The organism is Xenophilus azovorans DSM 13620, assembly GCF_000745855.1.
Classification (GTDB): domain Bacteria; phylum Pseudomonadota; class Gammaproteobacteria; order Burkholderiales; family Burkholderiaceae_C; genus Xenophilus; species Xenophilus azovorans.
The window spans coordinates 1-54,926 of the sequence record NZ_JQKD01000016.1; the positions used below are offsets into that span (position 1 = coordinate 1).

Here is a 54,926-nt window from a genome sequence, read left to right on the forward strand (position 1 = left end):
TCGTCGGTGGCCTGCTGGGCGGCGACCTGCTCGGCGGCGTGCTGGGCGAAGACGGCCTGGTCGGCAGCCTGCTCGGCGGCGACGCGCTCGGTGGCGATCTGCTCAGCGGCGTGGTCGGCGAAGGCAGCATCGTCGACAGCGTGATCGACACGATCGCCGGCGAGGACGGTCTGGTCGGCAACCTGATCGACACGGTCGCCGGCGATGGCGGCCTGGTCGGCGGTCTGCTGGGCGGCGACGCGCTCGGCGGCGACCTGCTCGGCGGCGTCCTCGGCGAGGACGGCCTCGTCGGCAACCTGCTCGGCACCGTCGCCGGCGCCGACGGCGGCCTGCTGGCCCCGGTGACCAGCCTGCTGTCGGGCAACGAGAGTGGCGGCGCCCTGGCGCCGGTGGACAACCTCCTGCGCGGCCTGCTGGGCTGATGCAGCCAGCGCGGCCGCATCCGCGGCCGCGCGCTCCCCCTCCTGCGAGACGCAACATGACAGATCACCACCGACTCCATCACCGCCTGGCACCCCTGCTGGCGCTGGCCGCCGTGGTCGCCGGCTGCGCCAGCGGCCGCCCGGGCCAGGACGACACGAGCTACTACTACTCCAACCGCCAGAGCCCGTCGACCGTGGCGCCGGTCGTGGCGCGCCCGGCGCCGATGCCGCGCGCGCCCGGTCCGCAGGGCGTGGCCCGCATCGTCTACTTCGACTTCGACCGCTTCGAGGTGAAGCCCGAGTACCGGGACGTGGTGCAGGCGCACGCCGACTACCTGCGCAGCCGGCCCCAGGCGCGCGTGGTGCTCGAAGGCCACACCGACTCGCGCGGTGGCCGCGAGTACAACCTCGCGCTGGGCCAGCGCCGCGCGGATGCGGTGGCGCAGCGCATGCGCCTGGGCGGCGCCAACGGCGCGCAGATCGACACCATGAGCTGGGGCATGGAGCGGCCCGCGTCCAACGAGCTCACCGAGGCCGGGCACCAGCTCAACCGCCGCGTCGAGTTCGTCTACCGCTGAGGTCGCCGCGGCCCATGTCCGCCCTGCCATCTCCTCCCGCCTTGGACGACCTGCCGGAAGGCAGGTCCGACGACGGCGCCGAGCGGACGCCGCTGAACCTGCAGCAGATGCTGCAGGCCTGCCGCGAGCGCATCGCCCCCGTCTGCACGGAGGTGCCGGCGCCCTTTCCGGCGTTCACGCTGATCTTCTCGGTGACCGACGGCCAGCGCCGCGCCCGCGTCACGCACGTGCGCGGCGACAGCTTCGACGACGCCTGGTCCGAGGGTGCCCGCCAAGTGCTGAAGGACGCCGGCGCGCGCGCCCTGGCCTCGCCCTGGCTGCGGGTGGACTGGGTGGAGGGCGTGAGCAAGCTGGCCTGGGGCCAGTTCGAGGCCCACCTGAAGAACGTCAAGCGCAACTACTTCCGCCTCGGCCTGGCGCTGGACGCCGGCTTCGACCGCCTGCTGACCGAGCAGGAGCTCAACGCCAACGCCATGCTCTACGCCGGCCCGCAGGTGGCGAGCGCGCAGTTCAACAAGAACAACTTCGAGATCTACCTGCGCACGCGCTTCCCGCACGAGCCCACGGCGGACTTCGACGCCGCGCGCGAGGTCTACCTGCTCGCCACCGCCGGCGTGTTCTGCCAGGACGACGGCGTGGTGCACCGGCTGGCCGGCCCCGGGCTGGACGCCGGCCGCCGCCAGATGCCGGCGCTCACCGCCCGCAGCACGCTGGCGCTGGTGGCCGGCGGCAGCGGGCACCTGGCGCGGCAGGTGCAGCCCAGCGGCCAGTTCGTCTACGGCCTGTTCCCCTGCTTCGACCGCCGCATCCCCGGCTACAACACGCTGCGCCACGCCAGCTCGCTCTACGCGATGCTGGAGGCCTGGGAGCTCACGCGCGACGCGGCGCTGATGCAGGCCATCGAGCGCAGCCTGGCCTTCATGTGCGGGCAGCTCATCCGCGAGCGCGTGCTGCCCGACGGCACCCACGCCGCCTTCCTGGTGGACGTGGCCGACGAGATCAAGCTGGGCGGCTGCGCCGTCTGCCTGCTGGCGCTGGCCAAGCACGCCGAGGCCACCGGCAGCCGCGAGTGGCTGGCGCTGATGGAGCGGCTGGCGCAGGGCATCGGCTTCATGCAGGACCGCGCCAGCGGCCGCTTCGTCCACGTGCTCCACGCGCACGACCTGTCGGTCAAGCAGGCCTCGCGCATCGTCTACTACGACGGCGAGGCCGCCTTCGGCCTGATGCGGCTGTACGCGCTGACGCGCGACCCCCGCTGGCTGCTCATGGTGGAGCAGGCCTTCGAGCACTTCATCGCCAGCCAGCACTGGCAGGCGCACGACCACTGGCTGAGCTACTGCGTGAACGAGCTGACGCGCTGGCGGCCGCGCGAGAAGTACTTCCGCTTCGGCATCCAGAACGTCGCCGGCTACCTGGACTTCGTGCTCGACCGCAAGACCACCTTCCCCACGCTGCTGGAGCTGATGCTGGCCGCGCACCAGATGCTCGAACGGCTGCAGGAGCTGCCCGAGCTGCGCCACCTGCTGGACGAGGTGGACCTGGACAAGTTCCATCGCGCGCTGGACTTCCGCGCGCACTACCTGCTCAACGGCGTGTTCTGGCCCGAGCTGGCGATGTACTTTCGGCGACCGGCCTCCGTGGCCGGCGCCTTCTTCATCCGGCATCACTCGTTCCGCGTGCGCATCGACGACGTGGAGCACTACCTGTCCGGCTTCGTCGGCTACCACCGGCTGCTGGTGGCGCGCGAGGCGGCGACCCACGACGACGCCGTCGCCGGCGGTCAATGGAGCGCCGAGGAGCTGGCGCAGGCCACCGGCGGCCGGTGGGTCGTGCCGCCGCCGCCGGGCTGGCGCGCCTCGGGCGTGGCGCCGCGCCTGTCGGCGCAGCGCAGCCACGTGCTGTGCGTGGAAGACGCCGCCCGCAGCGGCCGCGGCGCGCTGGTGCGCTCGCTGCAGAGCGCGCTGCGGCCGGCCGCCGCCATCCTGTGCAGCGATGCCGCACCCCACCTGCACCGCGGCACCCCGCTGCTGCAGGTGGACGACGTGGCCCGGGCGATGCTGGCGCTGGGCGCGCGGGCGCGGGCGCGCTACGAAGGCCCGGTGGCCGGCATCGTCAGCGCCGGCGAGCCCAGCCGCCTGGCGGCCCTGCTCGCTGGAGCGCTGGGCATGCTGGGTCCGGTGGCCCAGCCCGAGGGCAACACGCGCACGCCCAAGGGCACCGCCTGGAGCCTGTGCTGCATGCCGCGCTCGGCCGCGGCGTGGGTGGTCGACGTCGGCCGTTCGCCGCCGCCGGCGCTGATGCGGCTGCTGCAGCCCACGGTGCTGGTGCTGCCGCCGGCCGCCGCCGCACCCGGCGAAAGCGCCGACGAGCATGCGCGGGCGCGCGGCTCGCTGATGCGCGGGCTGCCGCCCGGCGTGCACCTGGCGGTGGCCGACCCGCGCGATGCGGCCGCACTGCATGCGGCAGGCCATGCCGGCCGTGTACTGACTTATGGCGAACATGCGAACGCGCAGGTGCGGCTGCTGGGCGTGCACCAGGGCGAGGTGCGGCTGCTGGTACTGGACATCCCGCTGCAACTGCATCTGAAGGCCGCCGGTCTGGGCGTCGGCATCGAGGTCGCCGCCGCGCTGGCGGCGGTGCTGGCCCTCGGGCTGGCACCGGCCGAGGCGCTGCGCGCGCTGGGCCGGTCGACGCAGGAAGACGAACTCGGCCCCTTCCACCGCATCCCGGTGGGCGACGGCGCCTTCCACCTGATCGACCAGAGCTACGACGCCAACCCCGCCTCGATGCGCGCCGCGCTGGCCCTGCTGGGCCAGGCGCCCTGCCCGCCGGCGCAGCGCGTGGCCCTGCTGGGCGACATGCAGGGCAGCGGCCACATGGGCCAGGCCCAGCACGAGGCGCTGGCGGAGCCGCTGCTGCAGGCGCAGCCCGACCGGGTGCTGCTGATCGGGCCGCTGATGCACTTCCTGCACCTGCGCATCCGCGGCCGCGTGCAGTCCCACTGGTTCGCCGACGTGGCGGCGCTCTCCGACGCGCTGGGCGACATGCTGCGCCCGGGCGACTGGGTGCTGGCCAAGGCGTCGCGGCCCATGCGCCTGGGCCGCCTCACCCGCGCACTGAAGACGCTGGCATGACGACCGACTCCATCGCAGGCCAGCTCGAACGCCTGGGCATCCTCGACGCCCGCGAGGAGCCGGACCCGGTCTGGTACCGCGTGCTGCGCTTCGTGTGCATCTGGCTGTACCTGATGCTGTTCTGCGCAGGCGCGGCGCTGCTGCTCACGCACATGGCCCGCCCGGCATCCGCCTCGGTATCCGCGCCGCCGGCAGCAGCGGTCGGATGCGGGGCGACGGCGTGCGCGGCGGAAGTGAAGACACAAGAGTAACTGCTTGTTAACATTTGTGTCCTCACCCTCCAACCCGATGAAGCCGAGCCCGTGCTGAAGTACCTGCTGCCCCGTCAACTCGCGGCGCCCTCGGCCAGCGCCGACGAAGCCCATCCGCATGCCGATGCCCTCGGGCGCGCCTTCGAGGGCTCCTTCGGGATGATCCGCTCGGCGGCGTGGTGGTCCATCCCGATCAGCCTGTCGGGCCTGCTGCCGTCGATCTTCCTGCTGCAGGTGTACGACCGGGTGATCTACCGCAACGGCACCTCCACGCTGTGGGCGCTGGTCAGCGGCATCCTGTGCTTCCTGGCGATCGAGTTCTGGCTGCGCACGCGCCGCTCGCGGCTGCTGCGCGACGCCGGCGCCACCATCGACCACGAGGTGTCCAACGCGCTGATGCGCTCGATGCTGGAGCGCCCGCTGCGCGCGCTGGAGGCGCGCCCCGCCTCCATGTGGTTCCTGCTGTTCCGCGACGTCGGCTCGGTGCGCGGCACCATCACCGGCGGGCTGGCGCAGTCGATCTTCGACCTGCCGATGGCGATCTTCGCGCTGGTGGTGATCGGCATCGTGGCGCTGCCGGTGCTGCCGGTGGTGATGGCCTTCCTCGGGGTGATGTCCTTCCTGGCCTGGTGGTGGGCCGACGAGGTGCGCGCCGGCCGCGTCGAGGAGGCGCAGCGCAGCCGCGGCCTGGAGCGCATGACGGCGGAGATCTGCAACGCCCGCGAGACGCTCAAGACGCAGGCCAACGACGGCCCGACGCTCGCGCGCTGGCGCGAGACCTACGACGCCTGGCTGGCCGAGAGCTTCCGCAAGAACGGCGAGATCGAGCGCGCGCGCGACGGCACCACGGTGCTGCTGACCATCTTCTCCACGGTGGTCATCACCGTCGGCGCCGTCGCCGTGATGCAGCAGTGGATGACGGTGGGCGGCCTGGTGGCCTCCAACATGCTGGCGCTCAAGGCGCTGCAGCCGGTGGCGGGGCTGGTGTCGAACTGGCGCGCGCTGGCCATCGCCTCCGAGGCGGCCAAGCGCCTGGAGAAGGTGCTGGGCGAGCCGGTGGAGAAGCCGCCGCTGGCGGTGCAGCTGCCGCAGCCGCGCGGCCTGCTCACCCTGCGCGGCATGGGCTTCGGCTTCAGCCCCGAGCTGGCGCCGGTGCTGGAGGACGTCGACCTGAGCATCGGCCCGGGCGGGCTGCACGCCATCGTCGGGCGCAACGGCGCCGGCAAGTCCACGCTGGTCAAGCTGCTGTCGGGGCTGTACGCGCCCACGCGCGGCACGGTGGAGATCGGCGAGTACGACCTCTCGCAGTTCGGCCGCGCCGAGCTGGCGAACTGGATCAGCTACCTGCCGCAGGAGGTGTACTGGTTCGCCGGCGAGCTGATGGACACGCTGCGCCGCTGCGCGCCCGGCCAGAACGACGAGCAGATCGTCGGCGCCTGCCGCCTGGCCGGCGCGCACGAGTTCATCTCGCGCCTGCCCGACGGCTACCGCACGCGGGTGGGCGAAGGCGGCACCGGCCTGTCGGTGGGCGAGCGGCGCAAGCTGGCGCTGGCGCTGAGCTTCCTGCGCAACCCCTCGGTGCTGATCCTGGACGAGCCGAGCAACGACCTGGACATCGCCAGCGAGCGGGCGCTGCTGGCCACGCTGCTGGCGGTGGCGCGCACGCGCACGGTGATCGTCGTCACCCACTCGCTGCGCATGGTGTCGGCCGCCAGCCACGTCTACCACGTGACGGGCCGCGGCGGCATCGAGCAGGGGCCGGCCTCGGTCATGGTGCCGCGGCTGTTCGGCGTGAAGAAGGCCACCGCCGTGGGCGAGGAGGAAGGCGCGCCGCAGGCCAGGCCCGAGATGGCCTCGATGGCCGTGCCCGCGGCCTGACGCGGCCGGCCCGCATCCGCCTGGAGGGAAACGAAGCGATGAAGAACGACCTGCCCCAGATCCTGCAGCACATCGCCGGCCAGGAGCCGCCGACGCCGGCGCCGCGCCGGTCGCGCCGCCGCTGGCTGCTCGGCGTCGCGGTCGCGCTGCTCGCCGCGATCGCGCTGGGCTATCCCATGGAGACGGTGGTGGTGGCGTCCGGCCGGGTCATCCCCTCCGACCGGGTCAAGTCCATCCAGCACCTGGAGGGCGGCATCGTGCGCGCCGTGGCCGTGCGCGAGGGCCAGCTGGTGCGCCAGGGCCAGCCGCTGGTGGAGATCGACCTGGGCGGCAGCAGCCTCAACCTGGAGGAGCTGACCGCGCGGCACGCCGCCATGCAGGCCACGCGCGTGCGCCTGGGCGCCGAAAGCCGCGGCGAGCCGCTGGCGCGCGAGCGCTTCGCCGAAGGCACGGACGAATCCGTGCTGCGCGGCGAGATGGGCGCCTACGAGGCGCGCGCGCTGGAGCAGCGCGGCGTGATGGCCGCCGCCGTCGCCAGCCTGGAGCAGGCGCGCAGCCGCCAGATGGAGCAGCACGCCAAGATCGCCGGGCTCAACGAGCGCCTCGCGCTCATGCAGACCGAGCTGAAGATTTCCGAGCAGTTGCTCAGCGAGAAGCTGATCGGCCAGCTCGAAGTGCTGGAGAAGCGGCGCCAGGCCGAGAGCGCACGCGCCGAGCTGGCGGTGGCGCGCCAGGGGCTGGTCTCGGCCGCCGCCGCCATCGGCGAGGCGCAGGCCAAGATGGCCGAGGCCGAGGGCAGCTTCCGCCGCCGCGCCTCGGACGAGCTGGCCACGGTGGAACGCCAGCTCTCCAGCCTGGCCGAGGACCTGGCGCGCGCACGCACGCAGCGCTCGCGCACCGTGGTCACGGCGCCGGCCGACGGCATCGTCAAGGGGCTGCGCAGCGCCAGCCCGGGCTGGGTGGTCAAGCCCGGCGAGACCATCCTGGAGGTCGTGCCCGACGAGGACGAGGTGATGGTCGAGGCGCGGCTGAGCCCCAACGACCGCGGCTTCGTGCACGCCGGCCAGCCGGCGCGCGTGAAGATCACCGCCTACGACTTCCTGCGCTACGGCACCGTGGACGGCAAGGTGGTGCTGGTCGCCGCCGACGCCGACCGCGACGCCACCCTGCCCACCGCGCCGCCCTACTACCGGCTGCTGGTGAACACGAAACAGTCGCACGTCGGCCGGCCCGAGAACCGCATCACCGCCGGCATGGAGGCCGAGGTGGACCTGCTCGTGGGCACCGATCCCTTCATCTGGTACATGCTGCGGCCGGTGCTGAAGCTGCAGCGCGAAGCCTTCCGCGAGCCATGATCCGTCGCATCCTTCCCGGCACCCTGCTCGCCCTGGCGGCGATGGCCGACGCCGCCTGGGCCGCCGCGCCCGCCGCCCTGCCCGGCGCGGCGCTGACGCCGGCGCGCCGCCTCGCGGCCCCGTCGCTGGGCGCCAACGGCTATGCCGCGCGCGTGAAGGAGGCGCTTCGCACGCTGGCCCACGACCATCCCGAGGTGCTGTCCGCGCAGGCCGCCGCCGCCACCAGCGGCTTCGAGGTGGAGTCCGCCAAGCAGGCGCGCTACCCGCGCTTCAAGGTCGGCAGCGCCTCGGGCAGCTACGACAGCGGCGCGGACGGCGCCTCCTCCCGGAACTACCAGCTCATCACCGCCGAGGCGCGGATGAGCCTGATCGACGGCGGCGCCATCAGCGCGCGCGTGCGCGCCGCCGAGGCGGGCAGCCGGGCGCAGGACGAGGCGCTGTTCTCCACCTCGCAGAAGGTGGTGCTGGACGCCCTCACCGCCTACCTGCAGGTGCAGCGCTTCGACCTGCAGCGCGAGGTCGCGGCGCGCTCCACGCGCATCGTCGACGAACTCTCGCGCGCCGAGGAGCGGCGCGTGGCGCTGGGCGCCGCCGGCCAGAACGACCTGCGCATGGCCGCCGCGCGGCGCGCCAGCATCGCCGCGCGCGAATCCGACTTCGACGCGCAGCGCGGCGAGGCCATCGCCAAGTTCGAGAGCTACTTCGGCTTCCGGCCCGACCCGCGCCGGCTGCCCGCGCTGGCCGCGCTGCCGGCCTGGGCCGGCGGCAGCCAGGAGGAGGTGCTACGCCGCGCCGAGAGCCGCAGCACCGAGCTGGCCGAGGGCCGCAGCCGGGTGGCGCGCGCCGAGGCGCAGGTCGACCAGCAGGAGGCCAGCCTCTGGCCCACGGTGGAGGCCGTCGTCGTCAAGACCAAGGACCCGCGCGGCGTCTCCCCTTCCGAGCCGACGCGGGCGGCGCTGGAGCTGAACTGGAACTTCGGCAGCGGCTTCGACCGGCAGCTGCGCGTGAAGTCGGCGCTGGCGGAGGTGGACAACCAGCAGGCCAAGCTGGAAGGCGCGCGGCGCAGCCTGTTCGAGGCCACGCTGTCGGCCTGGGGCCGCACCCAGGCCGGCCGCGAGCGCGAGCGCCAGCTGCAGGCCGCCGTGCAGGAGTCGGGCGAGGCCTTCCGCGGCCGCCGCCGGCTGCTGGAGTTCGGGCGCGAGACGCTGCCCAACGTGCTCGACGCCCAGCTCGACTACTACACGCTGGTGCAGGACTACATCGACGCCGTGTTCGACCTGCGCATCTCGGAGTTCCGCCTGGCGCGCGCCACCGGCGAGCTGCGCATCGAGAGCGGTGCGCCCAGCGCGTGGGTGGACCGCATCTTCGGCCCGGCGCGCGGCCCGCTGCTGGACGGCGACGGCGTGCTGGGCACGGGCTGCATCGCCGCCGCGGCGCCCTGCCGCGGCGGGCCGCAGCGCGGCCCCGGCGAAGGCGCCCAGGCGCTCGTGCTGCGCGGCGCCCGGCAGCTCGGCCAGCGCTGAGCACGGACCCGCCTCCTCAACCGTCCTCGGGGATGCTCGGCTCGCCGTCGAGGATCTGGTACTTGCGCATCTTCTCCCACAGCACCTTGCGGCTGATACCCAGGTGCTGCGCGGCGTCCTGGCGGCGCCAGTCGTTGATCTCCAGCGCCTCGATGATGCGGTTGCGCTCCGAGCTGTTCCAGCCGCGCCGGTCGCCGATGGCCTCGGTCTGCGGCGCCGGCCCGTCGGTGCGGATGCGCGCCAGGGCCAGGGCGCGCTCGATGTGCGCGCGGTCCCAGCCGCCGGTCTGGCGCGCGATCACGCCGATGCGCTCGCCCAGGTTGCGCAGCTGGCGCACGTTGCCGGGGAAGGCGGTGGCGGCCACCGCGTCCGTCAGCCAGTGCGGCAGCTCGCCCAGGTCGGGCGCTGCATCGCCCAGCACCTCGGCCAGGATGGAGCGGAACAGCGCCACCTTGTCGGTCTCGCCGCGCTCCTGCAGGTTGGGCACGTACAGCTCGATCACCGCCAGGCGGTAGAACAGGTCGGCGCGGAAGTCGCCGGCCGCCACCATCTCGCGCAGGTTGCGGTTGCTCGCCGCCACCAGCCGGAAGTCCACCCGCACCGGATTGGCCGAACCCAGGCGCACCACGGCGCGGTCTTCCAGCACCCGCAGCAGCTTGACCTGCTGGTAGCGCGGCAGGTCGCCGATCTCGTCGAGGAACAGGGTGCCGCCGGTGGCCTGCTCGAAGTAGCCCCTGTGCGACGCCACGGCGCCGGTGAACGAGCCCTTGGCGTGGCCGAAGAACAGCGACTCGAACAGCCCGTCGGGGATGGCGCCGCAGTTCACCGCGATGAAGGCGCCCTTGCCGTAGGCCTGGTGGCCGCGGTGCAGCAGCTGCGCCACGCGCTCCTTGCCGACGCCGGTGTCGCCGCGCAGGAGCACGGCATGGTCGCAGTCGGCGAAGGTCTTCACTTCCGACAGCAGCGCCTTCATCGCCTCGGAGTGGGCAACCAGCTCGTCGGGGCCCGGCAGCTCGGCCACGCGCGTGCGCAGCTGCCGCACCAGCTTGGCGATCATGGTGCGCAGCTCGGCGCAGGTGAAGTCGTAGGGCAGGACGTGCCGGTAGTCGGGCGGGTAGGAGGCCGAGTCGCGCTCGCGCGAGGCGCTGGCCACCCACACCACCGGCGTGCCCTGCAGCGACTCGGTGGTCAGCGAGAAGCCGCTGCTGTCCATGGCCGACACGCTGATGACGGCCACCGCCGCGCGGCCCGCGTCGCGCTCCATGCCCAGGGCCATGCCGTCGGCGCGCACCACCTCCACGTCGAAGCTCGACATGCAGCGCGCCACGCGCTCGACGATGTCCGCCTTGCCCTCCCAGACGTAGATGTCGAGCTGTTCGAAGGAATCGGGAGATCGCATGGACGCCAACGGGCAGCACCCCGTCAGTACACGAGCTGCGGCTCGCCGCAGGACAGGGATTGATGATGGATGTCACTGTAGCCGAGCTGTACGCCGAGCAGGCCGAGCAGCGGCTGGACGACGCTGTCAAGCACGTCCAGCAGCGGCGCCAGCAAGTAGGTGTTGACGCGGTCGAGTATCTTGGTGAGTTCCCCGGCGTCCAGACACAAGAAGCTCAACGTGCACACCTGCAGCCGAAGCCCGCGGCCCAGGCCGCCAACGGCGCTAGACAGCACGCCGCCCACCGCGTTGGAACTGCTGCGCTGAATGTCGTCCTCGTTGCCGATCACGCCGTCGAATTCCAGGGTGGCTGCCGTTCCCGGCGGCACCTGGGCCGACAGGGGCACGCGCGCCTTCACGTCCAGGAGACTGATGCCCAGCGCCGACACCTTGCCCACGGTCGCCGGCTCGCCGCAGTTAACCGGTGCGGAGGTGTTGCGCATCTGCGCATCGCTGACGTCGGCGATGCACACGTTGGCCAGTCCAGGACTGGCGCCGATGAGCGCCCGTGATTCAGTCCGCGTAGCCGCGCACTGGATATCGCTCAGCCAGGCATCGCCCGGCGCGACCTCCAGGTAGACCGGCAGGTTCAGCGCCTTGATATCCACCAGGTTCCCGACCACCGGAATGGCGGCAGTGTCCAGCACGCTCGCCTGCAGCAGCAGGCGCACGGTGGCCGAATGCGCCTGCGTCTTCCATTGGCCGTTCTCGTCGCGCCCCGCCTCGCCGATGGCGATGGAAGGCGGCTCGACGATGACCAGCTTGGTCGCCGCCGTCGCCAGCGGCGGCAGTTGCAGGCCGCCCGCCAGGTGGACCAGGTTCGATCCGTTGGCCACCTGCGCCGCTACCATCAGCAGCTCCAGCACGTTCACGTCAGCCGTGCCTGCGGCCTCGGGGTTCGTGGTGGTCACGTTCAGCAGATCGCCGACCGTGACGGTCAGGGCGTCCAGGCCCAGGGCCGCCAGCCGGTTCAGCGCCGTCACGGCCACGGCATCGTCAGGCCCCAGCGCGCTGGCCATCAATGCCAGCAGCTGGCCGACGCCCAGGCGGGTGTCGAGCAGTTCCTGCACCGTGCCCACCGAAGGCGCCAGCGCCACCAGATCGAGCAGCCGGACGTGCGCGTTCGCCAGGCCCTGGTAGCTGGCCAGGTCCAGCGCGACATTCGCATTCAGCAGCGCGCCGAGCAACTGGTTCACCGCCCCTGCGTTCAGGGCGGCCAGGCCGGTGCCCAGGGAGAAGCCCGCCGTGTTGCGCGCGGCGGCAGTCGCGGTGGCCGTCACGGTGCGCCAGCCGGCGCCCCACGAGAACGCGAAGAAGTACGGCACCTCGCGGCTGACCGTCACTCTCGCCGCGTTGAACGGCAGCGCGTCGGCCGCGAAGTGCTGTGGCGGCGACCCGGGGCCGCGGTCCAGCGCCGGGTTCCAGTTGCCGCACTGGATCGCCAGCTGATCGCCGGCATCGCGCACACCGTTGGCCCGTTCCAGTTGCGACGGCACCGCAGCGCGGCAGAAGTCCTCGCCGTTCGCGCGCGCCATGGCCGCCAGGTCGGCGATGCGCTGCACCTCGCGCTGCTGCCAGAACAGGTAGCCGACGTCGATCACCATCAGGCAGGTGACGGCCAGCAGCAGCCACAGCGCGCCCAGCACCGCGACGGCACCGCGCTGCACCGCACGACAGGCAGGGCTTCGCGCGGCCGCTGCGTTCATCGGCCGGCCATGCCCGATGCCTTCTCGCCCACGGAGGACTTGAAGTGCTCGGGTATCTCGTGTTCGAAGCTCTTGAGATAGCGCGCCCGGCTGCGCTGGGCCACCTCGCCCGGCACCGGGCGCGGCACCTCGGAGGCCATGCGCCCCTCGCGCTGCAGGGCCAGCAGGCGATGGGTCGCCTCGCCGACGTGGCGGGTGTACGGCGGCCCGGCCGGCGGGGCTTCGGCGGCGGTGGCATCGGCCGCCGCGGCGCCGGAAGACATCGCGGCCATGCAGGCCGCGCCCAGCGCGCAAACAAGATGTCGATGCAGTGGCAGGCGCATGTCGAAAGGCTCCTTCAGGGCTGGCCGGGTTCGGCGGTGGATCCGGGCGCGGCGGGCACTTGCCCGCCCTGCGCCATCTCCACGCGGCGCACACCCACGTGGATACGCCGCGCCTCCCGCCACCCGGCGGGGCGCAGGCTCAGCCCGTCCGGTGCCGCAGCAGCAGCAGCGGCGGCCGGACGGGCGGCGTGTACGGCGGCGGCCTCGCGCGCCAGGCGGGCGGTGGCCTGCACCGCCTCGCGCGATCCGGCGGCCATCCGCCGGGCGTCCAGCAACCGCGCGGCCTCGTCCTGCTGCCCGTCGGCGGTCAGCCAGGCGGCCAGGTTGAGCTGGATGCGCGGGTTGTCGGGCTGCAGCTGCGCCGCCTGCATCAGCGGCACGCGCGCCTCGGCGATCCGGCCGGCGCGCAGCCGCGCATAGCCCAGGTCGTTGAGCAGCAGCGCATCGGTCGGCTGCTGCCGCTGGGCCTGCGCCAGCAGTTCGGCCGCGCGGTCGAACGCGCCTTCCGCGCCCGCCAGCAGGCCCAGCCCGTGCAGGCCGGCGGCGGCCTCGGGCGTGCCCGCCAGGCGGGCATAGGCCTGGCGGCTGGCCTCGGCCTGGCCGGTGTGGCGCAACGCGTCGGCGCGCAGCCGCGTGGTGGCGGGCGTCGGCCCGGCGCGCTGCTCGAACTGGTCGATGTGGGCCAGCGAGGCGTACCACAGGCCCTCGCGCTGCATCTGCTCGATCAGTCGGCGGTGCGTGGCCTGCGGGTCGGCCACGGCGCCGGCGGGCAAGGCGTCGGCCTGCGCGCTGCGCTGCGCCAGCTGCTGCGCCTCGGCGCCAGGGTAGCTGGCCTTCGGCGTGCCGCAGGCGGCCAGCAGGCCGGCCGCCAGCAGGCACAGGGCGGGCCGCAGGCATGCGGCCGGCGGGGTCTGCGTCGTGCGGTCGCTCATTTCGTCATCGATCCCAGGGTGCGGATGATGGCCAGGAAGCCGGGGCCCGCCGTCACGATCAGCAGCGCCGGCAGCAGCGTGGTCACCATCACCGCGGTCATCTTCACGGTGGTCTTGCCGATGCGTTCCTTCAGCTCGGCGCGGCGCTGCTCGCGCAGGCGCTCGCCGAACAGGCGCAGCGGCTCCTGCACGGCGCCGCCGTGGCGGTCGATCTGAACCAGCAGCCCGACCAGGCCGGCCAGGTTGTCGTTGCCGTGCAGCGTGGCCAGGCGCTGCAGCGAGTGCTCGCGCGTGCGGCCCCGCGCGTAGAGGTTGGCCGCCACCTCCACCTCGCGCCCCAGCACCTTCAGCACGTCGCCGAAGTCGCTCACGATGATCTGCAGGCTCTGGTCCAGGCTCAGGCCGACGCCCTGCAGCAGGCGCAGCAGGTCCACGAACAGCGGCAGCTCGCGGGCCACCTGCGCGCGCCGGCGCCGCGCGTGGGCCGACAGCGCCCACTTGGGCAGCATGAAGCCGAGGGTGAAGGCGATGGCGGCCAGCAGCATCACGCGGCTGCGCACGTGGCCGGCCTGCGCCAGCAGCAGCACGAGCAGCGGCAGCCCGGCGGCCAGCACCGCGCGCGCCGCCAGGAAGAGGAGCTGCGCCCGCACCGAAGGCCAGCCGCACTGGTCGATCAGGCGGCGGTCCTCGTCGGCCACCAGCAGGCGGCCCAGGCGCGTGCGCAGCCAGTGGCTGGGCAGGTCGCGGCCGCGGCCGTCAGGTGCGGCCTCGGCCGGCGCACCGCCGTCGCCGCCCGCCGCGGCCGCCGTGGCGCGCGCCTCGCGCTCGATGGCGCGGCCGACCACCTCGCGCCCGCGCAGGCGCGCCACCTCGCGCCGCACGAAGGCGCCGGCCACCAGCAGCAGCGCGGCCAGGGCCAGCGCGGCGCTGAGCACGTAGAGGACGGTGGGGGACATGCGCTCGCCTCCCCTCAATCCAGCCGTGCCAGTCGGTACAGCAGCACGGCGCCCAGGAGCTGCAGCCCGCCGGCGCCGAAGAGCAGCATGCGGCCCGTCGGGTCCTGCCACATGCGGGTGAAGTAGGCCGCGTTGAGCATGACGATCGCGAAGCCCACCGCCAGCGGCAGCAGGCCCAGGATCCAGGCCGACAGCCGCGTCTCGGAGGACAGCGCCATCAGCTCCTGCTCGGCCTGCTCGCGGTCGCGCATGAAGTGGGCCACGCGCTCCAGCAGCAGATCGGCCCGGCCGCCGTAGCGCACGCTCAGGCCGAGGATGGCCGCCAGCAGCGCCATCTCCTCGATGCGCACGGCGCGGGCGGTCTGGTGCAGCGCCTGGTCCAGCTCCACGCCGGCGCGCACCAGGCTGGCGGCGCGCTCCAGGTGCCCGCGCAGCGGCTCGGCGCTGTTGCCGACCGAGAGCTGGAAGGCGGCCTGGGTGGAGTTGCCGATGGTGATCAGGCGCACCATCGCGTCGATGAAGGGCGGCAGTTGCTGCGCCAGCCGGCGCCGCAGCCGCTGCACCGCCAGCCACAGCGCGAAGGCGCCGAGCGCCGTGCACAGCACGGCCGCGCCGGCGGCGGCCACCGGCCCGAGGGCGATGCCCGCGACCGCCACCGCCAGCAGCACGAGGGCCAGCCCGGCCAGCAGCCGGCCGGGCTCGACGGCGCCGTCGAGCCAGCCGGGCATCCAGCGCGCCGGCCGCCGCGCGGGGGCGGCAGCGGCCTGCGCCGGCGGCGCCGCTTCCGGCAGGTCGGCCAGCGCGCGCATCCAGGGCGCCGCGTCCTGCGGCAGCTGGTCGCCGGCGCGCAACTGGCGTTCGAGGTGCTCGCCGGCGCGCTGGCGCGCGCGCTCGCGTGCCGCCCATGCCCACAGCCACAGGGCCGCCGCCGCCAGCAGCGCCGCGGCGGCCAGCACCAGCAGCTGGCGTTCAGCCACGCCGCTCCCCTGCCGCGCGCATCGCCTGGCGCAGGCGCGCGATCTTGGGCGAATGCGGGGCGATGCCCAGCGAGACCCAGCGGTCGCGGTCCGCGCCGTCGGCGCCGTGCACCGGCTCGTGGCGGAACAGCTCCTGCATCGCCACCACGTTGTCGTTGACGCCGGTGATCTCGGAGATCGACAGGATGCGCCGCTCGCCGCCGGGCAGGCGGCCGATCTGCACGATGAAGTCGATGGCGTTGGCGATCTGCCGGCGCAGGCTGACCTCGCTGCCCTGGTAGCCGGCGAAGCCGGCCAGCATCTCCAGCCGGTACAGGCACTCGCGCGGCGAGCTGGCGTGGATGGTGCCCATCGAGCCGTCGTGGCCGGTGCCCATGGCCTGCAGCATCTCGATCACCTCGGCGCCGCGCACCTCGCCCACGATGATGCGGTCGGGCCGCATGCGCAGGCTGTTGCGCAGCAGGTCGCGGATGGTCACCACGCCGGCGCCGTCGAAGCCGCCGGGCCGGCTTTCCAGCCGCACCACGTGCGAGTGCCCGAGCGCGAGCTCGGCGGTGTCCTCGATGGTCACCACGCGCTCGCCGTCGGGGATGAAGGTGGCCAGCGCATTGAGCAGCGAGGTCTTGCCCGAGCTGGTGCCACCGCTGACCAGCACGTTGCAGCGCGCCCGCACGGCCAGTTCCAGCAGTTGCGCGATGCCGGCGTCGAAGGTGCCGAGCTTGATCAGGTCGGCCGGCGTGAGCGGGTCCTTGCGGAACTTGCGGATCGACACCGACACGCCGTCGATGGCCAGCGGCTCGATGATGACGTTGATGCGCCCGCCGTCGGGCAGGCGCGCGTCGACCATCGGGTTGGCCTCGTCCAGCCGCCGCCCGATGGGCGCCAGGATGCGACGCACGATGCGGATCACGTGCTCGTCGTCGGCGAAGCGCAGCGATTCGCGCTGCAGCATGCCGCGCCGCGACACGTACACGCTCTTGTGGCCGTTGATGAGGATGTCCTCCACCGCCGGGTCGGCCAGCAGGTCCTCCAGCGGGCCGAAGCCGGCCAGCTCCTTGGTCAGCGCATCGGCGATCAGCTGCGTCTCGCGCTCGTTGATCGGCACGCGCTGCATGCGCACGAAGCTCTCCAGCTCCAGCTCGACGAACTGCTGGATCGACTGGCGCGACCAGCGGCCGAACTCTGCCCCCAGCTCCTCGATGCGCGACAGCAGGTGGTCGTGCATCCAGGCCTTGATGTCCTGGAACTGCTGCGACTGGACGAACTTCTGGCCGTCGTCGGAAAACTCGATCTCTGCTTCCATCCCGATGGTCCTCAGGCCGTCCTGCCCCGTCCGAGCATCCTGTTCTTGAGCGCCTGCCACGCCCCGCCGCGGCGCGGCGCGAGGGGCGGCGGCGCGCAGCCGCCTTCGCGCAGGTCGCGCGCCAGCGCCTGCACGGCCTGCGTGTAGGGGTCGCTGCGCGCGGCATGCACCAGCATCTCGCCGCGGCCCGCGGCGGCCAGCAGCGCGGCGCGGCGCGCCGGCACCACGCGGGCCAGCGGCAGGCCCAGGCGCTGCGCGATGTCGGCCGCGGGCAGCCCGGCCTGCGGGTCGAACTGGTTGACCACCAGCGCCAGGCGCTGCGCCGGCAGGCCGCGCGCCTCCAGCTCGCGCAGCAGCGCGGCGGTGGACACCACGCCGCCGATGCTCTGGTCGCACACCACGAACACGCGGTCGGCGCTGCGCGCGGCGTGGGCGACGAACTCCACCGGCGAGAAGCCGCCCAGGTCGACGATCTGGAAGGCGAAGAAGTCGCTCAGGCGCCGGATCAGCGACACCGCGTCGGCATGGGAGATCTCGCGCATCTGCCCCAGCGCGGCCGGCAGCGGCAGCACCGCCGCGCCGCCGGCATGGCGCGCGAAGGCGCTCTGCACCAGCGTGCGGTCCAGGCGGCGCAGGTTGCGCACGCCGTCGACGAAGCTGAAGGCGTTGTCGATGTCGCAGTACAGCAGGCCGTCGCGCGCGGGAAGGCCCAAATCGAGCAGCGCGACGCCATGGTCCTCGTCGCCGGGCGACGCCGTGGCCCTGGCCGCGCGGCCGCGCCGCGGCGGCTCCGGCTGCTGCAGCAGCAGCGCCAGGCTGACGGCCAGCGTGGTCACGCCCAGGCCGGCGCGCGCCCCCAGCAGCGCCACCGTGCGGCCCTGCGGCGCGGCCTGCGCCGCAGGCTGCCGGGCCAGGACCTGCGCCACGGTGTGCGCCGCGTCGTCCTCGCCGGCATCCAGGTCGATGAAGTCGTGTACGCCGGCCCGCAGCGCCGCCAGCAGCGAGGCCGGCTGGCCGGCGCGGCCGACGCCGAGCACCGGCACGCCGGGCCAGCGCTGGGCCAGCGCCCGCGGCACGTCCTGCACCACCTCGGCGCTGCAGAAGTCGAGGAACACGGCATGCGGCCCGTGGCGCGCGATCTGCGCCTCCAGCGCCTGCGTGTCGGTCACCGCCGGCAGCACCCGGCCCTGGCGCAGCAGCGCGCGGGCCAGCCAGGCGCCGTGCGCGTCGTCGGCCGACACCAGCAGGTAGCGCTGCGGGCCGGCCTGCACCGGCTCGGCGACGCCGCCGGGTTCGGTGTCGGGCGACAGCGTGTCGAAGCCGGTGGCGGGACGCAGGTGGGAGCGGTTCATTGCGAGAACCCCGGCACGGGAAAGACGGCGCTGCCGGACAGGATCTGGCCCCACACGGCCGGGTCGCGCCGCTCGTTCTGCTCGCCCGGCAGGTAGGGCTGCAGGTCGGTGCCGCGCGCCAGCGGCCTGACCAGGTGCGGCGTGACGACGATCACCAGTTCCTTCTCGCGCATCTGGAAGTCGTTCTGGCGGAACAGGCTGCCCAGCACCGGCACGTCGCCCAGCAGCGGCACCTTGTCCACGTTGGAGGTGGTCTGGCGGCTGACCAGCCCGCCGATGATGAAGCTCTCGCCGTCGCCCAGCTCGACCGTGGTGTCGGCGCGGCGGGTGGTGATGGCCGGCACCGGGGCGCCGTCGACGCTGACGCGGTTGGCGTAGTCCAGCTCGCTGGCCTCGGGCGCGACCTTCAGGGCGATGCGGTCGTTCGACAGCACGGTGGGCGTGACGGTCAGGCCGATGCCGTAGGGCTTGTATTCGATGGTAGTGGTGCCCAGCCCCTGCGCCACCGGGATCGGCAGCTCGCCGCCCGACAGGAAGCTGGCGCTCTGCCCCGACAGGGTGACGAGCGAGGGCTCGGCCAGCACCCGGGCCAGGCCGTCGCCTTCCAGCAGGTTCAGCGTCAGCGTCAGGCCGCGGCCCTTGTTGGCCTTGCCGAAGCCCAGCGCCACCTGGAAGGCATCGGCCAGCACGCCGCCCCCCAGGCTGCCGAAGCTGAAGCCGTGGCTGTTGGGCCCGTAGCTGGACAGGTTGACGCCCACCTGCTTGAGCAGGTTGCGGTTGAACTCGACGACCTTCACGTCCACCTGCACCGTGTGGCTGCGCACGTCGAGCACCGAGCGGTCGAGCAGCGGCGTCTTGTCGGCGTGGCGGGCCAGCGCGTCGGCACGCGCGCCGGCCTGCGCGTCGCCGTCGACGAAGCGGCCTTCGACCTGCGCCGTCGGGCGCTGCACCTCGATCCGGTAGGTGCGCGCGGCCGGCCGGTCGCGCTCCCACACCATCAGCGTGGTCTGGCCCGCGCCCCGGGCCGTGAGGATCAGCCGCGCCGCCGCGGTGCCGGCGCGCTGGCGCGAGACCGCCACGCTCGCCACCGCCTCGTCGGCGATCGCGATGCGCTCGACGCCGGCGTCGAACAGCAGTTCGCGCTGGCTGCCGGTGCGCATGTCGATGCGCTCGGCCGCATTCGGCAGGCGCTGCACGGCGGGCTGCGTGCGCGCCTGCGTCTGCACCTGGGCCGGAGCCAGCAGGGGCAACAGCAGCAGCGCGGCGCCGGCGCGGCGGCAGCGAAGGAAGGGAAGGCTGCGATGGGATGTCATGAAAGGCACGGCGCGGAGCATCGGGGTTCGGCTAATACCGCAGCGTCTCGCGCTGCGCGCCGCGGAACACCTCGACCTCGTGGCCCGACGCAGCGGCGGCGGCGCCCTGCGCCTGCGGAACGAGGCGCGGCGTCGGCGCGGCACGCTGCTGCGGCGCGCGGGCGCTGCCGCCTGCCGCCAGGTCGGCGGTGGCCAGGCCCGCCTGGGCGCGGTCGATGCCGGCCAGCGGCGGACGCGGCGGCGCCGGCGCGCGCGCGGGCAGCGGCTGCAGCGCGGTGGGCAGCGGGGCGAACAGGTCCGCGTCCGGCACCGCCTCGTCGTCGGGCCGGCGCAGCGCCAGCAGCAGGCGCGCGCTCGCGTCGCCCAGCGCCAGGCGGTTGACCTGGTCCACCGGCACCGCCAGCACCGCGGTGCGCGCCGGCTCCGGCCGCCCGGCATTGCCGCGCTGGCCGTTGCCGGCAGCGGCCGGCGCGCCGTCGACCGAAGCGCTGCCGAAGGCCAGCACCCGCATGCGCGGCAGCAGCAGGCGGGCCTGGCTGCGGTCCACGTCCTTGCCGTCGCTCTTGAGCACGAAGAACACGTCGACGAAGTCGCCCGGGCGCACCCGGTTGCCCACGCCCATCACCTCGTCGGCCTTGACGGCCACCGCGCGCTCGCCCGGCTCCAGCCGCAGCGCCAGGCCGGAGACGAGCTGGCTTTCGGTCAGCGGCGTGTTCTCCGCGATGTCGTACACCGGCACGCGGGCCACGGCGGCAGCGGTGTCGGCCAGCGCATCGGCGGGCTTGATGGGCAGCTGCACGACGCGCACCGCGTCCTGTGCGATCGGCTCGCCGGCCGGCAGCGGTTTGGCCGCGACGACCACGGCGTACTGGCGCGCGGCCGGCGCGCTGGCGGCGGCCGGTGCGCCGGCCGCCGGCGGCGGCGGCTTGCGTCCCAGCAGCCAGGCATAGCCGCCCAGGGCGAGGGCCAACAGCAGGAGCGCGAGGGCGGCGAGGCGGACGTAGCGGGACATGGATGGGAGGCTCGGGCGGCTCGGCGTGAAGGGTCAGAGAAGCTGCATCGGGCCGATCTGCACGACCGCCTCGCTGCTCAGTTGGGCCGGGGTCGGCAGCGACAGCGGCCCCAGCAGGCGGGGGACGAGCGGCGCGGCCTGGTAGTCGTAGGTCACGCTGACCTGCAGGCAGCGCAGCGCGGCGTCGGACGCGCAGGCCTGCGCCACCGGCAGCGGCACGCTCACCGCGTCGACGCCGGCGATGTTGCGCAGCCAGTTCAGCGACTGCCCGGCGGCGCTCTGCGCGGCGGCGGCGCGCAGGGCCAGCGCCTCCTCCGCCGTGTCCGCGCGCTGGTAGCGCAGGGCGGCCCGCCCGCCCTCGGCGGCGGCCAGCGACAGGGTGTGCTGCGCGCTGAAGATCAGCGCATAGGTGATGAGCCCGTAGAGGATGAGGAACAGCACCGGGAAGAGCAGGACGAACTCCACGCTCACCGAGCCGCGCTGGCCCAGGCCATCCAGGCCAGCGCCGCGGTGGCCAGGTGCGCGGCGTAGGGCACCTCGCGGCGCCGCTGGCGCACTGCCCCGGTCCACCGGCGCATCTGCATCAAGCCGATGGAATGCACGGCGGCCAGCAGGCTTGCACCGATCCATGTCCACAGCATTCCCTCCAAGCCCAGCCACAGCGCGAGCGCGGCGGCGAATTTCACGTCCGCGGCGCCCATCAGGCCCGCGGCGTAGAACAACAGCAGAAAAACGAAGGTGGCGGCACAGGCCGAAAGTGCGTCGGCCCAGCCGATGTGCAAGGGCACCAAGTGAATTGCCAACGCGCCAATTGCACCCAGCGCACCCGCCAATACCAGCCAGTTGGGAACTCGCCTGAGGCGCCAATCAAAAACGATGGCGCCGATAAGCCACAGTACGAAAAAATGGCGCAATGATCATCACGGCCCAGGGGCTGCGAATCCTGCTTCAGTCAACGCGGTGGAGATCGCCTGGAAAGCAGCATTCAACTGGTCCCCAAGCGTTCCAACAACCGTGACGATGGCCACCGCGATCAATCCCGCGATGATCCCGTACTCGATCGCGGTCGCACCTTCCTCGTCGTTCCAGAAGTTGATCAGCTTGTTCATGGGGCACTCCTTTTTGCGTGGCTTGGTGAAATCTGTTTACAAATGTGTCTTGTGGATGATGCTAGTAACGCTTCCTTGGTCCAACAAGCCAACAAAAGTACTCCTTTGCTCAGGCCCGATACTTTTTTTCTCAGAATGACACACTTGTTCTGCACGCGATCGCCTCGATGAGCGCGCACGGCTACAGCCACTCTTCGTGGAAGATCTTCCAGCCCCCGGGCGCGTGCAGCCAGTACTGGCGCCGCGAGGCGCCGGTACGCTCGCCGCGCGGCACCTCGCCGAAGTTGACGACCATCAGCTCCTGCCGCTCGTCGCGCCAGCGCAGCACCGACACGTCCTTCAGCTCGATCGGCCGGCCGCGCCCGGCCGTCTGCGCCAGCTCGTCGCGCAGCGCGGGGCGCTGCTGCCCGAGGCGGCCCGCGCGCACCGCATCGGGCAGGTAGAAGGACTGCCAGCGCTGCAGGTCCCCTTCGGCGCGCGCCTCGTTCCAGGCCAGCACCTGGCGGCGCAGCGCCTGGGCCTGCGCGCGCGCCTCGGCCTGGGGAATCCAGTCCAGCCGCGGCGCGATGGTCACCACCGTGGCGCCGACATCGGCCATGCGCAGGAGCTGGCGCAGGTCGTTGTCGGCGAGCACGACGCAGCCGTCGGTGGCGAGCGGGGCCCGCGCGTACTGCTCGGGCGGCGAGCCGTGCAGCCAGATACCGCTGCCCGTGCGGCCCTCGCGCCGGTCGAAGGCGTTGGGATAGTTCAGCGGCAGCGCGCCGGCGCCGTAGAAGTCCGGCAGGGTGCGCGCGGGCAGGTTGCTGGTGACGTGGTACACGCCGAGGGGCGTGCGCGCATCGCCTTCCACGCGCTTGCCGGCGCCGGCCTTGCCGAGCGAGACGTAGTAGTCCGCCGCGAGTTCGAGCCCCTGGCGAGTGTTGCGCAGCACGTACATGCGCGAGCGCGACACGTCGACGGCCAGCGCGTAGCGGCTGGAGGCGGGCACGGCGAGCAGTTGCGCGGGCACGGTGCCGGGCGCGGGCCGGTGGCGCAGCGCCTCCAGCCGGCGCGCAGATTCGTCGCGCAGGCTGCGCAGGGCCTCGGCCGCGCCGGGCGCCTGCAGGCGCTGCTCCACCGCGCGGCGGCCGGCCGGCGGCAGGCGCAGCGCCAGCAGGTCGGCATGGACCAGCTGCGCGGCCTGGAAGGTGGGCCAGGCGCGCGCCAGCTGCCCGGCCTTGGCGAGGGCCTCGGCCTGCCGTCCCTGGCCGATCAGGGCATAGACCTCCAGCAGCCGCGCCTCGGCGCCGTCGGCCGTGCGCAGCGCGGTGGACGCAGGCGCAGCGGTATGCGATGCCCCCGCCGCGGCCTGCACCGCCGCGCCGGCGCATGCGAGCACGCAGGCCAGCGCCGCGGAGGCGACGCTGCGGCCCGTCCGGCGCAACGCGGGCGTCATGAGTTCCCGACGGCTTCGCGCGTGATGTGCCAGTCGGTGCCTTCGCGCTTGAGTTCCAGCGTCTTGCGGCTGCGCACGTTCAGCGCATTGGAGCGGTAGCTCTGGCGGAAGCGCGCCCGCGCGGTGTCGCCGTCGATGCCGATGACCAGGTCGTCCAGGCTCACCTTGATGTCGGTCTTGCCCTCGATGCGCACGCGGCGCTCCTCCTCCCACGCCTTGCGCGACTGGCCGCCCGCGGGCACGAAGTCCTTGGCGTAGGCGTCGAGGTAGCGCTGCATGTCCTTGGCGGACCAGGCGGCGGCCCAGGCGCGCACGGCCTGCTCGACCGCCTGCTTCGAGGCCGCCTCCGACGAGGCGGGCGCGGCCGTGGATGCGGCCACCGGCGCAGGCGCCGGCGCCGGTGCGGCCTTCGGCTCGGGCGCCGGCGCCGCGGGCACGGGCCTGGCGGGCGCCGCAGGAGCAGCAGCAACGGCAACGGCGGGTGGCGTGGCAGCCGGTGCGGACGCCGCGACAGCCTGCGCGCGCCGCGAGGCGCCGGCCGCCTGCGCGGACGCCAGCGCCGCCGGGCCCGCGGCCGGCGCGCCCGGGCCCTGGAACAGCGAACGGATCGCCGCCAGCTTGGGCGCGGCCGCGGGGCTGCTGCCTTCCATCTGCAGCGCCTGGCTGTAGGCATCCGCCGCCAGCCGCGCATAGACGTCGCCCAGGTTCTCCTGCGCCGTCGCGTAGCTGGGGTTGGTGCGCAGCGACGACTCCAGCGCCGCGCGGGCGCGGTCGTACTGGCCCTGGCCGGCATAGAGCACGGCCAGGTTGTTGTACGGCTCGGGCAGTTCGGGCGCGTCCTGCGTCAGCTGCGTGAAGGTGGCGATGGCCTCGCTGCGCCTGTCGGTCTCGAGCTGGATCACGCCCTTGAGGAAGCGCATCTGCACGTCGCGCGGCCGGTCGGCCAGGAACTTGTCCGCGAGGGCCCGCGCCTCGTCGTAGCGCCGGGCCTGGATCAGCGAGTCCACGGCGGCATGGTCGCCGCCCGTCGCGGCGGCAGCGGCGGCAGCCGCCAGGAGCGACCATCCCAGCAGGCTCGCCCGGCCCATGGCACGTACCCTCGTCGGGATGGAAAAGCGATAGGTCATCACGGCGCGCGATTCTATCGGCGGCCGTCACAAATTCACATTTCGTGACGACTGTCTCACGGCCGCTCGGCGGCGCCCGGGCGCATTCCGCCCGGCGCGCGGAAGCTCCGGCGCAGCGGCATGGGGTACCCTCGCAGGCCGGCAACGCGCCTGCCCGGAGCCGGCCCCTCGGAACACGACACCCATGCGCATCGTCACCTGGAACACCCAATGGTGCTGCGGCCTGGACGGCATCGTCAGCCCACGCCGCATCGTCGAGGGCGCCCGTGCGCTCCTGGCCGACTTCGACGTGCTGTGCCTGCAGGAAATCGCGCAGGGCTACGACGACACGATGCCGGGCCGCCCCGGCGACCAGCCGGCCGAGCTGGCGGCGCTGCTGCCGGGCCATTCGCTCTTCTTCGGCGCCGCGGTCGACGAGTTCACGCCCGATGGCCGGCGCCAGCGCTTCGGCAACCTGATCGCCACACGCCTGCCGGTGCGCCGCGTGGAGCACCATCCCCTGCCCTGGCCGGCCGATGCCGGCGTGCGCTCGATGCCGCGCATGTGCACCGTCGTCACCGTCGACGCGCCGGGCCTCGGGCCGGTACGCGTGATGACCACGCACCTGGAGTACTACTCGCCGGTGCAGCGCATGGCCCAGGCCCGCGCCCTGCGCGCGCTGCACCAGTCCGCCTGCGCGCTGGCCGCCGCGCCGCCCGCGGCCGACGAGGACGGCTCGCCCTTCCGCGCCAAGCCGCACACGCCGCACGCCGTGCTGTGCGGCGACTTCAACCTGGGCGCGTGCGAGCCGGAATACGAGGTGATCCAGCAGCCCTTCGACGCCGGCGCGGGCGAGGCCCGCCTGCGCGACGCCTGGCGCGTCATGCACCGCGACGCGCCCCACCCGCCCACCTTCCGCCTGTTCGACCGCACCTACGGTCCCGACCCGGTGGCCTGCGACTTCGTCTTCCTCAGCGACGGCCTGGCGCCGCGCCTGAAGTCGATCGCGGTGGACACCGCGACCCGGGTGTCGGACCACCAGCCGGTCGCCATCGAACTGGCCTGACTCCCCGCCTCGTGCACACTGCACGGCGACATGAAGCTCAAGCACCTCGAGGTCTTCCACGCCATCATGCTCACCGGTAGCGTGAGCGCCGCCGCCCGCCTGCTGCACGTGACGCAGCCGGCCGCCACGCAGACGCTGCAGCACGCCGAGCTGCAACTGGGCTACGCCCTCTTCACCCGCCAGCGCAACCGCCTGGTGCCCACGCGCGAAGCGCAGGCCCTCTACGCGGAGGTGCAGCCGCTGATGGCGCAACTGGAGCGCGTGCGCCGCCTGGCCACCGCGCTGGGCCGCGACGAGGGCACGCCGCTGCGCATCCTGGTCGTCCCTTCGCTGGCGGTGAAGGCGCTGCCCGAGGCGCTGCGGCGCTTCCGCCAGCGGCACCCGGACATGCCGGTGACCATCCGCACCCTGCACTCACGCGAGATCGCCCAGGCCATGGTGCTGCAGGAAGGCGACATCGGCATCGTCTACGGCAGCGCGCCGCACCCCGCGCTGCACGAGGAGCCGATCGCGCGCGGCCGGCTGGTGTGCGTCTCGCGCGCCGAGCGGCCGGGCGCCGACCGCCGCGCCACCGTGGCGCTGGACGAGTTGCTGCGCAGCCCCATCATCCGCATCGACGAGCGCGACCCGATCGGCACCATGCTGGCCGAGCAGTGGTCGCGCCTGGGCGTGGCGCCCAGCGGCGGCATCACGGTGCAGACGTATCACATCGCGCTGGTGCTGGCCGAGCAGGGCTTCGGCCCCGCGATCGTCGACTCCTTCACCGCGCAGGCGCGGCAGGACGCGGCGCTGCACACGCGCACCCTGCTGCCGGAGATCGGCGTGGAGGTGCGCGCGCTGCTGCCGCAGGGCGTGCGCTCGCCGCGGCCGGTGGCCGACTTCATCAAGGCCTTCAAGGCCGTGGCCGAAGCGGCCTGAGGGTCTTCAGGCGGCCAGCGCCTCGCGCCCGCCGGCCCAGGCCACGGTGGCGCGCGCCAGCGCGGCGGTGGCGTCGATCACCGGCACGGGCGCTGTGCCGGCATCGACCACGAGCGGGATCTCGGTGCAACCCAGCACCAGGGCCTGCGCGCCGCGCGCCGCCAGCGCGGCCGCTGCCTTGCCGAGCAGCATGCGTCCGCGCCCCAGGTCGCCGGCCTTGACGGCGGCGATGCCCGGCGTGATCCATGCCTCCCGCTCGGCCGGCGTCGGCAGGCGCCAGGCGACGTCCGCCGCGCGCGCCGTGTACAGGCCCGAGTCCAGCGTGGCCTCGGTCGCCAGCAGGCCCAGCGGCGCGCCCGCGCCGACGTGCCGCCGCGCCTCGGCCAGCGCCATGTCGACGATGTGCAGCATCGGCACGCCCAGCGCCGCCTGCAGCGGCTCGAACCACAGGTGCGCCGTGTTGCACGGCATCACCAGCAGCGCCGCGCCGCCGTCCACCAGGCGGCGCCCGCTCTCGACCAGCGCCGGCAACGGCGAAGCGCCCTCGCCGCGGAAGGCGGCGGTGCGGTCCGGCACCTGGGGGATGGAGCTGACCAGCAGCGGCAGGTGGTCCTGGTCGCGCGCGGCGGGCGTGGCGGCCAGCAGCTTGTGCATGAAATCGATGGTGGCCAGCGGCCCCATGCCGCCCAACACGCCGATGGGCGAAGGAACGGCGGCAAGACAGGGGCTGGACATCATGGCGCCATGCTAGGCCGCGGCGGCACGGCCGGGTCATCGCGACTGGCGCAGCATCCATCAGGCCGCCTAATGGCAGGCGCCGGCCGATCGCGCAGAATGCCGCCATGCCCGGTCCACAGAGTTCGCCTGCCTTCCAGCGCGGCACGCGCCAGCGCGCGGCCATCCGCGCCGCCATCGACGCCGCCGGCCGGCCGCTGCTGCCCCAGGAAATCCTGGCGCTGGCCCAGGACGAGGTGGCCGAACTGGGCATGGCCACCGTCTACCGCAACCTCAAGCTGCTGGTCGAGGCCGAGGAGATCCGCGTGGTGGAGCTGCCGGGCGAGGTGCCGCGCTACGAGTCGGCCCACCACTCGCACCACCACCACTTCCAGTGCCGCGCCTGCCAGCGCGTGTTCGACGTGCACGGCTGCACGGAGGACTTCGCCGGGTGGGCGCCGCGCGGCTTCCGCGTGGACGGCCACGAACTGACGCTCTACGGGATGTGCGCCGACTGCGCCAGGCCGGCGAAGGCCGCGCGCGGCAAAACAGCGGCCCGGCGCTGATCCGCCCCGTTCAGGCGGCCGCCGGCTCCCACGACGGGAACGGATCCTCGTAGCGCACCCAGGCGCGCGGCCCCGCGGCCATCTCGTCGGGCGTGAGCAGGCAGCGGTCGAGGCGGGCGCGCAAGGCCGCCTCGTCCATGCCCATGCCGATCAGCACCAGCTCCTGCCGCGCGTCGCCCACGCCGTCGATCCAGTGCTCCTCGATGATGGCGCGCGACTCGGCGTCCTGCGGCCACTGCGCGCGCGGCACGGCCGCCCACCACCAGCCCGCCGCGCCGTGCCGGCAGGCGCCGCCGGCCTGCGACCACGAGCCCGCATGGCGCGGCCGGCTGGCCAGCCAGAAGAAGCCCTTGGAACGCACCACGCCCGGCCACTCCTCGTTCACCAGCGCCCAGAAGCGCTGCGGATGGAAGGGCCGCCGTGCACGGTAGACGAAGCTGGCGATGCCGTAGGCCTCGGTCTCCGGCACGTGCTCGCCGCGCAGCTCCTGCAGCCAGCCGGGCGCCGCGGCGGCCTGCTCGAAGTCGAACAGGCCCGTGCCCAGCACCCGCGCCAGCGGCACGCGGCCGAACTCCGCCAGCTCGATGCGCGCGCGCGGGTTGAGCCGCCGCAGGATCGCCAGCAGCCGCTCGCGCTCGGCCCCGTTCACCAAATCGGCCTTGTTGACCACCAGCACGTCGCAGAACTCCACCTGCTCGATCAGCAGGTCGACCACGGCGCGCGTGTCCTCCTCGCCCAGCGACTCGCCGCGGTCGGCCAGCGCGTCGGAAGAGCCGTAGTCGCGCAGGAAGTTGAAGGCGTCCACCACCGTCACCATGGTGTCGAGCCGGGCGACGTCCGAGAGGCTGCGGCCCTCGTCGTCCTCGAAGGTGAAAGTCTCCGCCACCGGCAGCGGTTCCGAGATGCCGGTGGACTCGATGACCAGGTGGTCGAAGCGGCGCTGCCGGGCCAGCGCGCGCACCTCCACCAGCAGGTCCTCGCGCAGCGTGCAGCAGATGCAGCCGTTGCTCATCTCGACCAGCTTCTCCTCGGTGCGCGACAGGCCGGCGCCACCGTCGCGCACCAGCGCGGCGTCGATGTTGACCTCGCTCATGTCGTTGACGATCACCGCCACGCGGCGGCCCTCGCGGTTGTGCAGGATGTGGTTGAGCAGCGTGGTCTTGCCGGCGCCGAGGAAGCCGGACAGCACGGTGACGGGAAGGCGGTGCATCGCAGGTCCTTTATTGATAACGCATTATCATAATCATTCATGGCACTTCCTTCCGCCCGACGACGGCCGGCCCTCCCCGGGCGGCGAAGGCCGGTGCGGCGCGCAGGCGGCCACAGCCGCTACAGTTCGGCTGCCCGGCCCGCCCCGGGGCAGGCCCGTGCACCCCGCCTTCCGCAGATCCGTCCGCGATGCCAGCACGTCCGTCTCCACGCCTTGCCTCCCTCTGCGCCCACGTCCTGCTGCTGGGCGCCCTGACGATCACCTCCGCGGCGGCCCAGCCGCGGCCCGCCGCCGCGCCGCGCCCGGTGGCCGCCCGCGGGCCGCTCGGCGCCGAGGAGCTGAACCAGATCGCCGTGTTCCGCGCCGCCTCGCCCTCGGTGGTGCACATCACCTCGCTCGGGCTGCAGCGCGACCTGTTCTCGCTCGACGTGCAGCAGGTGCCGCAGGGCACCGGCAGCGGCTTCGTGTGGGACACGCAGGGCCACGTCGTCACCAACTTCCACGTGATCGAGAACGCCAGCGCCGCCCGCGTGACGCTGGCCGACCAGAGCAGCCACCGCGCGCGGCTGGTGGGCGTGTTCCCCGAGCGCGACTTGGCGGTGCTGAAGATCGACGCCCCGGCCGGCACGTTGCGGCCGCTGCCGCTGGGCACCAGCGCCGACCTGCAGGTGGGTCAGCGGGTCTTCGCCATCGGCAACCCCTTCGGGCTGGACCAGACCATGACCACCGGCATCGTCAGCGCGCTGGACCGGCAGATCGAGTCGGTCAACCGGCGCACCATCCGCGGCGCCATCCAGACCGACGCCGCCATCAACCCCGGCAACTCGGGCGGCCCGCTGCTGGACTCGGCGGGCCGGCTGATCGGCGTGAACACGGCGATCTTCAGCCCCTCCGGCGCCAGCGCGGGCATCGGTTTTTCGATTCCCGTGGACGAGGTCAACCGCATCGTGCCCAGGCTGATCCGCGACGGCCGCTTCGTGCGCCCCGCGATGGGCGCCGCCTATGCGCCGCAGGAACTCAACCGCGCGCTGGAGCTGCCGCGCGGCGTGGCCGTCGTGCGCGTGCAGCCGGGCAGCCCGGCCGAGCGCGCCGGCCTGCGCCCCTTCATGCGCGGCGAGCGCGGCATCGTCGCGGGCGACGTGATCACCGCGCTGGACGGCCGGCCCGTGGCCAACACCGACGACCTGTTCACCCTGCTGGAGCAGCGCCAGCCCGGCGACACCGTGATGCTGACGCTGTGGCGCGCCGGCAGCACCCGCCGCCAGGCGGTGAAGCTGGCGGCGCCGGAAGACTGACCGAGGCACGCCGCATCGCCGCGTAGCATCGGGGGCCGGACCTCCTGCCTGCCATGCCCCTGCCCGACCCATCCCGCCGCCCCCGCATCTACCTGGCCGGGCCCGACGTGTTCCTACCCGACGCCGAGCGCGTGTTCGCCGGCCTCAAGGCGCAGTGCGATGCGCTCGGCCTGCACGGCGTGGCGCCGACGGACGCGGCCGCCGACACGTGCCACGGCAGCGACGACGAGATCGCGCAGCGCATCTACGAGGGCAACGTGCGGCTGCTGCGCGGCTGCGACGGCGTGATCGCCCATCTCGCCCCCTTCCGCGGGCTGGAGCCGGATGCGGGCACGGTGTTCGAGGTCGGCTATGCGGTGGCGCTGGGCCGGCCCGTGGTGGCCTACGGCGTGCCCGGGGCCAGCTACGAGCAGCGCGTGTGCGCGGCCATCGGCTGCGCCCGCGACGCGCAGGGCGTGATGCGCGAGGCGGGCAGCGGCACCATGGTCGAGGGGCTGGGCCAGCGCATGAACCTGATGCTCACGCGCTCGACCGCCATCGAGGCCGACGCGGCGGCGGCCTTGCGCCGGATCGCGGCGCTGCTCGGCCGCTGAACCGTCAACCCTGCGCGAAGCGGTCGGTGCTGCGGATCAGCGCGTCGAGGATGCCCGGCTCGGAGTACGCATGGCCGGCGCCCTCGACCAGGTGGAACTGCGCGTCCGGCCAGGCGCGGTGTAGCGCCCACGCGTAGCGCAGCGGGCACGGCATGTCGTAGCGGCCGTGCACGATGGCGCCGGGGATGCCGGCGAGGCGGTGCGCGTCGCGCAGCAGCTGCCCCTCCTCCAGCCACGCGCCGTGCACGAAGTAGTGGTTCTCGATGCGCGCGAAGGCCAGGGCGAAGTGCGGGTCGCGGAAGGGCTCGCTGAGGGCCGCGTCGGGCAGCAGCGTGATGGTCTCGCCCTCCCAGATCGCCCAGGCCTGCGCGCAGGCGAGCTTCGCCGCCTCGTCGTCGCCCACCAGCCGCCGGCGGTAGGCGGCGATCATGTCGTGGCGCTCCTCGGGCGGAATGGGCGCCTGGAAGCGCTCCCACTTGTCGGGGAACATCTCCGACACGCCCCACTGGTAGTACCACTGCAGCTCGGCCCGCGTGACGGTGTACACGCCGCGCAGCACCAGCGCGCTCACCCGTTCGGGATGCGTCTGCGCATAGGCCAGCGCCAGCGTCGAGCCCCAGGAGCCGCCGAAGACCAGCCAGCGCTCCACGCCCGCCAGCGCGCGCAGGCGCTCGATGTCCTCGACCAGGTGCCAGGTGGTGTTGGCCTCCAGGCAGGCGTGCGGCGTCGATCGGCCGCAGCCGCGCTGGTCGAACAGCAGCACGTCGTAACGCGCCGGGTCGAACAGGCGCCGCTGCGCCGGCGAGAGGCCGCCACCCGGCCCGCCGTGCAGGAAGACCGCGGGCGTCGCGCCCGGCGTGCCGCAGCGCTCCCAGTAGATGCTGTGGCCGTCGCCCACGTCCAGCATGCCGCTGGCGTAGGGCTCGATCGCAGGGTAGAGGGTGCGCAGGGTGGTCATGTCGTCTCGTAGACGATGGCGGCCTGCCCCGCCTCGGCCTGCGCCATCCAGCTCGCCAGCGCCGCATCGGCCGGGAAGAAGCGCGCCGCCTCGCCCAGTTGCAGCTCGACCTGCGCGCCGGCGCGCGCCATCGCCAGCCGCACCGGCAGGCCCTGCTGCACCTCGCCGGCCTCGGTCTGCTCGCGCCGCGGCGGGAAGTCGCGCACGATGCGCTCGATGTCCGGCAGCTTGCCGTTGACGGCCACGCGCAGGAACTTGCCGAAGCGGCAGCGCGCCATGCCCAGATCCCACACCTGCTGCACGTTGAAGCGCGGCTCGAAGCCGCCGCGCCCCGGCTGCAGCCGGCCGCTGACGACGACCAGCTCGTCGTCCTTGATGAGGCGCATGGCATCGGCCACCGACTCGTCGGCCACGGCCTCGATGGAGCCGCTCTTGTCGTCCAGCACGAACAGCGCCAGCCGCCCGCGCTGGCCGTTGATGACGCGCACGCCGGAGACGATGCCGGCGATGGTCTGCGGCTCGCGGCTGTCGATCAGGTCGTCGATCTTGCGCCGCGCGAACTGCCGCACCTCGCGCGCCACCTCGTCGAACAGGTGGCCCGAGAGGTAGAAGCCGATGGCCGTCTTCTCCTGCATCAGCCGCTCCTTCACGCCCCAGGGCTGCACCTCGGCCAGCGGCGGCTCCTCGGTGCTGCTGCCCAGCGCGTCGGCGTCCATGTCGAACAGGCCTCCCTGGTTGGCATTGGCCTCCTGCGCCGCGGCGTAGTCGAAGGCGCGGTCCAGCGAGGCGACCAGCGCCGCGCGGTCGGCATGCAGCGTGTCGAAGGCGCCGGCCTTGATCAGCGCCTCCACCGTGCGCTTGTTGATGCGCTGGCGGTCCACCCGGGCGCAGAAGTCGAACAGGCTCTTGAAAGTCCCGCCCTCCTCGCGCGCCTTGACGATCGCCTCGATGGCGAGCTGCCCCGTGCCCTTGACGGCGCCCAGGCCGTAGCGGATCACCTTGTCGCTCACCGGCTCGAAACGGTAGTTGCCGCGGTTGACGTCCGGCGGCTCGAAGCTCATGCCGAAGTGCTTGACCGCGTCCTCGAACAGCACCTTCAGCTTGTCGGTGTTGTCCATTTCCACCGTCATGTTGGCGCAGTAGAACTCGGCGGTGTAGTGCACCTTCAGCCAGCCGGTGTGGTAGGCCAGCAGCGAGTAGGCGGCAGCGTGCGACTTGTTGAAGCCGTAGCCCGCAAACTTCTCCATCAGGTCGAAGATCTCGTCGGCCTTCTCTTGCGGGATGTTGTGGGTGGCCAGCGCACCGGCGCGGAACTTCTCGCGGTGCTCGGCCATCTCCTCGGCCTTCTTCTTGCCCATCGCGCGGCGCAGCAGGTCGGCGCCGCCGAGCGAATAGCCGCCCAGGATCTGCGCGGTCTGCATCACCTGCTCCTGGTAGACCATGATCCCGTAGGTCTCGCTGAGCATGTCGGCCACGGCCGGGTGCGGGTACTCGACTTCCTCGCGGCCGTGCTTGCGCGCCACGAAGCTGGGGATCAGGTCCATCGGGCCCGGTCGGTACAGCGCGTTCAGGGCGATCAGGTCCTCCAGCCGCGTCGGCCGCGCGTCGCGCAGCATGCCCTGCATGCCGCGGGATTCGAACTGGAACACCGCTTCCGTCTTGCCGTCCTGGAAGAGCCGGTAGGTGGGCTTGTCGTCCAGCGGGATGTTCTCGTAGGCGAAGTCCTCCCGGCCCTTGTGGCGCTGCATGATGAACTCGCGCGCGATCTCCAGGATGGTGAGCGTCGCCAGCCCCAGGAAGTCGAACTTCACCAGGCCGATGGCCTCCACGTCGTCCTTGTCGTACTGGCTCACCGCCGACTCGCTGCCGGGCTGCTGGTACAGCGGGCAGAAGTCGGTGAGCTTGCCCGGCGCGATCAGCACGCCGCCGGCGTGCATGCCGATGTTGCGCGTCATGCCCTCCAGCCGCTGCGCCATCTCGACGAGGGATTTGACCTCCTCCTCCTTCTCGATGCGCTCGGCCAGCTGCGGCTCGGCGGCGATGGCGTACTTCTCCTTGTCGGCCTCGGACAGCTCGGCCGGCGGGTACTGCAGCGTGACGGGCTTGCCCGGCTTGTTGGGGATGAGCTTGCTGATGCCGTCGCAGAAGGTGTAGCTCATGTCCATCACGCGCCCCACGTCGCGGATGGCGGCGCGTGCGGCCATGGTGCCGAAGGTGGCGATCTGGCTGACGGCGTTGCGGCCGTACTTGTCCTTCACGTAGTCGATGACGCGGTCGCGGTTGCCCTGGCAGAAGTCGACGTCGAAGTCGGGCATCGACACCCGCTCCGGGTTCAGGAAGCGCTCGAACAGCAGGTTGTACTTGAGCGGATCGAGGTCGGTGATCTTCAGTGCGTAGGCCACCAGCGAGCCGGCGCCCGAGCCCCGGCCCGGCCCCACCGGGCAGCCGTTGGCCTTGGCCCACTGGATGAAGTCGCCCACGATCAGGAAGTAGCCCGGGAAGCCCATCTTCAGGATGGTGCCGATCTCGAACTCCAGCCGCTCGACGTAGCGCGGGCGCTCCTGCTCGCGCTGCGCCGCGTCGGGGTACAGGTGCGCCAGGCGCTCGTCCAGCCCCTTGAACGACTCGACGCGGAAGTACTCGTCGATCGTCATCCCCTCGGGAATCGGGAAGTCCGGCAGCCGCGGCTTGCCCAGCGTGAGCGTGAGGTTGCAGCGCCGGGCGATCTCCACCGTGTTGGCGATGGCGCTGGGCACGTCGGCGAAGAGCCGCTCCATCTCGGCCGCGCTCTTGAAGTACTGCTCGCGCGTGAAACGTCGCACGCGCCGCTGGTTGCCCAGGATCTCGCCCTCGGCGATGCACACGCGCGCCTCGTGCGCCTCGAACTCGTCGGCCTCCAGGAACTGCACCGGGTGCGTCGCCACCACCGGCAGGTTCAGCCGCGCGGCCAGCTGCACGGCCGCGACCACATGGGGCTCGTCCTCCGGCCGGCCGGCGCGCTGCAGCTCGATGTAGAAGCGGTGCGGGAACAGGCCCGCCAGCCGCAGCGCCGCCTCGCGCGCACGCTCGGCGTTGCCGCTGGCCAGCGGCGCGCCCAGCGGCCCCGCCTGCGCGCCCGAGAGCGCGATCAGGCCCTCGTTCAGCGCCTCGATCCATTCCCACTTCGCCTTGGCCTGGGCCTCCCCCCGGCCCACGTTCTGCGTCCAGGCGCGCGCCAGCAGCTCGCACAGGTTCAGGTAGCCGGTGTGGTTCTGCACCAGCAGCACGATGCGGCCGGGCGCGGCGTCGGCGTCCAGCCCTTCCACGATCACCTCGCAGCCCAGGAGCGGCTTGACGCCCTTGCCGCGCGCCTCCTTGTAGAACTTGACGCCGCCGAAGAGGTTGTTGAGGTCGGTGATGGCCAGCGCGGGCTGGCCGTCCTTCGCGGCGGCCTTGACGACCTCGTCGATGCGGGTGGTGCCGTCGACGACGGAGAACTCGGTGTGCAGGCGCAGGTGAACGAACATGCTGTCGATTTTAGGAAGCGCGGGCGGCCCCGGCTCGGCAAGCGCGCTTTCTACAATCCCGCCCGTGTCCGACGCCGTCCTCAACATCTCCGCCTACCTCTTCGTGCCCCTGCCCGACCGCGCCGAGCTGCGGCCGCGGCTGCTGGCGCAGTGCCAGGCGGCCGGGCTCAAGGGCACCATCCTACTGGCCGACGAAGGCATCAACCTGTTCCTCGCCGGTGCGGCGCAGGCCGTGCGCGGCTTTCTTGCCGAGCTGCGCGCCGACCCGCGCTTCGCGCTGCTGGAGGCCAAGGAAAGCTGGTCGGCGCAGCAGCCCTTCCGCCGCCTGCTGGTCAAGCTCAAGCGCGAGATCATCCGGATGGACCATCCGGCGATCCGGCCCGCGGCCGGCCGCGCGCCGGGCGTCGACGCACGCACGCTCAAGCGCTGGCTGGACCAGGGCCACGACGACGGGGGCCGGCCCGTCGTGCTGCTGGACACGCGCAACGCCTTCGAGGTGGACTACGGCACCTTCGAGAACGCCATCGACTGGCGCATCACGAAGTTCACCGAGTTCCCGCAGGCGGTGCAGGCGCACCGCGCCGAACTGGAGGGCAGGACGGTCGTGAGCTTCTGCACCGGCGGCATCCGCTGCGAGAAGGCGGCGATCTACATGCACGGCATCGGCCTGCCGAACGTGCTGCAGCTCGACGGCGGCATCCTCAAGTACTTCGAGGAGGTCGGCGGCGCGCACTACCGCGGCGACTGCTTCGTCTTCGACGGCCGCGAGGCGCTGGCGCCGGACCTGAGCGCCCGTTCGGCGCACAGCAGCGCGCGGCGGGCGGAAGACCCGGACATCGCGATCAAGGCCTGAGCAGCGCGGGCTCCTGCCGGATCAGGTCCAGGCCTTCCCGGTACGTGGTCACGGCGAAGTCCGGGAACCGGCGCTTGAACTTCGTCGAATCGAAGAGGTTGTCCTGCTCGTAGCGGGGCAGCAGTTCCCTGATCTCGCGCACCTGCGGGGAAAAGAGGCCCGCCGCGACCAGGGTCCACTTGCCGATGACCGTGTAGGCAGCCTCCCGGCCGAAAGCCTCGCCGGCCAGGGCGACGAACTGCCTGTAGGTCGGCCGGTCGTCGCAGCAGGGCAGGTGCCAGGTCTGCCCGAACGCATCCGGCGTGTTGGCGAGGGTCGCCAGCGCGCGGCTCGCGTCGGGTGTCCAGACGAGCGTGCGCAGCGTGTCGTCGCGCACCGACACGCGCGGCTTCCTGCCCTCCTTGAGCCGGTCGATGACCAGCGCGTTGGTGAAGCTCTGCGTCCTGCCCGGGCCGTAGAACTCGGGGGCGCGGCCGATGAGCACGGGGATCTCTCCCCGCGCCATCTCTTCCAGCACCATGGACGCCATCGCCGCGCGCACCCTGCCCTTGCGCCCGACCGGCGCGAAGGGCGTCTCCTCCGTCTGGAGCCGGTCGTCCTGCGGGTACATGTAGGTGTTGTCGAAGTAGGCGAACTTCGCGCCTGCCGCCCGGCTCGCGTCGAGGGCGTTCCTCAGCATCACGGGAAACTGCGCCTCCCACAGCCGCGTGTCCGGCGGCAGCCCGGCGGTGAAGTAGACGATGCGGCTGCCCCGGACCGCCTCGAGGGTCTGCCCGGCGTCGAGCAGATCGGCCGGCGCCAGGACGTCCGTGTCGTTGACCTTGCGCGGATGGCGGCTCACGAGCCTCAGCGCGCCCGCGTGGCTGCGCCGCAGCTCCCGCGCCAGTTCCACCGCGATCTGGCCGTTCGCGCCCAATATCGTCTGCATGCCCCGACTCCATGACGGCGGACCCCGTCCGCACCGGCGGCAGCTTAAGCTTGAAGCCAGGTTCAATGTCAAACCCGCTGCCGCCCTCCGGAGCATCGTGACCATGAAGATCGGGGAACTCGCCCAGCGCACCGGCCTCGCCCCCTCGCGCATCCGCTTCTACGAACGCATCGGCCTGCTCAAGGCCGTGGAGCGCCAGGCCAACGGCTACCGCAGCTATCCCGCCGATGCGGTGCTGGTGCTCCGGCTGATCGCCACGGCGCAGCAGGCGGGCTTCAGCCTGGACGAATTGCGCGCGCTGCTGCCCGGCGACCTCGCCCGGTGGGACCACGACACCCTGATCGGCACGCTGCGCCGCAAGGTGGAGGACATCGACGCGCTGCTGGCACGGCTGGCGCAGAACAAGGCCCAGCTGGTCGACCTGATGGCACAGATCGAGGCGAGGCCGCGCGACATGGACTGCGCCGCCAACGCCCGGCGCGTGCTGTCCGGCATGCGGCTGGTGGAGGCGGACGGCGCGACGCGCCGGGCCACCGTCCGCCGGTAGGCGTTCCCGTCAGCGAAGAAGGGCCGCCACTTCCTCGGCAGTGGCCTTGGCCGACTGCGGGTTCTGGCCGGTCACCAGCCGGCCGTCCACCACGACCTTGGAGACGAAGGGCAGCCAGGCCTTCTCGTAGCGTGCGCCGCGACGCTTCATCTCCTCCTCGGCGTTGTACGGCACCTTGCGTGCGACGCCGGCCAGGACCTCCTCCCGCCACGAGAAGCCGGTGAGCCGGCGCCCGGCGACCAGCAGCGTGCCGTCCGACAGCCGCGTGTTCAGCAGGCCGCAGTAGCCGTGGCACACCGAGGAGACGATGCCGCCGCGCTCGTGGATGCCGCGGGTGATGCGCTGCAGCCCCTGCGCGCCCGGGAAGTCCCACATGACGGCGTGCCCGCCGGTGAAGTAGATCGCATCGAAGTCCGCCGGATCGATCTCGTCGGGCCGGGCCGTGTGCGACAGCAGCGCCATGCGGGCTTCGTCGTCCAGCCACGCCTTCGCGGAGGCGTCGAAGGTCGGCCACTTCAGCGATCGCGGCTCCAGCGGCGAGGCCCCGCCCAGCGGGCTCACCAGCCGCTGTTCATGGCCCTGGGCAGCGAACACGTCCCAGGCGTGGGTCAGCTCGGACAGCCACAGGCCGGTCCGCTCGGAAGGGTCGTCATAGTGGGCGACGTTGCTGACGACGTGGAGGATGCGGCGCGGCATGTCGAAGGCTCTCCTTGGCGCCGCACCTTCACCTTGAAGCGCGGTTCAGTGTCAAGCCGGGCCGCCGCCCGACACCCGCACCGTCGCATCGTCGCGCCGGTGCAGGTCGGGCAGCAGTTCCAGCCCCAGCCCCGGCTTGCCGTTCAGGCGGATCATTCCCTGCTCCACGATGGGCAGTTCGGTCACCAGTTCCTTGTACCAGCCGGTGTAGAAGGCCCGCACGCTCTCCTGCACCAGCGCGTTGGGCGCATGCAGGCTCAGGTGCGTGGAGGCGGCCCACACCACCGGCCCGGTGCAGTCGTGCGGCGCGACCGGCAGTTGCCAGGCGTCGGCCATCGCGGCGATCTTGCGCGCCTCGGTCAGGCCGCCGCACCAGCTCAGGTCGAGCATCGCCACGCCGGCCACGCCGGTCTGCAGGTAGTCCTTGAAGCCCCACCTGTAGGCCAGCGTCTCGCTGGCGCAGACCAGCGCCTTGCAGTCGACGGCGTACTGCCGGAGCAGGTCGAGGCTGTCCATCCGGATCGCGTCCTCGTGCCAGAAAGTGTCGAACTCCTGCAGCGCGCGGGCGATCTTCTGCGCCATCGGCAGCCGCCACAGGCTGTGGAACTCGACCATGATGTCCATCTGCCGCCCCACCGCGCCGCGGATCTTGCGGAAGGGCTCCAGCGCCGCGTCGAGGTCGGCGTTGCTGATGTACTGGCCGTGGCTCTTCTCCGCCGCGAGGTCGAAAGGCCAGATCTTCATGGCCGTGATGCCTTCGGACAAAAGCGACTCGGCCAGTTCGTCGGCATGGTGCAGGAAGCCCTGCAGGTCCTCGTAGGGGCCGGCGCCGTTGCCCAGGCCCCAGTTGGAGCTGCTCTGGTTGGCGGTGCTGCGCACGTACTGGTAGCCGGCGCAGGTGTTGTAGATGCGGATGGCGTCGCGGCTGGCGCCGCCCAGCGCCGTGCACACCGGCATGCCGGCGGCCTTGCCGAACAGGTCCCACAGCGCGATGTCGACGGCCGAGTTGCCGCGCGTCTCCACGCCCGAGCCGCGCCAGCCCAGGTAGCCGGTGAGGTCGCGCGCCCGGGCCTCGATGGCCAGCGGGTCGGCGCCCAGCAGCCGGGGCGCCGCCCACTCGTGCAAGTACGCCTCCACCGCGGCGGCGCCCATGAAGGTCTCGCCCAGCCCGACCAGCCCCTCGTCCGTGTGCAGCCGCACCCACAGGATGTTGGGGAACTCGCCGAGCCGGATGGTTTCGAGCCGCGTGATCTTCATGGGCAGGCTCCGCCGTCAGCCGCCGCGGACCTTCTTCAGCTCGTCCATCACCACCTGCACCGCCTCGGCGCCGATGGTGGGGATGTTCTTGTCGTACACCGGCTTGACCTTCTCGAACATGCGCTTCTGCTCGGCGGCCGAGATCTCGTTGACCTGCAGCGACTTCTTCAGCATCTCCAGCGACTTGGCGTTGAGGTCGCGGTTGGCCTGGCGCTGCACCTTCTGCCCTTCCTTGGCCGCCTCGCGCAGCAGGGCCTGCTCCTCGGGCTTGAGCTGGTCCCACAGCTTCTTGCTGTAGAGCACCAGGAAAGGCGTGTAGGCGTGGCGCGTCACGCTCAGGTACTTCTGCACCTCGAAGAACTTGGAGGTCTCGATGGTGACGAAGGGATTCTCCTGGCCGTCGATGGTGTGCGTCTCCAGCGCCGTGAACACCTCGCCGAAGGCCATCGGCACGGCATTGGTGCCCAGGGTCTTGAAGGAGTCCAGGAAGATGTTGTTCTGCATCACCCGCACCTTCACGCCGTCGAAGTCCTCCACCTTGTGGATGGGGCGCTTGCTGTTGGTCAGGTTGCGGAAGCCGTTCTCCCAGTAGGCCAGGTTGACCAGGCCCGCGGCCTCCAGCTTCTTGTTGAAGTACTCGCCGGCCGGGCCGTCGAGCACGGCGTCGGCCTCCTTCTCGTTGTTGAAGAGGAAGGGCAGGTCGAACACGCCCAGTTCCTTGACGATGCCCACCAGGGGCGAGCTGGAGGTGCACACCATCTCCTGCGTGCCCGCGCGCAGCGCCTGGGTGGCCTGCAGGTCGCCGCCCGCCGCGCCGCCCCAGAAGGCCGCGATCTTCATCTTGCCGCCGGTCTTGGCGGCCAGGATCTCCTGCATCTTCTTGACGCCGACGCCGACCGGATGGTCCTCGTTCACGCCGTTGGTGAACTTGATCGTGCGTTCGCCGAACTGGGCCAGCGCGGGCATGCCCAGCGTGAGGCCCGAGCCGGCCACGGCGGCCGTGAAGGTTCTGCGGTTCAACATCTCTTGTCTCCTTGCTTGCGGGGTGGGAACTACCGCGCCATCCACCACGAGAGCGGAACGGTCACGATCTGCGGGAACAGGACCATCAGGAAAAGAACGAACAGGTGCGCGATGAAGAAGGGCATCACGCCCTTGAAGGCGTCGTCCATCGTGATGCGCGAGACGCCGCACACCACGTTGAGCACCGTGCCCACCGGCGGCGTGATCAGGCCGATGGCGTTGTTGATGATGAACATCACGCCGAAGTAGACCGGGTCGATGCCCGCCTTGAGCACCACCGGCATCAGCACCGGCGTGAGGATCAGCACCGTGGGCGTGAAGTCCAGCGCGGTGCCCACGATCACGATGAGCACCATGATCACGAACATCAGCAGCATGCGGTTGTCCATGAAGGGCTCGAGCATCCTGGCCACCTCGCCCGGGATGTCGGCCACGGTGATGAGCCAGGCGCTGACCATGGCCGCCGCGACCAGGAACATGACCACCGCCGTGGTCTTGCCCGCCGCCAGCGTGAGGCGGTAGAGCATCGACACCTTGAGCTCGCCGTAGACGAGCATGCCCACCACCAGCGCATAGACGGCGGCGACCACGGCGGCCTCGGTGGGGGTGAACAGGCCCATCTTCATGCCGCCGATGATCAGCACCGGCAGGAACAGCGCCAGGCTGCCGCGCAGCGTGACGCGCAGCCGCTCGCCCCACGGCACGCGCGGCGCGGCCTGCACCTTGTCGCGCCGGGCCACCACCCACCAGGTCATGCCGATCGCCAGCCCCATCAGCACGCCCGGCACGATGCCGGCCAGGAAGAGTTTGGTGATCGACACGTTGGCCGCCACGCCGAAGACGATGAGGCCGATTGAAGGCGGGATGACCGGCGCGATGATGCCGCCCGCGGCGATCAGGCCGGCCGAGCGCCTGGTGTCGTAGCCCGCGCGGTTCATCATGGGGATGAGCAGCGCGGCCAGGGCCGCCGTGTCGGCCACGGCCGAGCCGGAGATCGCCGCCATGATGATGGCCGCCATCACCGCCACATAGCCCAGGCCGCCGCGGAAGTGCCCCACCCAGGCCACGGCCATCTCGACGATGCGCCGGGAGAGCCCGCCCGCGTTCATGAATTCACCCGCCAGCAGGAAGAAGGGCACGGCCAGCAGCGGGAAGTTGTCGGCGCCGTCGACGAAGCGCTGCGCGATGATCTGGCTGTCGAAGGCCGGCAGCACGCCGTTGAAGGCCAGCCAGCCCATCAGCGAGACGCCGCACACCAGCAGCGCGTAGGCAATGGGCATGCCGATGGCCATGGCGGCCAGCAGCGAGACCACGAAGATCGTGACGGTCATCGCGCGCTCCCCGGTGCGGACGCGGGCGCGCTCACCTCAGTGGCGTTGTCTTCCGACTCCATCACCTGCACCAGCTGCTCGTCGCTCAGGCGGTCGGTGAACAGCAGCCACAGGCGGTGCAGATTCATCACGCCCATGACCACAGACACGATGTAGCCGATGCCGTAGACCCAGATCATGGAGATGCCGACCACCGGCGAGATGTTGGTGCGCTGCAGCTCGTGCATCTCGAAGGTGCCCATGAAGAACAGCACGTTGCAGAACAGCATGAGCAGTTGGTTGATCGCGAAGCACAGCTTGCGGCCCAGCCTCGGCAGGTGGCGGATCATCGTGTCCACGCCCAAGTGGGCGCCGTCGCGCATCGCCACCATGGCGCCGATGTAGGTCAGCCAGATGAAGCAGTAGCGCGACATCTCGTCCGAGACGGTGATGCCGGAGTTGAAGCCGTAGCGCAGCACCACGTTGCCGAAGACCATGACCACCATGGCCACCATGCACACGACCACCAGGAACTCCAGCAGCCGGAAGAATGCGTCGATCACGCCTTTCATGGGCTCGTCTCTCCTTGATCTGTTGTTGTGTGATCCGCGCACCGCGCGTGCTATGCCGCCGCCTTGATGCGCCGCGGCGGCGCATGGATCTGCGGGATGCGCTTGCCCGAGGTGAGCACGGTCTCGATGTCCTCGCGCGCGCCGTCGATCAGCACGCGGATCGCCTTCTCGGCCTGCTCGGGCTTGCGGGCGATGACCGCGTCGAGCACCGCGCGGTGCAGCGGCAGCGAACTTGCCGGCCCGTCCTTGCGGCGGGTGGAGATCTCGAAGCTGGTGCGCAGCAGCGCCGCCAGCGCGCGGCTCATCTGCACCAGCATGCGGTTGTGGCTGGCGGCGATCAGGCCCTGGTGGAAGCGCAGGTCGGGCGTGACGTAGTCGCCGCCGAACTCGATGGCGTGCTTCATCAGCGCGTAGGCGGCCTCCATGCCGGCGATGTCCTCGGGCGTGGCACGCTCGGCGGCCAGCCGCACCGCAGCCGGCTCGACGGCGCGCCGCAGGTCCTGCAGGTCGCGCAGGAAGTCGCGCGACAGGCCCACCCGCGTCTGCCAGACGATGACATCGGCGTCGAACCAGTTCCACTGGTCGGCCGGCAGCACCCGCGTGCCCACCTTGGGGCCGGTGCTGACCAGCCCCTTGGCGACCAGCGACTTGACGGCCTCGCGCACCACCGTGCGGCTCACGCCCAGCTCCTCGCACAGCAGCGGCTCCGGCGGGATGGCGCTGCCCGGCGCATAGCGGCCGGCCACGATGTCCCCGCCGATGCGGTCCACCGTGTTGCCGTGGACGTTCTTGATGGTCGCCATGCGCCGCGCGGGGAACGCTCTTCGCCGCTCAGGGCTTGATGCCCACCTTGGCGACGAGCTGCTTGAAGTAGGCGTGGTCGCGCGCCATGGCCTGGCCGAACTCGGGCGCGTCCAGGTAGGCGAAGCCCAGGATGAGCTTGTCCAGCGTCTCGCGCAGCGCCGGGTCCTGCGCGGCCTTGCGGGTGGCCTCGCGCAGCACGTTCACCACCTCGGGCGGCGCGCCCTTGGGCAGCGCCAGGCCGCGCCAGGTGCCGATGCTCAGGTCGATGCCGCGCTCCTTGAGCGTGGGCACCTTGTCGAAGGCCGGCACGCGCTGGTCGGCCATCACCGCCAGCATCTTCATCTTGCCGGCCTGCACGTGCGTGGCCACCTCGCCGGGGCTGACGGCCACTGCGTCGATCTGCCCGCCCAGCAGCGCCACTACGCCCGGCGCCGCGCCCTGGAAGGGCACGTGGTTGAACTTCACGCCCACCTTGTCCTCCAGGCCCACCGCGGCCAGGTGCCAGATGGATCCGTTGCCGGAGTTGCCCATGGTGACGGTGCCCGGCTTCGCCTTCGCCGAGGCGAGGAATTCCTCGATGGTGTTCCACGGCGCGTCGGCGCGCACCGTGATGGCCGACGGATCGCCGTTGAGCCGCGCCACCGGCGCGAAGCCCTCGTAGGTGAACTTGGCCAGCCCCAGGTGCGGCAGGATCACCAGCTCGGCAATGATCATGCCGACCTTGTAGCCGTCGGGCCGCGCATTGAGCACGTCGGTCATGCCGATGACGCCGCTGGCGCCCGGCTTGTCGTTGACCACCATCGGCTGCGGCAGGTACTTCTTGATGACCTCGGCGAAGCCGCGCGCCAGCGCATCGGTGCCGCCGCCGGCCGAGGCCGGCACCACCAGCTCGATGGGCTTGGCCGGGTAGTCGGCCGCCTGTGCGAAGGCGTGCGGCAGCGGCAGCAGGGCCGCGCCCAGGCCCTGGACGACGTGGCGGCGCGAGATGCGCGGGATGGTGCTCTTCATGCGTGCGTGTCTCCGGTGTGCGGCGCTCGAAAACCCTAGGCGCCGCGTCGATGCTTGTTCTTATCATATGATGATTGAAACGCAGCGGATTCAGAGGAAAAACCCTGAGCCGGCCGCAGCGAGCCCCCTCCTCGCGCAACGGAGACACCATGAGCCACGCCCCCCGCAAGAAGAAGCCCCCGCACGAGCTGCGCAGCCAGCAGTGGTGGGGCCGCACCGACCGCGACGGCTTCATCTACCGCAGCTGGGTCAAGGGCAAGGGCGTGCCGCACGACCAGTTCGACGGCCGGCCGGTCATCGGCATCTGCAACACCTTCAGCGAGCTGACGCCCTGCAACTCGCACTTCCGCACGCTGGCCGAGCAGGTGAAGATCGGCGTGTACGAGGCCGGCGGCTTCCCGCTCGAGTTCCCCGTCATGTCGCTGGGCGAGACGCTGCTGCGCCCCACCGCCATGCTGTACCGCAACCTCGCCAGCATGGACGTGGAGGAAAGCATCCGCGCCAACCCGCTCGACGGCGTGGTGCTGCTGATGGGCTGCGACAAGACCACGCCCGCGCTGATGATGGGCGCGGCCAGCGTCGACCTGCCGACCATCGGCGTCTCCGGCGGCCCCATGCTCAGCGGCAAGTGGCGCGGGCAGGAGCTGGGCTCGGGCACCGGCGTGTGGCAGATGAGCGAGATGGTGCGCGCCGGCACGCTGAAGCTGCAGGACTTCTTCGAGGCCGAGAGCTGCATGCACCGCAGCCACGGCCACTGCATGACGATGGGCACCGCCAGCACCATGGCGAGCATGGTCGAGTCCATCGGCATCGGGCTTCCCGGCAACGCGGCCTATCCCGCGGTCGATGGGCGCCGCAACGTGCTGGCGCGCATGGCCGGGCGGCGCATCGTCGACATGGTGCACGAGGACCTGGTGATGTCGAGGATCGTCACGCGCGAGGCGATGGAGAACGTCATCAAGGTCAACGCCGCCATCGGCGGCTCGACGAATCTCGTGATCCACCTGCTGGCCATCGCCGGCCGGCTGGGCATCGACCTCACGCTCGACGACTTCGACCGCATCGGCTCCGAGCTGCCCTGCCTGCTGGACCTGCAGCCCTCCGGCAAGCACCTGATGGAGGACTTCTGCTACGCCGGCGGCCTGCCGGTGGTGATGAAGGAGATCGCGCACCTGCTGCACAAGGACCTGATCACCGCCAGCGGACAGACCGTGTGGGAGAACGTGAAGGACGCGGAGAACTACAACCCGCAGGTGATCCGCCCGCTGGCCGAGCCCTTCAAGGACAAGGCCGGCATCTGCGTGCTGCGCGGCAACCTCGCGCCCAACGGTGCCATCATCAAGCCCAGCGCCGCCACGCCCGAGCTGCTGGTCCACAAGGGCCGCGCCGTGGTGTTCGAGAACGCCGACGACCTGCACAAGCGCATCGACGACGAGGACCTCGACATCGACGAGACCTGCGTGATGGTGCTGAAGAACTGCGGCCCCAAGGGCTACCCCGGCATGGCCGAGGCCGGCAACATGCCGCTGCCGCCCAAGGTGCTGCGCAAGGGCATCACCGACATGGTCCGCGTGAGCGACGCGCGCATGAGCGGCACCGCCTACGGCACCGTGGTGCTGCACACCGCGCCCGAGGCGGCGGCGGGCGGGCCGCTGGCGCTGGTGAAGAACGGCGACATCGTGGAGCTGGACGTGCCGAACCGCCGCCTGCACCTGCACGTGAGCGACGAGGAGCTGGCGCGCCGCCGCGCCGAATGGACGCCGCCCAAGCCGCCGCTCGATTCGGGCTACTGGAAGCTGTACGTGGACAACGTGCTGCAGGCCGACGAAGGCGCCGACCTCGGCTTCCTGCGCGGCAAGCGCGGCAGCTTCGTGCCGAGGGACAATCATTGATGACGCAAGCGTCATCAATGATTGCGGCGAGGCTCATGTCGCGAAGCGACGTGAAGGCGCGTCAGCGCCGGGCCGGAGCCACAACCCCGTGAGCTTCGTCGCCGTCGACTGGGGCACCAGCTCGCTGCGCGGCGCGCTGGTCGCCGACGACGGCCGCGTGATCGAGGAGCGCAGTGCCGCGCGCGGCATCCTGAGCGTGCCGCCGGGCGGGTTCCCCGAAGCGTTCGAGTCGCTGTTCGCGGACTGGATGGCGCCCCCCGGCCGCACGGCCCTCGTCAGCGGCATGGCCGGCAGCCGGCAGGGCTGGATCGAGGCGCCCTACTGCCCCTGCCCCGCCGGCGCCGCGGAGATCGCGCAGCGCATCGTGCCGGTCGAGGCGGGCCGCATCGCCATGGTGCCGGGCCTCTCGGACGAGCACGACGGCGTGCCCGACGTGATGCGCGGCGAAGAGGTGCAGATCCTCGGCGCGATGCAACTCACCGGACTGGACGAAGGACTGTTCGTACTGCCCGGCACCCACAACAAGTGGGCCCGCGTGCAGGGCGGCCGCGTGACGGGTTTCCGCACCTGCATGACGGGTGAGTTCTATGCGCTGCTGTCGCAGCAGTCGATCCTCGCCCGCACGCTGGATGCCGCGGCGCCGCTGGACGAGGCCGCCTTCCTCGACGGCGCGGCCCGCGCCGCGCAGGGCCGCGGCCTGCTGCACGACGCCTTCGGCGCGCGCACCCTGGCGCTGTTCGGCCGGCGCGACGCCGCCGCGCTGGCCAGCTACCTTTCGGGCGTGCTGATCGGCGAGGAGCTGCGCTCGCAGCCGCTGCGCGAGGCGGGCGAACTGGTGCTCGTCGGCGCGCCCGCCCTCACGCGACGCTATGCCCTCGCCCTGGGCACCGCCGGCCTGCGGCCGCGCGTGCTCGGTGCCGAAGCCACCTGGGCCGGCCTGCACGCCTTGCACCGGGCCCGTTCGATGCCTGCCTGAACCGCCATGCCACTCACCGCCCTCGACACCTTCCGCGACGCGATGCAGGCCCTGCCGCTCATCGCCATCCTGCGCGGCCTCGCGCCCGACGAGGCGCCGGCCATCGGCGACGCGATCACGGGCGCCGGCTTCCGCCTGCTCGAAGTGCCGCTGAACTCGCCCCGGCCGCTGGAGAGCATCGCCCTGCTGCGCGCGCGCTGCCCCGCCGCGCTGGTCGGCGCCGGCACGGTGCTGGGCGCACAGCAGGTGCGCGAGGTCCAAGCCGCCGGCGGACAACTGGTGGTGGCGCCGAACTTCGATGCCGAAGTGGTGCGCGAGGCGGTGCGGCTCGGCATGGTCGCGCTGCCCGGCGTGTTCACGCCCACCGAGGCCTTCGCCGCCCTGGCGGCCGGCGCGCACGGGCTGAAGCTCTTTCCGGCCGAAGCCGCCTCGCCGGCCGTGCTCAAGGCGATGCTGGCGGTGCTGCCCGCCGGCACGCCGCTGATGCCGGTGGGCGGCATCACGCCCGAGTCGATGGCCGGCTGGCGCCGGGCCGGCGCGGCCGGCTTCGGCATCGGCTCGGCGCTGTACAAGCCGGGCAAGGACGCCGCCGCCGTGCGCGAGGACGCGCAGCGCTTCGCCGCCGCCCACGCCGGCTTCACCACGGTCTGAACAGGAACAGCCCATGTCCGCCCTGCCCCGCGCCCTCTCCCCCGACGCCGAATACGCCAGCCCCGCCGTGCGCCGCCTGCGCGACGACCTGTCGCTGGCCCTGCGCGCCGCCGCGTACCACGGGCTGGAGGAAGGCGTGTGCAACCATTTCAGCGTCATGCTCCCCGGCACGCAGGACCGCTACCTCATCAACCCGCGCGGCCTGCACTGGAGCGAGGTCGGCCCCGACGACATCGTGCTCATCGACGTACACGGCAACGTGCTGGCCGGCCGCCACCGCGTCGAGCCGACGGCGCTGTTCATCCACGGCGCCGTGCACCGCCTGACGGGCCGCGCCGTGGTGCTGCATTGCCACATGCCCTACGCCACCGCGCTCACGCTCACGCAGGACGGCGCGCTCGACCCCACGCTGAGCCAGAACGCGATGCGCTTCATGAACCGCCTGGCGGTGGACCGCGTCTACAACGGCCTGGCGCTGGACGACGCCGAGGGCGAGCGCATCGCCGGCGCCATGGCCGGCGAGAACGCGGGCAAGGACATCATCTTCCTGGCCAACCACGGCGTGATCGTGGCCGGCCTCAGCGTGGCCTGGGCCTACGACGACCTGTACTACCTGGAGCGCGCCTGCCTGCACCAGGTGCTGGCGCAGAGCACCGGCCGCCCGCTGGTGCCGGTGGACGCGAAGCTGGCCGCGCACGTGGCGGCGCAGATCCAGGGCGAGCGCGAGCAGTCCGACCTGTTCTTCGAGGCGCTGCGCCGCCTGTTGCCGCCGCCGCGGCGCTGATGACATTCTTCACCTGCCTTCGCACCCGGTTTGCAATGCGTTCACATGGCCGCCGGACCATGGGAACACCTCAGACGACAGACGAAGGAGCAGGCCATGAAGACCCTTTCCATCACCCTCGGCGCGGCTGCGATGCTGGCGCTCGGCGCACTGGTTGCCGCACCGGCTCATGCGCACGGCGGCCCTCACGTGCGCGCCCAGGTGTACGTCGCGCCGCCGCCACCGCCGCACTACTACCGCCCGGCGCCGCCGCCGCGCTACGTCGCGCCGCCCTACTACCACCACGGCCCGCGCCACCACTACTACCGCGACCACCACCGCCGCCACGGCTGGCGCGACAACGACCGCGACGGCGTGCCCAACCGCTACGACCGCCGGCCGAACAACCCCTACCGTTACTGAGCCCCCAGGGCCGGACTGCGCCCGGCCCGCCCCCCGAGGGGGGCAAGAAAACTTGGGGCGGCCCGGCGTTTTCTTGTGACTTCAGGCCGCGCGCCGGCGCACCAGCGCCGCCGGCGTGCGCGGCCAGCCCGGCCGGCCGAACCACGCACCGCCCGCGACGGCGGCGGCGATGAACAGGCCGTAGACCCCCAGCGCCGCCGCCTGCGCGGCGAACACGTGCGACAGCTCGCCGCCCCAGCGCAGCGCCAGCCAGCCGCCCACGCCGGCCACGGCCAGCCGCAGCACGTTGCCCAGCACCGCCCACAGCAGCCGCCCCGCGCCCTGCGAAGCGAAGTACAGCACCAGCCCCAGCCCGAAGAAGCCGTACAGCGGCCCGACGCTGCGCAGGTACAGGCTGCCCGCCTCCAGCATGGCCGGGTCGCTGCCGAACAAGCGCAGCCACGCCGTCGGGAACAGCGCCGCGGCGACGCCGATGGCGCTGGTCATCCCGAAGGCCAGCGCCGCGCCGGCCCAGGCCGCGCGCAGCGCGCGCTCCGGCCGGCCGGCGCCCATGCTGGTGCCCACCATCGCCAGCAGCGGCGCGCCCAGGCCGAACACCAGCGGCACCAGCAGGTACTCCAGCCGCGCCGCCGTGCCGTAGCCGGCGATCGCGCCCGCGCCCCAGCGCCCCGCCAGCGCCGTGGCGATGCCGATGCTCAGGTTGGTGGCCGCGGTGGACACGGCGCCCAGCAGCCCGACGCGCAGGATGTCGCGCATCAGCGGCCACGCCAGCCGCGCCTGGCGCCAGCGCGGACGCAGCAGGCTGGCCGGCGAGCGCAGGTACAGCGCCAGCGCGATGCAGCCGCCCAGGTAGTACAGCAGCATCGCCAGCGCGCCGCCGGCGATGCCCAGCGCGGGCACCGGCCCGCCGCCGAAGATCAGCAGCGGCGACAGCGGCACCGCCACCACCACGCCCGCCGCCGTCACCAGCGCCGGCAACGCCATGTTGCCGGTGCCGCGCACCACCGCCGCCAGCGCGTTGAACAGCCACACCAGCACGGCCCCGCCGAAGATCCAGTGCGAGTACGTCAGCGCCGCCTCCAGCGACGCGCCGCTGCCGCCCATGTGCCCGTACAGCCAGCGCCCGCCGGCCCACATCAGCGCGGTGGACGCGAGCCCGCAGCCCAGCGCGATGGCGACCGACTGCCACACCAGCGCCTGTGCGTCGGCCTGGCGGCCGGCACCCAGCGCACGGGCCACGGCCGAGGCCATGCCGCCGCCCATCGCGCCGGCCGAGCTCATCTGCATCAGCATCACCAGCGGGAAGACCAGCGCCATGCCGGCCAGCGCGTCGGTGCCCAGCCGGCCGACGAAGTAAGTCTCCACCAGGCCGATGCCGGCCTGCGCCGCCATCACCGCGATGTTGGGCAGCGCCAGGCGCAGCAGCGTCGGCACGATGGGCGCTTCGAGCAGCGCGCGGGTGCGGGGATCCATGGCCGGCGTTCAGGCGGTCTGCGCGGCCCGCAGGCGCGGCGGCGCCTCGCGGATCGGCAGGTTCACCAGCGCCGCGCCCACGGCCAGCACGATGTCCACGTACCACACCCAGTCGTAGCTGCCCGTGGCCTGGAACACATAGCCGCCCAGGAAGGCGCCGAGGAAGCCGCCCACCTGGTGCGCCAGCATCACGATGCCGAACAGCATCGCCATGTTGGCCGGGCCGAACATCTTGGCCACCAGCCCGGCCGTCGGCGGCACGGTGGAAAGGAAGCTCACGCCCATCACCGCCGAGAACACCAGCACCACCGCCGTCGTCTTGGGCAGCAGCAGGAACAGCAGCACCGCCGCGGCGCGCGTCGCGTAGACCCAGGCCAGCAGCGACTTCATGCGCCAGCGCCCTACGGCCCAGCCCATCAGCAGGCTGCCGACGATGTTGAACAGGCCGATCATCGCCAGCGCCCAGCCGCCCACCTCCTGAGGCAGCCCGCAGGCGGCGATCACGCCCGGCAGGTGCGTGGCCAGGAAGGCGACGTGGAAGCCGCAGACGAAGAAGCCGGCCGAGAGGTACCGGTAGCTCGGCGTCGCCAGCGCCTGCGCGATGGCCTCGCGCGCCGACAGCGCCGCGGCGCCTGCCGCGCCGCCCGCCTGCGCTGCGAGGGCGCGCGCATTGCCGCGCAGCACCCAGGCCGCCGGCAGCGCCAGCAGCACGATCACACCCAGCCACTGCATGGAGGCGGCCCAGCCCACGGCGGCGGTCAGGCCGACGGCGATGGGCGCCATGGCGAACTGGCCGAAGGAGCCGCCCGCATTGACCACGCCGGTGGCCAGCCCGCGCCGTTCGGGCGGCACCAGCCGGGTGACGGCGCCCATCAGCACCGAGGGGCCGGCCATCCCGGCGCCGCCCGCCGCCAGCACGCCGACGGCCAGGATCAGGCCGACAGTGCTCGTCATCAGCGGTGTGATGATCGTGCCCAGCGCCACCAGCGCCACGCCGAGCAGCACGGTGCGGCCGGCGCCGATGCGGTCGGCCACCGCGCCGGCGAAGGGCTGCGTCAGGCCCCACCACAACTGGCCGAACGCGAAGGCCAGGCTGATGCTGCCCAGGCCCAGTTGCGTGGCGGTGTTCAGCGGCGAGAGGTACAGGCCCATCGTCTGGCGCACGCCCATGGTCAGGGCGAAGGCGCCGGCCGCGGCCAGCAGCACCAGCCACAGGGCCGGCAGGGCGGCGGGCTTCGCGGGGGTGACGGCGTCATGCATCGTGTTCTTCCTGTGGTTCCTCGTCGCCGGCGGTCAGCAGCGCCAGGCTGTCGTCGATGAGCGCGTGCAGCGCGCCCACGCGCTCGATGCCCAGCAGCGCGTTCAGCCCCTCCTGCGCAGCGCGCCAGCGGCGCTGGGCCTCGCTGCGCTTGTCGCGCCCGGCCTGGGTGATGCTCACGAGCCGGCTGCGCGCGTCGGGGCCCTCGGCCATCTCCAGCCAGCCGGCCGCCAGCATGGGCTGCAGGTTGCGCGTGAGGGTCGAGGGGGTCAGGCCCATCTCGCGCGCCAGGTCCACCGGGCGCAGCGGGCCCAGGTGCAGTACGTGCGAGAGCAGCGAGTACTGCGTGGTCTTCAGGCCGGTGCGCGCCAGCTCGGCGTCGTAGTGGCGCGCGATGCGGCGCATCAGCTGGCGCAGCTTGAAGTTGGTGCAGCCCTGCGGGCGGACGGCGGTGTTCATGACATATGATTGTAGCTGCAACAATTGCATATGCAACACAAGGAGCGCGCGCACATGACGCAGACGAACGAACTGGAACGCTGGCTGGCGGAAGAGGCCCGCATCCTGGAACGGCTCGACGCCGGCCCCGGCCCCGGCGTGGCCCGGCCGGAGCAGATCGCCGGCAAGACGGGGCTGGAGATCATGCAGGGCATCGTCGACGGCACCCTGCCCTACGCCGAGATCGCCCGGACGCTGGACTTCACCGTCATCGAGGTCGCCCCGGGCCGCGCCGTGTTCCAGGGCATGCCGCTGCAGCGCCACCTCAACCCGCTGGGCACGGTGCACGGCGGCTGGTTCGCCACGCTGCTGGACTCGGCCCTGGGCTGCGCCGTCCACACCCTGATGCCGCCGGGCCGCGCCTACACCACGGCCGAACTGGGCGTGAACATGGTCAAGGCCATCACGCCCAAGGTGCAGCGCGTGCGCGCCATCGGCACGGTGATCCACTGCGGCCGCCAACTCGCCACCGCCGAGGCGCGGCTGGTGGGGCCGGACGGCATGCTCTACGCTCACGCCACCACCACCTGCCTGGTGTTCGAGGTGCCGGCGGCGCGCTGACGCCCCCAGGGCGGCGCTACCACCACGCAACCCGGGGAATTGGCCGGGACGACCAGCAATCACGCTGATAATCGTTCGCATCCCCCGCCGCCGGCTGGCGGCGGAACGGTTCCATTTCCAAGTCCCCGGAGGAGTTCCATGTCCCGATCCCTTCAGCGCCGTGCCGGCGCCCTGCGCCTGGCGCCCCTGGCCGCCGCCTTCGCCCTCGGCGGCGCCGCGCTGCCCGCCTTCGCCCAGGGCGAGCTCACGCTCTACACGACGCGCGAGCCGGGCCTGATCCAGCCGCTGCTGTCGACCTTCACGGCGCAGACGCAGATCAAGGTGAACACGGTGTTCGTCAAGGACGGCCTGCTCGAGCGCGTGCAGGCCGAGGGCGCCCGTTCGCCCGCCGACGTGCTGATGACGGTGGACGTGGGCAACCTGCTGGACCTGGTGGAAGGCGGCGTGACGCAGCCGGTGAAGTCGGCGGCGCTGGAGTCGGCCATCCCCGCCAACCTGCGCGGCGCCGACGGCCAGTGGTTCGCCCTGTCGATGCGCGCACGCGTGCTGTACGCCGCCAAGGACCTGAGGCTCACCAGCTTCCGCTACGAGGACCTGGCCCAGCCGAAGTGGAAGCAGAAGGTCTGCATCCGCGCCGGCCAGCACCCCTACAACACGGCGCTGATCGCGGCCATGATCGCCCACGACGGCGAGGCCAAGACCGAGCAGTGGCTGCAGGGCGTGAAGGCCAACCTGGGCCGCAAGGCCACCGGCGGCGACCGCGACGTGGCGCGCGACATCCTGGGCGGCATCTGCGACATCGGCGTGGCCAACTCCTACTACGTCGGCCAGATGAAGGCGTCCAAGGAAGGCAGCGACGCACGCAAGTGGGGCGACGCGATCAAGGTCATCCGCCCAACCTTCGACAACCCGGGCAGCGGCACGCACGTCAACATCAGCGGCGCCTCGGTGGCCAAGCATGCACCGCAGCGCGCCAACGCCGTCAAGCTGCTGGAGTTCCTGGTCTCCGAGCCGGCGCAGCGCATGTACGCCCAGGCCAACTACGAGTACCCGGTGCGCAAGGGCGTGCCGCTCGACCCGATCATCGGCCAGGCCATCGGCGAGCTGAAGGTCGACCCGCTGCCCCTGACCGAGATCGCCAAGCACCGCAAGCAGGCCAGCGCGCTGGTCGACAAGGTCGGCTTCGACAAGTGATGCGGCAGGCGACGGCCGGTTGATGCCTGGCCCGCTGGCATCCCGCCTGCCGGCCGGGCTGCGTCCGGTCGGCCCGCTGTGGCGCGGCGCGTCGGTGCTGATCGCGCTGGGCGTGCTCGCGCCCGTGCTCTCGCTGGCCTGGCTGGCCGCGGGCAGCAGCCTGGCGCACTGGACGCACCTGCTGGCGCACGTGCTGCCCTCGGCGGCGCTCAACACTGCCGTGCTGCTGGCCGGCGTGGGCGCGATGGTGCTGGTCATCGGCACCGGCTGCGCCTGGCTGGTGACCGCCTGCGACTTCCCCACGCGGCGCGTGCTGCACTGGGCGCTGCTGCTGCCGCTGGCGATGCCGACCTACATCGTCGCCTTCGCCTACCTCGACCTGTTGCACCCGCTGGGCCCCGTGCAGGGCGTGCTGCGCTGGATGCTGGGCTACGACAGCCCGCGCCAGTGGCGCCTGCCCGACCTGCGCACGATGGCCGGCGCCATCTTCGTGCTGGGCCTGGTGCTCTACCCCTACGTCTACATGACGGCGCGGGCGATGTTCATGACCCAGCCCGCGCACCTGCTCGAAGCGGCGCGCTCGCTGGGCGAGACGCGCTGGGGCGCCTTCCGCCGCGTCGCCCTGCCGCTGGCGCGGCCCGCGCTGGCGGTGGGCGTGAGCCTGGCGCTGCTGGAGACGCTCAACGACATCGGCGCCTCCGAGTTCCTCGGCGTCAACACGCTCACGGTGGCCGTCTACACCACCTGGATCACCCGCTCCGACCTGGCCGGCGCGGCGCAGATCGCCTGCGCGATGCTGGCGGTGGTGGTGATGCTGGTGCTGCTGGAGCAGCACGGCCGGCGCCACCAGCGCTTCGGCTCGGCGCAGCGCATGCGCGCCATCCGCCCTCGCCCGCTGCAGGGCGCCGCGGCCTGGGGCGCCTGCGCGCTGGGCTGGCTGCCGGTGCTGCTGGGCTTCGCCGCGCCGGCCGCCTACCTGGCCTGGGAAAGCTACAAGCGCCTCAGTCTGGGCGGCGGCGTCTCGGCCGGCCTGGTGGCCAGCCTGGCGAACACCATCACCCTGGCCCTGGGCGTCACGGTGGCGGCGGTGCTGGCCGGGCTGGTGGTGGCCTGGGCCGTGCGCCACACCGCCAGCACCGTGCGCACGCCGCGCTGGCCGGCGCGCCTGGCCAGCCTGGGCTATGCGCTGCCGGGCACGGTGCTGGCCATCGGCCTGCTCACGCCGGCGCTGGGCCTGGACGCCCTGCTAGCGCGCAGCCTCGGCCTGCCGGGCCTGCCGCTGATGGCCGCCGGCGTGGTGCTGGTGGCCG

51 protein-coding genes and 1 pseudogene (1 of these 52 running past the window's edge) are annotated in these 54,926 nt (G+C 72.4%); 22 read left to right on the top strand and 30 right to left on the bottom strand.

Annotated elements, in window-relative coordinates; translation table 11 throughout:
- The 7 genes and pseudogenes from Q392_RS33385 to Q392_RS10190 form a co-directional block, all read left to right on the top strand.
- Window positions 1–422, top strand: a pseudogene (locus Q392_RS33385) (collagen-like triple helix repeat-containing protein); the annotation flags it as partial.
- Window positions 423–478: 56 nt separating this feature from the next.
- Window positions 479–1,000, top strand: a complete 522-nt coding sequence (locus Q392_RS10165; protein ID WP_038205916.1) for an OmpA family protein — start codon at window positions 479–481, stop codon at window positions 998–1,000.
- Between the two features lie 14 nt (window positions 1,001–1,014).
- Window positions 1,015–4,134, top strand: a complete 3,120-nt coding sequence (locus Q392_RS10170) for a glutamate ligase domain-containing protein (protein WP_245610689.1) — start codon at window positions 1,015–1,017, stop codon at window positions 4,132–4,134.
- A complete protein-coding gene (locus Q392_RS10175; protein ID WP_038205919.1) occupies window positions 4,131–4,385 on the top strand; it encodes a hypothetical protein in 255 nt (84 codons plus the stop codon). The genes Q392_RS10170 and Q392_RS10175 overlap by 4 nt, the downstream gene beginning before the upstream one ends.
- Before the next feature lie 51 nt (window positions 4,386–4,436).
- On the top strand, window positions 4,437–6,263 hold the full coding sequence (locus Q392_RS10180; protein WP_038205922.1) for a peptidase domain-containing ABC transporter: 1,827 nt from the start codon (window positions 4,437–4,439) through the stop codon (window positions 6,261–6,263).
- Window positions 6,264–6,301: 38 nt separating this feature from the next.
- Window positions 6,302–7,618: an HlyD family type I secretion periplasmic adaptor subunit gene (locus Q392_RS10185; protein ID WP_038205925.1), complete on the top strand. Its 1,317-nt coding sequence runs from the start codon at window positions 6,302–6,304 to the stop codon at window positions 7,616–7,618.
- A complete protein-coding gene (locus Q392_RS10190; RefSeq protein WP_051953212.1) occupies window positions 7,615–9,141 on the top strand; it encodes a TolC family protein in 1,527 nt (508 codons plus the stop codon). Before Q392_RS10185 ends, Q392_RS10190 begins: the two co-directional genes overlap by 4 nt.
- A 16-nt stretch (window positions 9,142–9,157) precedes the next feature.
- Here Q392_RS10190 and Q392_RS10195 read toward each other — a convergent pair whose 3' ends face one another.
- The 15 genes from Q392_RS10195 to Q392_RS10265 form a co-directional block, all read right to left on the bottom strand.
- Entirely contained in the window at window positions 9,158–10,540 is a 1,383-nt protein-coding gene (locus Q392_RS10195; RefSeq protein ID WP_038205928.1) for a sigma 54-interacting transcriptional regulator, read from the bottom strand.
- 23 nt (window positions 10,541–10,563) lie between these two features.
- Window positions 10,564–12,285: a TadG family pilus assembly protein gene (locus tag Q392_RS10200; protein WP_038205931.1), complete on the bottom strand. Its 1,722-nt coding sequence runs from the start codon at window positions 12,283–12,285 to the stop codon at window positions 10,564–10,566.
- Window positions 12,282–12,608, bottom strand: a complete 327-nt coding sequence (locus Q392_RS10205; RefSeq protein WP_038205934.1) for a DUF3613 domain-containing protein — start codon at window positions 12,606–12,608, stop codon at window positions 12,282–12,284. Before Q392_RS10205 ends, Q392_RS10200 begins: the two co-directional genes overlap by 4 nt.
- A gap of 14 nt (window positions 12,609–12,622) precedes the next feature.
- A complete protein-coding gene (locus tag Q392_RS10210; protein ID WP_084216982.1) occupies window positions 12,623–13,540 on the bottom strand; it encodes a tetratricopeptide repeat protein in 918 nt (305 codons plus the stop codon).
- Window positions 13,537–14,496: a type II secretion system F family protein gene (locus Q392_RS10215; RefSeq protein WP_038205937.1), complete on the bottom strand. Its 960-nt coding sequence runs from the start codon at window positions 14,494–14,496 to the stop codon at window positions 13,537–13,539. Before Q392_RS10215 ends, Q392_RS10210 begins: the two co-directional genes overlap by 4 nt.
- Window positions 14,497–14,510: 14 nt before the next feature.
- Window positions 14,511–15,473 (bottom strand): type II secretion system F family protein, encoded by a 963-nt coding sequence (locus tag Q392_RS10220; RefSeq protein ID WP_038205940.1) that lies wholly within the window; start codon window positions 15,471–15,473, stop codon window positions 14,511–14,513.
- Window positions 15,466–16,776 carry a TadA family conjugal transfer-associated ATPase gene (locus Q392_RS10225; protein ID WP_038205943.1) on the bottom strand — a complete coding sequence of 437 codons (1,311 nt, stop codon included), beginning with the start codon at window positions 16,774–16,776 and terminating at the stop codon, window positions 15,466–15,468. The genes Q392_RS10220 and Q392_RS10225 overlap by 8 nt, the downstream gene beginning before the upstream one ends.
- Window positions 16,777–16,787: 11 nt before the next feature.
- Entirely contained in the window at window positions 16,788–18,128 is a 1,341-nt protein-coding gene (locus Q392_RS10230; protein ID WP_157007899.1) for a CpaE/TadZ family protein, read from the bottom strand.
- Window positions 18,125–19,441: a type II and III secretion system protein family protein gene (locus tag Q392_RS10235; protein ID WP_084216992.1), complete on the bottom strand. Its 1,317-nt coding sequence runs from the start codon at window positions 19,439–19,441 to the stop codon at window positions 18,125–18,127. The genes Q392_RS10230 and Q392_RS10235 overlap by 4 nt, the downstream gene beginning before the upstream one ends.
- 31 nt (window positions 19,442–19,472) lie before the next feature.
- Window positions 19,473–20,453, bottom strand: coding sequence for a Flp pilus assembly protein CpaB (gene cpaB, locus Q392_RS10240; protein WP_038205947.1), 981 nt, complete (start codon window positions 20,451–20,453; stop codon window positions 19,473–19,475).
- 33 nt (window positions 20,454–20,486) lie between these two features.
- Window positions 20,487–20,918, bottom strand: a complete 432-nt coding sequence (locus Q392_RS10245) for a TadE/TadG family type IV pilus assembly protein (RefSeq protein ID WP_245610690.1) — start codon at window positions 20,916–20,918, stop codon at window positions 20,487–20,489.
- Window positions 20,919–20,920: 2 nt separating this feature from the next.
- Window positions 20,921–21,367: a prepilin peptidase gene (locus Q392_RS33870; RefSeq protein WP_084216983.1), complete on the bottom strand. Its 447-nt coding sequence runs from the start codon at window positions 21,365–21,367 to the stop codon at window positions 20,921–20,923.
- Window positions 21,368–21,373: 6 nt separating this feature from the next.
- Window positions 21,374–21,562, bottom strand: a complete 189-nt coding sequence (locus tag Q392_RS10255; RefSeq protein ID WP_038205950.1) for a Flp family type IVb pilin — start codon at window positions 21,560–21,562, stop codon at window positions 21,374–21,376.
- Window positions 21,563–21,743: 181 nt separating this feature from the next.
- Window positions 21,744–22,997, bottom strand: a complete 1,254-nt coding sequence (locus tag Q392_RS10260) for a L,D-transpeptidase family protein (protein WP_038205953.1) — start codon at window positions 22,995–22,997, stop codon at window positions 21,744–21,746.
- Complete coding sequence (locus Q392_RS10265; RefSeq protein ID WP_038205956.1) at window positions 22,994–24,124, bottom strand: YybH family protein; 1,131 nt, start codon at window positions 24,122–24,124, stop codon at window positions 22,994–22,996. The genes Q392_RS10260 and Q392_RS10265 overlap by 4 nt, the downstream gene beginning before the upstream one ends.
- A 184-nt stretch (window positions 24,125–24,308) precedes the next feature.
- Here Q392_RS10265 and Q392_RS10270 point away from each other — a divergent pair, with 184 nt between their 5' ends.
- Window positions 24,309–25,169 carry an endonuclease/exonuclease/phosphatase family protein gene (locus Q392_RS10270; protein ID WP_038205958.1) on the top strand — a complete coding sequence of 287 codons (861 nt, stop codon included), beginning with the start codon at window positions 24,309–24,311 and terminating at the stop codon, window positions 25,167–25,169.
- A gap of 30 nt (window positions 25,170–25,199) precedes the next feature.
- The gene (locus Q392_RS10275; protein WP_038205961.1) at window positions 25,200–26,087 is read left to right on the top strand and encodes a LysR family transcriptional regulator; all 888 of its coding nucleotides are present in this window, start codon (window positions 25,200–25,202) and stop codon (window positions 26,085–26,087) included.
- 6 nt (window positions 26,088–26,093) lie between these two features.
- Here the strand turns inward: Q392_RS10275 and cuyB are convergent, their stop codons facing one another.
- On the bottom strand, window positions 26,094–26,825 hold the full coding sequence (cuyB, locus tag Q392_RS10280; RefSeq protein WP_051953227.1) for a cysteate racemase: 732 nt from the start codon (window positions 26,823–26,825) through the stop codon (window positions 26,094–26,096).
- Window positions 26,826–26,929: 104 nt separating this feature from the next.
- Here cuyB and Q392_RS10285 point away from each other — a divergent pair, with 104 nt between their 5' ends.
- A complete protein-coding gene (locus Q392_RS10285; protein ID WP_038205964.1) occupies window positions 26,930–27,367 on the top strand; it encodes a Fur family transcriptional regulator in 438 nt (145 codons plus the stop codon).
- Window positions 27,368–27,377: 10 nt separating this feature from the next.
- Here Q392_RS10285 and zigA read toward each other — a convergent pair whose 3' ends face one another.
- Complete coding sequence (gene zigA, locus Q392_RS10290) at window positions 27,378–28,577, bottom strand: zinc metallochaperone GTPase ZigA (RefSeq protein WP_038205967.1); 1,200 nt, start codon at window positions 28,575–28,577, stop codon at window positions 27,378–27,380.
- A gap of 188 nt (window positions 28,578–28,765) precedes the next feature.
- On the opposite strand from zigA, the gene Q392_RS10295 reads away from it, so the two are divergent.
- On the top strand, window positions 28,766–29,872 hold the full coding sequence (locus Q392_RS10295) for a S1C family serine protease (protein ID WP_084216984.1): 1,107 nt from the start codon (window positions 28,766–28,768) through the stop codon (window positions 29,870–29,872).
- Between the two features lie 53 nt (window positions 29,873–29,925).
- A complete protein-coding gene (locus Q392_RS10300; RefSeq protein WP_038205970.1) occupies window positions 29,926–30,465 on the top strand; it encodes a nucleoside 2-deoxyribosyltransferase in 540 nt (179 codons plus the stop codon).
- A 4-nt stretch (window positions 30,466–30,469) separates the two neighbouring features.
- Here Q392_RS10300 and pip read toward each other — a convergent pair whose 3' ends face one another.
- Both pip and dnaE read right to left on the bottom strand, forming a co-directional pair.
- Entirely contained in the window at window positions 30,470–31,423 is a 954-nt protein-coding gene (gene pip / locus Q392_RS10305) for a prolyl aminopeptidase (RefSeq protein WP_038205973.1), read from the bottom strand.
- Window positions 31,420–34,929 (bottom strand): DNA polymerase III subunit alpha, encoded by a 3,510-nt coding sequence (gene dnaE, locus Q392_RS10310; protein WP_038205976.1) that lies wholly within the window; start codon window positions 34,927–34,929, stop codon window positions 31,420–31,422. Before dnaE ends, pip begins: the two co-directional genes overlap by 4 nt.
- Before the next feature lie 64 nt (window positions 34,930–34,993).
- Between dnaE and Q392_RS10315 the strand changes: the two genes are divergently transcribed.
- On the top strand, window positions 34,994–35,782 hold the full coding sequence (locus Q392_RS10315) for a sulfurtransferase (protein ID WP_038205979.1): 789 nt from the start codon (window positions 34,994–34,996) through the stop codon (window positions 35,780–35,782).
- Here the strand turns inward: Q392_RS10315 and Q392_RS10320 are convergent.
- Window positions 35,772–36,710 carry an NAD-dependent epimerase/dehydratase family protein gene (locus Q392_RS10320; protein ID WP_038205982.1) on the bottom strand — a complete coding sequence of 313 codons (939 nt, stop codon included), beginning with the start codon at window positions 36,708–36,710 and terminating at the stop codon, window positions 35,772–35,774. The genes Q392_RS10315 and Q392_RS10320 overlap by 11 nt on opposite strands.
- Before the next feature lie 103 nt (window positions 36,711–36,813).
- On the opposite strand from Q392_RS10320, the gene Q392_RS10325 reads away from it, so the two are divergent.
- Window positions 36,814–37,257 carry a MerR family transcriptional regulator gene (locus Q392_RS10325; protein WP_038205985.1) on the top strand — a complete coding sequence of 148 codons (444 nt, stop codon included), beginning with the start codon at window positions 36,814–36,816 and terminating at the stop codon, window positions 37,255–37,257.
- 9 nt (window positions 37,258–37,266) lie between these two features.
- Here Q392_RS10325 and Q392_RS10330 read toward each other — a convergent pair whose 3' ends face one another.
- The 7 genes from Q392_RS10330 to Q392_RS10360 are packed head-to-tail and all read right to left on the bottom strand — an operon-like array spanning window position 37,267 to window position 43,927.
- Window positions 37,267–37,953, bottom strand: coding sequence for a type 1 glutamine amidotransferase domain-containing protein (locus Q392_RS10330; RefSeq protein WP_038205986.1), 687 nt, complete (start codon window positions 37,951–37,953; stop codon window positions 37,267–37,269).
- A gap of 51 nt (window positions 37,954–38,004) precedes the next feature.
- Window positions 38,005–39,210, bottom strand: coding sequence for a mandelate racemase/muconate lactonizing enzyme family protein (locus tag Q392_RS10335; protein WP_038205987.1), 1,206 nt, complete (start codon window positions 39,208–39,210; stop codon window positions 38,005–38,007).
- Window positions 39,211–39,225: 15 nt separating this feature from the next.
- Entirely contained in the window at window positions 39,226–40,233 is a 1,008-nt protein-coding gene (locus Q392_RS10340) for a TRAP transporter substrate-binding protein (RefSeq protein ID WP_051953228.1), read from the bottom strand.
- Window positions 40,234–40,262: 29 nt separating this feature from the next.
- Window positions 40,263–41,564: a TRAP transporter large permease subunit gene (locus Q392_RS10345; protein ID WP_038205988.1), complete on the bottom strand. Its 1,302-nt coding sequence runs from the start codon at window positions 41,562–41,564 to the stop codon at window positions 40,263–40,265.
- Window positions 41,561–42,115, bottom strand: a complete 555-nt coding sequence (locus tag Q392_RS10350; RefSeq protein WP_038205989.1) for a TRAP transporter small permease — start codon at window positions 42,113–42,115, stop codon at window positions 41,561–41,563. Before Q392_RS10350 ends, Q392_RS10345 begins: the two co-directional genes overlap by 4 nt.
- A gap of 50 nt (window positions 42,116–42,165) precedes the next feature.
- Window positions 42,166–42,918, bottom strand: a complete 753-nt coding sequence (locus Q392_RS10355) for a FadR/GntR family transcriptional regulator (protein ID WP_038205990.1) — start codon at window positions 42,916–42,918, stop codon at window positions 42,166–42,168.
- 28 nt (window positions 42,919–42,946) lie between these two features.
- The gene (locus Q392_RS10360) at window positions 42,947–43,927 is read right to left on the bottom strand and encodes a Bug family tripartite tricarboxylate transporter substrate binding protein (protein ID WP_038205991.1); all 981 of its coding nucleotides are present in this window, start codon (window positions 43,925–43,927) and stop codon (window positions 42,947–42,949) included.
- Window positions 43,928–44,076: 149 nt separating this feature from the next.
- On the opposite strand from Q392_RS10360, the gene Q392_RS10365 reads away from it, so the two are divergent.
- The 5 genes from Q392_RS10365 to Q392_RS10385 all read left to right on the top strand — a co-directional run bounded on the left by Q392_RS10365 (window position 44,077) and on the right by Q392_RS10385 (window position 48,632).
- Complete coding sequence (locus Q392_RS10365; RefSeq protein ID WP_038205992.1) at window positions 44,077–45,819, top strand: IlvD/Edd family dehydratase; 1,743 nt, start codon at window positions 44,077–44,079, stop codon at window positions 45,817–45,819.
- 88 nt (window positions 45,820–45,907) lie between these two features.
- Complete coding sequence (locus Q392_RS10370) at window positions 45,908–46,795, top strand: 2-dehydro-3-deoxygalactonokinase (protein ID WP_038206004.1); 888 nt, start codon at window positions 45,908–45,910, stop codon at window positions 46,793–46,795.
- 6 nt (window positions 46,796–46,801) lie between these two features.
- Entirely contained in the window at window positions 46,802–47,446 is a 645-nt protein-coding gene (locus Q392_RS10375; protein WP_038206006.1) for a 2-dehydro-3-deoxy-6-phosphogalactonate aldolase, read from the top strand.
- A 13-nt stretch (window positions 47,447–47,459) separates the two neighbouring features.
- A complete protein-coding gene (locus Q392_RS10380; protein WP_038206008.1) occupies window positions 47,460–48,230 on the top strand; it encodes an aldolase in 771 nt (256 codons plus the stop codon).
- Window positions 48,231–48,326: 96 nt separating this feature from the next.
- Window positions 48,327–48,632, top strand: a complete 306-nt coding sequence (locus Q392_RS10385) for a hypothetical protein (RefSeq protein WP_038206011.1) — start codon at window positions 48,327–48,329, stop codon at window positions 48,630–48,632.
- Window positions 48,633–48,713: 81 nt separating this feature from the next.
- Here the strand turns inward: Q392_RS10385 and Q392_RS10390 are convergent, their stop codons facing one another.
- From Q392_RS10390 to Q392_RS10400, 3 genes are read right to left on the bottom strand one after another with little or no spacing between them, the layout of a single operon-like run.
- Complete coding sequence (locus Q392_RS10390; RefSeq protein WP_038206014.1) at window positions 48,714–50,105, bottom strand: MATE family efflux transporter; 1,392 nt, start codon at window positions 50,103–50,105, stop codon at window positions 48,714–48,716.
- A 9-nt stretch (window positions 50,106–50,114) separates the two neighbouring features.
- Window positions 50,115–51,365 carry an MFS transporter gene (locus Q392_RS10395; protein WP_038206018.1) on the bottom strand — a complete coding sequence of 417 codons (1,251 nt, stop codon included), beginning with the start codon at window positions 51,363–51,365 and terminating at the stop codon, window positions 50,115–50,117.
- Window positions 51,358–51,822 carry a MarR family winged helix-turn-helix transcriptional regulator gene (locus Q392_RS10400; RefSeq protein ID WP_038206021.1) on the bottom strand — a complete coding sequence of 155 codons (465 nt, stop codon included), beginning with the start codon at window positions 51,820–51,822 and terminating at the stop codon, window positions 51,358–51,360. The genes Q392_RS10395 and Q392_RS10400 overlap by 8 nt, the downstream gene beginning before the upstream one ends.
- A gap of 54 nt (window positions 51,823–51,876) precedes the next feature.
- On the opposite strand from Q392_RS10400, the gene Q392_RS10405 reads away from it, so the two are divergent.
- The 3 genes from Q392_RS10405 to Q392_RS10415 form a co-directional block, all read left to right on the top strand.
- Window positions 51,877–52,422 (top strand): PaaI family thioesterase, encoded by a 546-nt coding sequence (locus tag Q392_RS10405; protein ID WP_038206023.1) that lies wholly within the window; start codon window positions 51,877–51,879, stop codon window positions 52,420–52,422.
- A gap of 138 nt (window positions 52,423–52,560) precedes the next feature.
- Window positions 52,561–53,616, top strand: coding sequence for a Fe(3+) ABC transporter substrate-binding protein (locus Q392_RS10410; protein ID WP_051953229.1), 1,056 nt, complete (start codon window positions 52,561–52,563; stop codon window positions 53,614–53,616).
- Window positions 53,617–53,638: 22 nt separating this feature from the next.
- Window positions 53,639–54,926 carry the 5' portion of an ABC transporter permease gene (locus Q392_RS10415; protein WP_038206292.1) on the top strand. 398 nt of this gene lie beyond the right edge of the window, so the window shows 1,288 of its 1,686 coding nt (coding positions 1–1,288); its start codon is at window positions 53,639–53,641; its stop codon lies beyond the right edge, outside the window.

What these genes read in the sequence shown, in the direction of transcription:
- Q392_RS10190 (WP_051953212.1), top strand. Translation starts at nt 7,615, where the DNA reads ATGATCCGTCGCATCCTTCCCGGCACCCTGCTCGCCCTGGCGGCGATG.
- Q392_RS10300 (WP_038205970.1), top strand. Translation starts at nt 29,926, where the DNA reads ATGCCCCTGCCCGACCCATCCCGCCGCCCCCGCATCTACCTGGCCGGG.
- Q392_RS10210 (WP_084216982.1), bottom strand. Translation starts at nt 13,540, where the DNA reads ATGAGCGACCGCACGACGCAGACCCCGCCGGCCGCATGCCTGCGGCCC.
- Q392_RS10230 (WP_157007899.1), bottom strand. Translation starts at nt 18,128, where the DNA reads ATGAACCGCTCCCACCTGCGTCCCGCCACCGGCTTCGACACGCTGTCG.
- Q392_RS10205 (WP_038205934.1), bottom strand. Translation starts at nt 12,608, where the DNA reads ATGCGCCTGCCACTGCATCGACATCTTGTTTGCGCGCTGGGCGCGGCC.
- Q392_RS10275 (WP_038205961.1), top strand. Translation starts at nt 25,200, where the DNA reads ATGAAGCTCAAGCACCTCGAGGTCTTCCACGCCATCATGCTCACCGGT.
- Q392_RS10350 (WP_038205989.1), bottom strand. Translation starts at nt 42,115, where the DNA reads ATGAAAGGCGTGATCGACGCATTCTTCCGGCTGCTGGAGTTCCTGGTG.
- Q392_RS10285 (WP_038205964.1), top strand. Translation starts at nt 26,930, where the DNA reads ATGCCCGGTCCACAGAGTTCGCCTGCCTTCCAGCGCGGCACGCGCCAG.
- zigA (WP_038205967.1), bottom strand. Translation starts at nt 28,577, where the DNA reads ATGCACCGCCTTCCCGTCACCGTGCTGTCCGGCTTCCTCGGCGCCGGC.
- Q392_RS10225 (WP_038205943.1), bottom strand. Translation starts at nt 16,776, where the DNA reads ATGGAAGCAGAGATCGAGTTTTCCGACGACGGCCAGAAGTTCGTCCAG.
- Q392_RS10295 (WP_084216984.1), top strand. Translation starts at nt 28,766, where the DNA reads ATGCCAGCACGTCCGTCTCCACGCCTTGCCTCCCTCTGCGCCCACGTC.
- Q392_RS10395 (WP_038206018.1), bottom strand. Translation starts at nt 51,365, where the DNA reads ATGCATGACGCCGTCACCCCCGCGAAGCCCGCCGCCCTGCCGGCCCTG.
- Q392_RS10200 (WP_038205931.1), bottom strand. Translation starts at nt 12,285, where the DNA reads ATGAACGCAGCGGCCGCGCGAAGCCCTGCCTGTCGTGCGGTGCAGCGC.
- dnaE (WP_038205976.1), bottom strand. Translation starts at nt 34,929, where the DNA reads ATGTTCGTTCACCTGCGCCTGCACACCGAGTTCTCCGTCGTCGACGGC.
- Q392_RS10265 (WP_038205956.1), bottom strand. Translation starts at nt 24,124, where the DNA reads ATGACCTATCGCTTTTCCATCCCGACGAGGGTACGTGCCATGGGCCGG.
- cuyB (WP_051953227.1), bottom strand. Translation starts at nt 26,825, where the DNA reads ATGATGTCCAGCCCCTGTCTTGCCGCCGTTCCTTCGCCCATCGGCGTG.
- Q392_RS10235 (WP_084216992.1), bottom strand. Translation starts at nt 19,441, where the DNA reads ATGACATCCCATCGCAGCCTTCCCTTCCTTCGCTGCCGCCGCGCCGGC.
- Q392_RS10330 (WP_038205986.1), bottom strand. Translation starts at nt 37,953, where the DNA reads ATGCCGCGCCGCATCCTCCACGTCGTCAGCAACGTCGCCCACTATGAC.
- Q392_RS10335 (WP_038205987.1), bottom strand. Translation starts at nt 39,210, where the DNA reads ATGAAGATCACGCGGCTCGAAACCATCCGGCTCGGCGAGTTCCCCAAC.
- Q392_RS10215 (WP_038205937.1), bottom strand. Translation starts at nt 14,496, where the DNA reads ATGTCCCCCACCGTCCTCTACGTGCTCAGCGCCGCGCTGGCCCTGGCC.
- Q392_RS10185 (WP_038205925.1), top strand. Translation starts at nt 6,302, where the DNA reads ATGAAGAACGACCTGCCCCAGATCCTGCAGCACATCGCCGGCCAGGAG.
- Q392_RS10255 (WP_038205950.1), bottom strand. Translation starts at nt 21,562, where the DNA reads ATGAACAAGCTGATCAACTTCTGGAACGACGAGGAAGGTGCGACCGCG.
- Q392_RS10390 (WP_038206014.1), bottom strand. Translation starts at nt 50,105, where the DNA reads ATGGATCCCCGCACCCGCGCGCTGCTCGAAGCGCCCATCGTGCCGACG.
- Q392_RS10340 (WP_051953228.1), bottom strand. Translation starts at nt 40,233, where the DNA reads ATGTTGAACCGCAGAACCTTCACGGCCGCCGTGGCCGGCTCGGGCCTC.
- Q392_RS10345 (WP_038205988.1), bottom strand. Translation starts at nt 41,564, where the DNA reads ATGACCGTCACGATCTTCGTGGTCTCGCTGCTGGCCGCCATGGCCATC.
- pip (WP_038205973.1), bottom strand. Translation starts at nt 31,423, where the DNA reads ATGACCACCCTGCGCACCCTCTACCCTGCGATCGAGCCCTACGCCAGC.
- Q392_RS10400 (WP_038206021.1), bottom strand. Translation starts at nt 51,822, where the DNA reads ATGAACACCGCCGTCCGCCCGCAGGGCTGCACCAACTTCAAGCTGCGC.
- Q392_RS10325 (WP_038205985.1), top strand. Translation starts at nt 36,814, where the DNA reads ATGAAGATCGGGGAACTCGCCCAGCGCACCGGCCTCGCCCCCTCGCGC.
- Q392_RS10365 (WP_038205992.1), top strand. Translation starts at nt 44,077, where the DNA reads ATGAGCCACGCCCCCCGCAAGAAGAAGCCCCCGCACGAGCTGCGCAGC.
- Q392_RS10270 (WP_038205958.1), top strand. Translation starts at nt 24,309, where the DNA reads ATGCGCATCGTCACCTGGAACACCCAATGGTGCTGCGGCCTGGACGGC.
- Q392_RS10410 (WP_051953229.1), top strand. Translation starts at nt 52,561, where the DNA reads ATGTCCCGATCCCTTCAGCGCCGTGCCGGCGCCCTGCGCCTGGCGCCC.
- Q392_RS10195 (WP_038205928.1), bottom strand. Translation starts at nt 10,540, where the DNA reads ATGCGATCTCCCGATTCCTTCGAACAGCTCGACATCTACGTCTGGGAG.
- Q392_RS10260 (WP_038205953.1), bottom strand. Translation starts at nt 22,997, where the DNA reads ATGACGCCCGCGTTGCGCCGGACGGGCCGCAGCGTCGCCTCCGCGGCG.
- Q392_RS10385 (WP_038206011.1), top strand. Translation starts at nt 48,327, where the DNA reads ATGAAGACCCTTTCCATCACCCTCGGCGCGGCTGCGATGCTGGCGCTC.
- Q392_RS10380 (WP_038206008.1), top strand. Translation starts at nt 47,460, where the DNA reads ATGTCCGCCCTGCCCCGCGCCCTCTCCCCCGACGCCGAATACGCCAGC.
- Q392_RS10405 (WP_038206023.1), top strand. Translation starts at nt 51,877, where the DNA reads ATGACGCAGACGAACGAACTGGAACGCTGGCTGGCGGAAGAGGCCCGC.
- Q392_RS10355 (WP_038205990.1), bottom strand. Translation starts at nt 42,918, where the DNA reads ATGGCGACCATCAAGAACGTCCACGGCAACACGGTGGACCGCATCGGC.
- Q392_RS10170 (WP_245610689.1), top strand. Translation starts at nt 1,015, where the DNA reads ATGTCCGCCCTGCCATCTCCTCCCGCCTTGGACGACCTGCCGGAAGGC.
- Q392_RS10375 (WP_038206006.1), top strand. Translation starts at nt 46,802, where the DNA reads ATGCCACTCACCGCCCTCGACACCTTCCGCGACGCGATGCAGGCCCTG.
- Q392_RS10175 (WP_038205919.1), top strand. Translation starts at nt 4,131, where the DNA reads ATGACGACCGACTCCATCGCAGGCCAGCTCGAACGCCTGGGCATCCTC.
- Q392_RS10360 (WP_038205991.1), bottom strand. Translation starts at nt 43,927, where the DNA reads ATGAAGAGCACCATCCCGCGCATCTCGCGCCGCCACGTCGTCCAGGGC.
- Q392_RS10320 (WP_038205982.1), bottom strand. Translation starts at nt 36,710, where the DNA reads ATGCAGACGATATTGGGCGCGAACGGCCAGATCGCGGTGGAACTGGCG.
- cpaB (WP_038205947.1), bottom strand. Translation starts at nt 20,453, where the DNA reads ATGTCCCGCTACGTCCGCCTCGCCGCCCTCGCGCTCCTGCTGTTGGCC.
- Q392_RS10165 (WP_038205916.1), top strand. Translation starts at nt 479, where the DNA reads ATGACAGATCACCACCGACTCCATCACCGCCTGGCACCCCTGCTGGCG.